Below are 56,277 nucleotides of genomic sequence, written 5' to 3'. Positions count from 1 at the left end.
GACTCCAGCACCTCGTCTCGCGGTGCTTGAGCTCCGCTGATTCGATGGTTGGCTCGAATGAGGACGCGCTGACGGTCCGAAGCGGTGGACGAGGCCGGCCCCTGGCTGCCATGTCCGGCGTCCGGGCCCGTGTGCTGGAGCTGTGCAGATTTGATCTGGCTGGAACAGCCACTCCGAGGTGTCGGGCGGGGGCGAAGATCCGCCAGATCGCAGTCTCGGACGCGACCTGCGGCAAACTCTGCAGATAGCTGAAAGGAACACATGAGGACCTCGCGGAAGTCTACGTCTGCAGGGCGGGGCAGTTGCTCCGGGTGGCTTGTGCTGGCCTCCTGCCTCGTCGCATTCGTTCTATGGGTCTTGCTCACTGCGTGGTGGGGCAATCGTGACGCCTCGGCGAGCCTCGGCTACCTGGCTGCCCCGTTGCTGCTCGGCGGAGGCGCCATTGTCGGGTGGCTATGCGCACTCCGCAGCCAGGAGGTCTTCGCCGTCGTAGCGGCGGCGGGAGCTGTCTTGCTGGCAGTGGCCGCAGTTCCGTTCTACAGCAACGCGGAAGCAACGGCAGGCGTGCAGTTGGTGGCGCTGAGCGGTCTGCTGGCTACGGGGACTGTTGCTTCATCACGGGCTACGGCTGCAGGCAGTGGAAGAGCGATGTTCGCGGGGGCGATCGGCGTGGTGGGTGTTGTACTCGCCGCCCGAGCTCAGGCTGCCACGCTTCTGGTCGTCCCGGTCGTGATCCTGATCGTTTTCGCACTGCGCAGCGGAGGGTTTTCGTCGCGCCGCAGAGTTCTTGGTGTCGGCATGGGCAGCGTCGGCGCGGCGATTCTGGCCGTCGCTTCGCTTGCAATCCTGCCGACGTGGCCGCAATGGCTGAGCCGCCCCAGGAGCCTCAGCGGAGCGCGGCACCGCCTCTGGGGCGACGCCCTCACCCTGTGGCGCGAGCACCCGGTCATCGGCGGAGGTCCTGGATCCTTCCTCGAGCACTCGGAGACCGCGCGCTCCGCTCCGCACCTCTATGCCGCCCACTCCTCGGTCCTCCAGGTCGCCGCTGAGCTCGGCGGCGTCGGGGTGGTCCTGTTCCTCGCGGTGCTGGTCGCGGGGGCCTTCGTCGCCAGTCAGGGCGACCGCGCTCGCGGGTTGATCGGGGTGGCTGCCTGGTGCGCGCTGGCGGTGCACTCGATGATCGACCACCTGTACGAGTTCCCGATCGTCTGCCTGTTGGCGGGGCTGGTGATCGGTTGGGCGGGCTCCCGCGAGGTACCCGGGGCCGCCGCCGCGTCGCCACCTCCACGGCCAGGTACAGAGAGCTCTTCACGCGACCTCGCGTGACCGCGCATGAACCCTCGTGGCGGCCGCAGGAGACGCCGCGTCGCGCGGGTTCACACGGGCACACGATCCTTCGCCCCGACGGCAGGCAGCCCGTAGCTTCCCCACCATGTCCGTTGCCACCACCACTCTGCCCGAGCTCGAGCGCACCGCCCCGGTGCGGCATCGCCCTGCGCTCAGCTACGAGCTGTTCCCCGCCCGGTCCGACGTCTCCTTCGAGCGGTTGCGAGAGACCATCACGCAGCTCGAGGCGACCGCCCCCGACTACGTCTCGGTCACCAGCCGCACCGGTCACGGCAACCTGGGCCGCGTCCTCGAGCTCACCGAGCACGTGCTCGCCGAGACCAGCCTGCGCCCGCTGGTGCACCTCACCTCGATCGGGTCCACCCGCGCCCAGCTGACCACGATCATCCACGCCCTGCTGGACCGCGGCGTGCGCGGTCTCCTCGCCCTGCGCGGTGATCAGCCCGATGGGCACCGCCTCGAGGACGACGAGATCCCTTTCGCCCGTCCGCTGATCGAGCTGATCCGTGACATCGAGCGTGAGCGCACGGCGGGGCTCGCCGGCGGGCGGGTCAGCGTCGGCGTGGCCGCCTATCCCCACCGGCATCCCGAATCTCCCACCATCAGCCATGACACCGAGGTCCTGGTCGCCAAGGAGCGGGCCGGTGCGGATTTCGCCATCACCCAGGTGTTCTTCGATCCTGACGTCTACACCAGATGTCTCGATCGTTCCCACGCCGCGGGGGTCCGCCTGCCGCTCGTGCCGGGACTGGTGCCCGCCACGAATCCGAGGCGCCTGCAGCGCCTGGCCGCGATGAGCGGTGTCGAGCCGCCGCGGGAGCTGCTCCACCAGCTGGAGCTCGCCGCCGAGGAGACCGAGCGCCGCCGGATCGGCATCCGGTTCACGGTCGATCTCGCCCGGCGTGTGCTCGACGCGGGCGCCCCCGGGCTGCACCTGTTCACCTTCAACCAGCACGCCGAGGCCCTCGACGTGCTCGACCATCTCGACCTGGACCGCTGGTCCACCACCTCGCAAGGAGACGCCCGATGACCCTCGAATCCACTCCGCTCCCCGCCGCCACCCCCGTCGGCTACCCCCGCATCGGGCCCGACCGCGAGCTGAAGAAGGCCGAGGAGGCCTACTGGGCCGGCCGCATCGACCACGCCGAGTTCGCCCGCCGCACCCGCGCGCTGCGCCGCGCCACGCGTACTCGCCTCACCACCCTGGGCCTGGATGCCGCGGCCGCCGCCCCGGAGTCCTTCTCCCTCTACGACCAGGTGCTGGACGCCGCGCTCGCGGCCGGCATCGTCCCCGATCGCTTCGCCTCCGTGGTGACGGCAGACGGCACCGTCGACGACGACGGCCTGTTCGCCCTCGCGCGCGGCACCGCCGAGCAGCCGCCGCTGGAGATGACCAAGTGGTTCGACACCAACTACCACTACCTGGTCCCCGAGATCGGGCCTGACACCGACGTCCGCCTCGCCTCGACCCGCGTGGTCGATCTGTTCACCGAGTCCCTCGAGGACGGCGCCGGCACCCGTCCCGTCCTCGTCGGCCCCCTCACCCTGCTGCTGCTGGCCAAGGCGCAGGACGGCGCCCCCGAGGGCTTCGACCCGCTGGAGCGTCTCGACGAGGTGGTGGCCGTGTACGCGCAGCTCCTGACGCGGCTCGCCGCTGCCGGTGCGCCCTGGGTGCAGCTCGACGAGCCCGCGCTCGCCGCCGATCAGCGCGTCGACGCGACCGAGCTCGCCGAGCTCCTGCAGCGCTCGATCAGCCGCCTCGCCGCGCGCTCGGACCGACCGCAGCTGCTGGTCACCACACCGTACGGCGGCATCGGCGACCTGCTGCCGACGCTGCTGGCCACCGGCGCGGAGGCCGTGCACGTGGACCTCACCCGCGGCGAGCTGCCCACCACGGCGCAGCTGGCCGGCGTGGACACCGTGCAGCTGGTCGCCGGGCTCGTCGAGGGCCGCTCCGTGTGGCGCACCGAGCTGCCGACGGCCGCCGCGCGCCTGGCCGAGCTCCGCGCCCGGGTCACCGCGGCCGGGGGAGATGCCGCGGCGGTCGTCGCCTCCACCTCCGTCTCCCTCCAGCACGTCCCCCACACCCTCGAGCTCGAGACCTCGCTGCCTGCCGAGCTCACCGCCACCCTCGCCTTCGCGGACGAGAAGATCACCGAGCTGGTCACCCTCGCCGGCGGTCAGGTCGAGGCGGGCACCGTCGACGGCCCCCGCTCCGTGCCCCGCGCCTTCGAGGGCGTCCGCGTGGACGCCGTGCGCGAGCGCGCCGCCGCGGTGACCCCCGCCGACACCGAGCGTGCTGAGCACGCGGTGCGGGCCGAGGCGCAGCGCCGGGCGCTGGGCCTGCCAGACCTGCCCACCACCACCATCGGCTCGTTCCCACAGGTCGCTGAGGTGCGCGCGGCCCGCGCCGCCCACCGTCGCGGCACGCTCGACGCGGCCGGGTACGAGCAGGCGATGAAGGACGAGATCGCCCGCGTGATCACACTGCAGGAAGAGCTCGGACTGGACGTCCTGGTCCACGGCGAGCCCGAGCGCAACGACATGGTCCAGTACTTCGCCGAGCACCTCGAGGGCTTCGCGACCACCGAGCACGGCTGGGTGCAGTCCTACGGCTCCCGCTGCACCCGCCCCTCGATCCTGTTCGGCGACGTGCACCGCCGGGCGCCGATCACCGTGGACTGGTCGACCTACGCCCAGTCGCTGAGCCCGCATCCCGTCAAGGGCATGCTCACCGGGCCGGTCACCATCCTCGCCTGGTCCTTCGTGCGTGACGACCAGCCGCTCGGGGACACCGCCGCCCAGGTGGGACTCGCGCTGCGCGATGAGGTCACCGACCTCGAGGCCGCCGGGATCCGCATCGTGCAGGTCGACGAGCCGGCCCTGCGCGAGCTGCTGCCCCTGCGCGATGCCGAGCATGCGGATTACCTGGACTGGTCGGTGCGCTCCTTCCGCCTCGCCACCTCCGGAGCGGCCGCGGCCACGCAGATCCACACCCACCTCTGCTACAGCGAGTTCACCGTGGTCCTCGGCGCGATCGACGCCCTGGACGCGGACGTCACCTCGATCGAGTCCGCCCGCTCCCGCGGCGAGATCCTCGAGGCCGTGGAGCCGGGAGCCTTCCTCCGCGGCATCGGCCCCGGCGTGTGGGACATCCATTCCCCGCGCGTGCCCGGCCCGGCGGAGATCGCCGAGCAGCTGCGCCGCGCCCGCGCCGTGGTCGACCCCGGCCGGCTGTGGGTGAACCCCGACTGCGGCCTGAAGACCCGCGGCTACGCCGAGACCGAGGCCAGCCTGCGCCACCTGGTCCAGGCTGCCCGCGAGGTGCGTGCGGAGGCAGAGGTGCGCGCCGGGGTGTGAGCGCGCCGTCGGCGGGGCAGGGCGCTGTGCCACCCTGGCTCCATGACCCTCCCCGCCGACAGCCACGTGCACAGCGAGTTCTCCTGGGACACCGGCGGCCCGGACAGCCCCGCCCGCGGGACCATGGAGGCCACCTGCGCCCGCGCCGTGCGCATCGGGCTGCCGGCGCTGTTCTTCACCGAGCACCTCGATCTCGAGACCGCCTGGTTCACCGACCCCGAGGACTTCGGCGACCACGAGCGGCACCTGGTGGCGGCGGACGGGATCGTCTCCGTGCCCCGCTTCGACGCCGACGGCTACTTCGAGGCCATCGAGCGCTGCCGGGCCGCGTTCCCGTTCCTGCGGATCGGCACCGGGCTCGAGGTGGGCCAGCCCCACCTCCGCCTCGAGGCCGCCGCGAACGAGCTGGACCTGACCCGATTCGACCGCATCCTCGGCTCCCTGCACACCCTCGAGTTCGAAGGCCGACGGGTCGAGCCCAGTACCCTGTACCGCCGGCTCCCCGCAGAGGAGGTGGTGCGACGCTATCTCGCCGAGATCCCTGACCTGGTGGCCGGTGACGAGCCCTTCGAGATCGTCACCCACCTGGACTACGCCCTGCGCTGCTGGCCCGAGGAGGAGGAGGGGCCGTTCGACCCGCGCAGCCTCGAGCAGGAGCTGCGCGGTGCGATGGCCGTGATCGCCCACAGCGGCCGCGCGCTCGAGATGAACACCCGGCGGCTCTGGCCCTGGATGCCGCAGTGGTGGGCCGAGGAGGGCGGGCGCACGATCAGCCTGGGCAGCGATGCCCACACCCCCGCGGCACTCGCCCACGGCTTCCCCGAGGCGGTCGCGATGGTCGAGGCGTTCGGCTTCCGCGCCGGCCGCGACCCGCGCGAGCTCTGGCGGCGCTGAGCGGGCACTGAGCGGGCACTGACCAGGGAGCGCTCCGCCACTCGCCGGCCCGAGCCGCGCCGGGCCCGGGACGTGCCCGCGGACCCCTCCGCCCCGTATCCTCGTCGGGGCGGCTCCCATCCGGGACCCGTCATCCCGGAACGGCACGATGCCCACCCCCGCATCGGGCGCCGACAGCGGGAGCACGGTGCTCCGGTCAGGAGCACGGACGAGGAGGTCTGATGCGCGCACTGCGCAAGGTCGCGCCCGGAGCCGGGCTGGAATGGACGGACGTCGAGGAGCCCGGCTGCGGGCCCTGGGATGTGAAGGTGCGGGTGCTGCGTGCCGGGATCTGCGGCACCGATCTGCACATCCTGGACTGGGACGCCTCCGCCGAGGCCATGTGCGACACCGTGCCCTTCACTCCGGGCCACGAGTTCTACGGCGAGGTGGTCGAGGTCGGTGAGGAGGTCACCGATGTGCGCGTCGGCGACCGCATCTCCGGCGAGGGCCACGTGGTGTGCGGGGTGTGCCGCAACTGCCGCGCCGGCCGCCGCCAGATGTGCATCCGCACCCGCTCCCTCGGCGTGCAGCGCGACGGCGCCTTCGCCGAGTACGTGACGCTCCCGCACCAGAACGTGTGGGTGCACGAGCATGACGGGGGCGAGGAGCTGATCAGCCCCGAGCTCGGTGCCGTCTTCGACCCGCTCGGCAACGCCGTGCACACCGCCCTGAAGTTCCCGGTGGTGGGGGAGGACGTGCTGATCGCCGGCGCCGGCCCGATCGGACAGATGGCCGCCGCCGTCGCCCGCCACGCCGGGGCCCGCTACATCACCATCACCGACATCTCCCCGCAGCGCCTGGCCATGGCCGAGGACTGCGGCGCCGACGTGGTGCTCGACGTCGCCGATTCCCGCGTGCGCGACGCCCAGCGCCGCCTGGGGATGCGGGAGGGCTTCGACGTGGGACTGGAGATCTCCGGACAGGCGCGAGCGCTGCAGGAGATGATCGAGAACATGAACCACGGCGGTCGGATCGCGCTGCTGGGCCTGCCCTCGACGCAGTTCGAGATCGACTGGACCATGGTCGTCACGCGGATGATCACCCTGCAGGGCATCTACGGTCGGGAGATGTTCGAGACCTGGAACGCGATGTCCGCGATGCTCAGCACCTCCGAGACGCTCCGCGCCGCCATCACCCGCACCATCACCGACGTGCTGCCCGCGAGCCAGTGGGAGCGCGGCTTCGAGATCGCCAAGGCCGGCACCGCCGGCAAGGTCGTGCTGGACTGGAGCACACTGGACGGCTGACCCCTCGCCCGCCGCATGCTGTCTCGTCACCCCCGCCGCCCCCTGGAAGGATCTTCCCATGTACACCGCCCTCAAGGACCAGCTGACCGCCGAGCTCGCCGAGATCGAGCAGGCCGGGACCTTCAAGCACGAGCGCGTCATCTCCACCGCCCAGGGCAACCGGATCACCGCCGGTCCCGTCGGTCGGGACGGCGCGGAGGTGCTGAACTTCTGCGCCAACAACTACCTCGGCCTCGCGGACGATCCCCGCCTGCTCGAGGCCGCGAAGAAAGCACTGGACGAGCGCGGCTTCGGCATGGCCTCGGTGCGGTTCATCTGCGGCACCCAGGATCTCCACCTGCAGCTCGAACGCGCCGTCTCCGACTTCCTCGGCACCGAGGACACGATCCTGTTCTCCTCCTGCTTCGATGCCAACGGCGCCGTGTTCGAGCCGCTGTTCGGGAAGGAGGACGCGATCATCTCCGACGCCCTGAACCACGCCTCCCTGATCGACGGCATCCGCCTGTCCAAGGCCGCCCGCTTCCGCTACCGCAACGCGGACCTCGAGGACCTGCGCACCCAGCTCGAGGCGGTCGCGGCGCTGCGCGACGGGAAGGGCGCCCGCCGCACCGTCATCGTCACCGACGGCGTCTTCTCGATGGACGGCTACCTCGCCCCGCTGCCGGGCATCTGCGACCTGGCCGAGGAGTTCGGTGCGCTGGTGATGGTCGACGACTCCCACGCCACGGGCTTCATGGGCGCCAGCGGCGCCGGCACCCCCGAGCACTTCGGGGTCTCGGACCGGATCGACATCTTCACCGGCACCTTCGGCAAGGCGCTCGGCGGTGCCAGCGGCGGCTACGTCTCCGGCCGCGCAGACATCGTGGCGATGCTGCGCCAGAAGGGCCGCCCCTACCTCTTCTCGAACTCGCTGGCCCCGTCGATCGTGGCCGCCACCCTCACCGCGCTCGAGCTGGTCGAGGGCAGCGGTGAGCTGCGCGAGACCCTGTTCCGCAACGCCGAGCTGTTCCGTCGGCGGATGAGCGAGGAGGGCTTCGAGCTGCTGCCCGGCGAGCACGCGATCGTGCCGGTGATGTTCGGGGACGCGGCGCTCGCGGCCAGGATCGCCGACGCGATGCTCGACAGCGGCGTGTACGTCACCGCCTTCTCCTACCCGGTGGTCCCGCAGGGCAAGGCCCGGATCCGGGTGCAGCTCTCCGCCGCGCACACCGAGGCGGACGTCGAGACCGCGGTCCAGGCCTTCATCGCCTCTCGCGCCGCGGTCACCGGCTGACCTCCCGCGCCGCCGACGGCCGCTCACTCGCCCAGCCGCATCCATGGGCGCTGAGCCAGCATGGAGGGCCGTATATGCGGACGTGTGCTGGCTCAGCGCCGGTGGATGGCACGCCCCGGAGCTTGGGGGCGTCAGCCCAGCCGCATCCACGCATCGGTGCGCACCCGCAGGCCCAGGCTGAGCGCCCGCAGCACCATGAACAGGAAGTTGCAGGCCAGCCACAGCATCGCCAGGCCCAGGGGCCCGGCCGGTGACCACCACGCCACGGCGATGGCGCCGGGCATGATCGCCACGGCGATCAGGGCGCCGACCTTCGCGAGGTAGGGGGCATCGCCCGCGCCCATCAGCACGCCGTCCAGCACGAACACGTATCCGGCCACGGGTTGGGCGAGCACCAGCACCCACAGGGCGGCGCGCAGGTTCTCCTGCACCGCGACGTCGGGCGTGAACCAGCCGGGGACCACGTAGCTGGCCGCCAGCAGCAGCACCGATACCGCCGCGCCGCCGCCCACGCCCCAGCTCATCAGCCGCCGGGTCACCGCATGCACGGTGGCCGGGTCCGAGGCGCCCAGGTAGCGGCCGGTCAGGGCCTGGCCCGCGATCGCCAGGGAATCCAGCGCGAGGGAGAGCGCCGTGAACACCGTGGTGGCGAGCTGATGGGCGGCGAGCTGCACCTCGCCCAGGCGGGTGGCGACCACGGTCGCGGCGATCACGACCACGCGCAGCCCGAGCGTGCGCACGAACATCGGCACCGCATCCCGGCCCACGGCCACCAGGTTCCCCAGGTGCGGGGTCAGCGGGATGTCCTCCTGGCGGGCGCGGTGGACGATCACCCCCAGCAGCACGGCCACCATGCCCCACTGGCATACGACGGTGCCGAGCGCGGAACCGGCGATCCCCAGGTCCAGGCCGAAGATGAGCACCGCGTTCAGCGGGATGTTCACCAGCGCCCCGCCCACGGCCACCACCAGCGGCAGCTTCGCGTCCTGCAGGCCGCGCACCAGCCCGGTCGCGGCCTGGACGGCCAGCATCGCCGGCAGTCCGAACGCGCTGAGGCGCAGATAGATCAGCGCCTCCGCGAGGACGTCCGGGGAGGGACCGAAGGCGGCCAGCAGCGGCTGACCGGCCAGCACCAGCAGCACGGTCGACAGCGTCCCGACGACCAGCGCGAGCCAGCAGGCGTCGATCCCGCGCGAGATCGCCTCCCGGGTGCGGCCGGCACCGAAGGAGCGGGCCACCGCCGCCGTCGTGGAGTAGGCCAGGAAGATCGCCAGGCCCACGATCGTGGTCAGCACCGTCGAGGCCAGGCCCAGCCCGGCCAATGAGGTGGTCGAGACCCGGGCGATGAAGGCCGAGTCCGTGAGCAGGAACAGCGGCTCGGCCACCAGCGCACCGAGGCTGGGGATCGCCAGGTGCAGGATGTCGCGGTCGACGGTCTTCCGGGCGCGCTCCTGACGGGGGGACTCATCGGGGGAGGGGGAGGCGGACACCCCCCTATTGTGCGGCCCGGTCACCGACGATCGTCGGATCCGAGTTCGCAGACAGTCGTGAGAGAGTTCCCGCGGAGGACTCGGCGCCCGCCCTCGGGCCGCGGCGGCGGGCCGCATCGCCCGATCACGCGCCGCCCGCGTCGCGCACGACCCCTGAGGAGCAGGATGAATCGCCTGTCCACGCTGAGCCTGAACAACAGGTCGTTCATCGCGCTGGTGTGCATCGCCGTGTCGATCATCGGCGTGTTCGTGATGTCCACGATGCGCCAGGAGCTCATCCCCTCGGTCTCGCTGCCGCAGATCCAGGTGATGACCACCGCTCCCGGTTCCTCCTCCGAACAGGTGAAGGACCGCCTCACGGCACCGATCGAGCAGTCCCTCAGCGGGCTGGAGAACGTCGAGGGGACCTCGTCGACCTCGCAGGCGGGCCTGTCGATGGTCACCGTCGAGCTCACCTACGGCACCGACATCGCCCGCTCCGCCAACCAGGTCGACGCCGCCCTGACCCGCATCGAGGGACAGCTGCCGGAGTCCGCGGATCCGCAGGTCATCTCCGGCGGCACCAGCGACCTGCCGGCCGTGGTGCTGTCCGTCTCCTCGGACCTGGACCCTTCCGACCTCGCGTCCCGGCTCGAGTCCTCGGTCACCCCGGAGCTCGAACGCGTCACCGGGGTCTCCTCGGTCGCGGTGATCGGCGCCCCCGAGGAGATCGTGCGGATCACCCCGGACCAGGACGCCCTGGCCGAGCACGGCCTCACCGAGGACGACATCACCACCGCACTGGAGGCCAGCGGCCTCTCGCTGCCCGGCGGCTCCGTGGTGGACGGCGAGCGCACCCTGGACGTGGTGCTCGGCCAGAGCCTGGACACCGTCGAGAGCCTCGAGCAGATCGTGCTGATCCCGGACGGGAGCGGGCAGCAGGCGCAGCAGCCTGCCGAGCCGGTCACCCTCGCCGAGGTCGCGACGGTCGAGCGCACCACCGAGGAGCCCACCTCGATCTCCCGCACCAACGGCCGGGAGTCGCTGGTGCTGATGGTCACCGCGACGGTCGACGGCAACGTCGTGGATGTCTCCGAGGGCGTCGAGGCGGTCCTGGCCGACACGCTCCCGGGCGTCGGCGGCGACGCGAAGGCCGATGTCGTCTTCGACCAGGCCCCCTTCATCCAGGAGTCCATCATCGCGCTCGCCGAGGAGGGCCTGCTGGGGCTGCTCTTCGCCGTCGGCGTGATCCTGCTGTTCCTGCGCCGGGTGCGGCCGACGGTGGTCACCGCGATCTCGATCCCCACCTCGCTGCTGATCGCCTTCATCGGCATGTACGTCACCGGGTACACGCTGAACATGCTGACCCTGGCGGCGCTGACCATCTCCATCGGCCGCGTGGTCGACGACTCGATCGTGGTCATCGAGAACATCACCCGCCACCTCGCCTACGGCAAGACCAAACGCCGGGCGATCCTCGACGCAGTGGGGGAGGTCGCCGGTGCCATCACCGCCTCGACCCTGGCCACCGTGGTGGTGTTCCTGCCGATCGCCGTGGTCGCGGGGATGGCCGGGGAGCTGTTCCGGCCCTTCGCCCTCACCGTCGGCATCGCGATGCTGTCCTCGCTGCTGGTGGCGCTGACCATCGTGCCGGTGCTGGCGTACTGGTTCTTGAAGCTGCCCACGGGCCAGGACGACGTCGACCCCGATGACGTCGCCCAGGTCACCGCGATCCGTGAGCAGGCGGAAGCGAAGGAGGAGCGTAGCTGGCTGCACCGGATCTACGCGCCGGCGCTCCATCTGGTGGTGGACACCCTGCCGCGGCGCCTGGTCACGCTCGCCGTGGCCGTCGGGGTCCTGGTGGGCACCGTGTTCCTGATCCCGCTGCTGAACATCAGCTTCCTCGGCGATACCGGGCAGAACATCGCCTCCCTCACCCAGACCCTCCCGGCCGGCACCAGCCTCGAGCAGTCCTCGGACAAGGCCACCGACAGCGAGGAGGCGCTGCTGGAGATCGACGGCGTCCAGACCGTGCAGACCACCATCGGCGGCGGCCAGTTCGGCTTCGGCGGCGGCAGCTCGAACGAGGTCAGCTTCTCGATCACCACCGCCCCCGATGCCGACCAGGAAGCCCTGCTGGACGAGATGGTCCAGGCCCTCGAGGCTCTGCCGGAGTCCGGCACCGTCGAGGCCGCGGACGTCGCCTCGCCCACGGGCTCCAGCTCCGTGGACATCCTCCTCACCGGCCCCACCGCCGCGGACCGGCAGGCCGCGAACGACGCGCTCCTCGCCGAGCTCGACCCGCTGCCCGACGGCGTGGCCGAGGTCAGCAGCGATCTGCAGGCCGATCAGCCCACCGCAGTGGTCACCGTGGACCGGATGGCCGCCGCGCAGCGCGGACTCACCGAGGAGGCCGTGATCGGCATGGTCGCCCAGCAGATGTATCCCGGCGCGATCGGGACCATCACCCTGGACGACAAGGAGCTGGACATCTTCGTCGCCGGGGGCGAGAGCGTCGACACCTTCACCCAGCTGCAGGACCTGACGCTGAGGGGGACGATCCCGCTGCAGGATGTCGCGTCCGTCGAGGAGGAGCTCTCACGCCCCTCGATCTCCACCCAGGACTCCCTGGAGACGGTCACCATCTCCCTCACCCCGGCAGGGGAGGACGTCGGGGTGGCGACCGATGCCGCGAACGATGCGATCGAGAGCGCCGAGCTGCCCGAGGGCGTCGAGGCGAGCCTCGGCGGGACCGCCGCGGACATCGACGAGACCTTCGGCCAGCTGGGCATCGCCATGCTCGCCGCGATCCTGCTGGTGTACGTGCTGCTGGTGTGGATCTTCAAGTCGCTGATCCAGCCGCTGATCCTGCTGGTCTCGATCCCCTTCGCCGCCACCGGTGCGCTGGGGCTGCTGGTGGTCACGGGCGTCCCGCTGGGGCTGCCCTCGATGATCGGCCTGCTGATGCTGGTGGGCATCGTGGTCACCAACGCGATCGTGCTGATCGACCTGGTCAACCAGTACCGACGCCGCGGGATGACGCTCGAGGAGGCGCTGCACCTGGGCGCGGCCAAGCGACTGCGCCCGATCCTGATGACCGCCGCCGCGACCATCTTCGCGCTGGTCCCGATGGCGCTGGGCCTCACCGGCAACGGCGGCTTCATCGCCCAGCCGCTGGCCGTGGTGGTCATCGGCGGTCTGATCTCCTCGACCCTGCTGACCCTGGTGATCGTGCCGGTGCTCTACCGGATCGCCGAGGGTCCGGGGGAGCGGAAGCGGGTGCAGGAGGAGGCGCGGCTCGCACAGCTGCGGGAGACCCGCGGACGGCGCGCGGCCGGCGCCGCAGACGGGGGCGACATCTCCTCCGGCGCCGCGGTCACCGCCGTGCACGCCGATCAGGAGCGAGGATCGCGCCGGTCCCTCCGGGAGCGGGGCGGCGTCGTCGGCATCGTGAAACGGCGCCTGCGCCGGGACTGACCCGGAGGCCCGGCCGCTCGGCAGGGTCCCCGCATGCTGGTCGGCCCCACCGGCAGAGCATGGCCCGACCCAGCGGCGTGCTCTCAGCCGCCCTCGGCCGCGGAGCCGCAGAGCCGTGCGATGTTCTCCCGGTAGACCGAGGGTGCGTGGCGCCGCAGGGCGGTCTCCCGGCTGGTCGGGAGGCGCTCGACGATCTCCGACCAGCGGTCCACGAGCTTGGTGAGGGCCTCGACGATCTCCTCGACATCGTCGGGTTCCACCAGGCGGACGGTGCGATACCGTTCGAGCGCCTCGCGGGTCCCCTCGGTGTCCCCGATGACCACCGGACGCAGTGCGAGGATCCCGTCGATCGCGGAGACGGGGAACGGTCCGTCCAGGCGGGTGGGCAGCACGACGACGTCGGCCTGGGCCAGGAACGCCTCGGCGCTGCAGCCGGGCCGTTCGATCTCGATCGTCAGGTCCTCGAGGTCTGTGAGTTCCTGGAGCCGCTCCTCGAACCAGGCGTCCTCGGGAGCGACGGTCACGAACAGGGTGACCGACGTGCTCCGTCCCAGCTCGTGCAGCCGAGCCGCGGCCTCGAGGACGAGATCCGGGCCGTTCGCCGGTGTCAGCGCACCGAGGAACAGGATCCTCAGAGGTCCCTCGAGAGGTTCCCGAGGCGGGAAGGGCCTCGTCGGGGACCCGATGGCGTCGAGGACGATCTCGGTGCGCGTGTCCAGGGAGGGGAGGATCTGCTGGAGCGTCTTCGCGGTGGAGGGGCTGTCGATGAGCACGCGGTGCGCGGCCAGGAGGGGGAGGAGCCGCAGTCGGCCGACCGGCTGCTCACCTCGGCCTGCGCGGCGGAGATGGACGAGTGTGCGGTGGCGCCGGAGCCGGGCGAGGATCATCCAGAGCGGGAGGTCGTCCGCGGAGGCGTACACCGTCTGGGGATCTACGCGCGCAAGCGCCCGCCAGGTGCTGAGCAGCGCCGCGGGGATGGCGCGCAGGTGGACGGACCGGCCGGGGGAGTCGGCGCGATGCCTGCGCAGCACCAGTGTCGGGACGATCAGCACCTCGGCGCCGGCACGGTGCAGCGGGGTGACGAGAGGGCCGTCCCTCGCCACGGCGACCACGACGCGGTACCGCGCACGACGCAATCCGGTGACGGTCTCGAGGAGGCGCCGTCCCGGCAGGCCGAGCTCGGCATCCGAGTGGGCGACCATCACGGTGCGAACGGGCGTGCTCATCCGACCCGAATCTCCGTCCTGCCGGGTAGGCGAGCTCCCGCGCACAGTGGTCCAAAATGTCCGTATTGTCCTAATGTAGTCGCGGGGGTGGCTCGGGGTCCATAGCGGCGACATGGGAACCTGCCCGACCCCCGTCGCCTACGATGCGCTCCATGGCCACAGACCGACCCCGCGAGCACGCCCCCAGGGCGTCGGGGCGCCGCTGGACGGTGCGGATCCGGGTGCTGACCACGATGCTGGCCTTCATGACCGTGGGCCTGGCCCTGACCGGCGTGCTCACCTACGCGGCCCAGTTCCGGGCTCTCGATCAGCGGATCGACGCGGAGCTGTGGCAGGAGTTCGATGAGCTGAAGCTGCTCGCCGTGGACACCGCGGCCGACGGCACCCCGGTGCACACGACCGTGGACAGCGTGCTGGTGCACGCCACCGACTCCGCGGCCCCGTCGGACTACGAGTCCGTCATCACACTCCTCGACGGTACGCCGAAGTACCAGCCGCATCAGCAGGCATTCGGTCTGCTGCCGCGACCCTCGGCGGACGACACCGCGGCGGAGGCCGCCCGGATCGATGCCGAGACCGACAGGGTTCTGCGGGAGCTGCTCGCGGCGCATCAGCCGGGCCTTGCGAGGATCGTCTCGATGGAGGCGCAGGGCAGGGACCTGCGCGTGCTGATCGCGTCGGTGACGGTGGAGGGCGATCCGTCGGAAGGCATCTTCGTGGTCGCGAGCGACATCGGCGCCCAGCACCGCGGCCTGTGGCAGAGTGTGCTGACCTTCTCCGTGCTCTCGGTGATCACGCTGCTGCTCGCCGGCTGGGTGGGGTACGTCGTCACCGGGCGCCTGCTGCGGCCGCTGGAGGACCTCCGCGCGGCCACCGGGCAGATCACCGTGGACGACCTCGAATACCGGGTGCCGGTGCCCGAGGAGCGGGACGACATCAGCGCCCTCGCCCAGAACTTCAACCGCATGCTGGGCCGCATCCAGGCGGGCTTCGCCGAGCAGCGCCGCTTCATGAGCGACGTGGGCCACGAGCTGCGCACCCCGCTGACGATCGTGCGCGGCACCCTGGAGACCACCGACATCGAGGACGTCTCGGACGTGCGGGAGTCCCGGGAGATCGCGCTCGAGGAGCTCGAGCGGATGGGTCGCGTCGTCGATGACCTCTCCGAGCTGGCGGCCTCGGCGCGCCCCGACTACGTGCGCCCCAGACCCCTGGACCTGACCGCGTTCGCGCGCTCCGCCTTCGCCCGGATCGAGCACATCGCCGAACGGGAGTGGGTCCTGGAGCGCACGGTGGAGGCAGTGGCCGATGCCGACGAGCAGCGCCTGGTCCAAGCGGTCGTGCAGCTGGCCGCCAATGCCGTGCGCTACAGCGAGGAGGGCAGTCGGATCCGTTTCGCGGTGGACCGGGTGCCGGGCCCCGAAGGAGCCGAGATCCACGTGAGCGTGCAGGACGAGGGCATCGGCATCGGAGAGGAGGATCAGCGGCACATCTTCGAGCGCTTCACCCGGGTGGACGGCAGCCGGGGCTCGGGAACAGGGCTCGGGCTGCCGATCGTGCTGTCGATCGCCGAGGGCCACGGTGGCCGGATGCAGCTGCAGTCCGCACCCGGTCGCGGCTCGACCTTCAGGATCGTGTTCCCGCAGTTCACTGCCGCCCCAGCAGCCGATCGGGAGCATCCGACATCACCCGATGCCGCAGGTTCCGGCAGGACGCGTGATACTTGAACGCCGGGGTCGATCCCCGGTCGACGACGATGACCCCACTGCCTGCAGGAGGAACGACGGATGAGGATCCTCATCGCCGAGGACGAGGCGCGCATCGCCCGCTTCATGGAGCGCGGCCTGACGGCGAACGGCTTCGCCTCCACCGTGGTGGAGGACGGCATCTCCGCCCTCGACCTCGCCTCCAGCGGCGACTTCGACCTGCTCATCCTCGACGTGGGCCTGCCCCGCATGGACGGTTTCCAGGTGCTGAACGCGCTGCGCGGGATGGATGTGCAGATCCCGATCCTCATGGTCACCGCGCGCACCGGGGTCGACGACACCGTGCAGGGGCTCGAGGGCGGGGCGAACGATTACATCGCCAAGCCCTTCCGCTTCGAGGAACTGCTGGCCCGGGTGAAGCTGCGCGCCCGGGAGGCCGCCGCCGGGGCGGGCAGTGTGAGCGATGATGTCCTCGAGCTGGGCGATCTCTCCCTGGACCTGCGCACCCGCATCGCGTCCTGCGACGGCGACGAGAAGCCGCGTTCGGTGGAGCTGTCCTCCCGCGAGTTCACCATGGCCCGCGTGTTCCTGGAGAACCCGAACCAGGTGCTCACCCGTGACCTGCTGCTGTCCAAGGTATGGGGCTACGACTACGACGGCGCCTCGAACGTGGTCGACGTGTACGTGGGCTACCTGCGCAGCAAGCTCGGCGCCCCGCGGCTGGTGACCGTGCGCGGCGCCGGCTACAAGCTCGTCGATCCGGCGGCCTGAGCCGTGACGGCGCTGCACCTGCCGGGACATGAGAGTCCTCTCATGTCACGCTCACTCGCGTCTCATCGCCGTCCGGGAGGATGCTTGGCATGAAGACCTTGCGGACCTACGGGATCATCGTGGCCGTCGCGCTCGTCGCGATCGGTCTCGCGCTGCTGCCGTCGGCCGAGGAGACGCCCCCGGCCCGCCCCGGCATCACCGTCGGCGGGACCGCTCCCGCGGGCCCCGCCTCCCGCGATGCGGACGCCGCCTCGACCGATGCCCCGTCGGCCGACGGGGCGGCGGTGGCCCTGCCGACCGTCCCCGAGTCGTCGGCGGACGGCCCCGGCACCGACATCGGCGTCGGCACGATGGAGCCCGAGGCCTCCCCGAGCCCCGCCCCTGCCCCTGCGCCTGCCCCTGCTCCGCAGCGTCCCCGCTCGTCGAGCGCGCCCTCGGACAGCTCCTCCTCGGGAGGCGACCAGAGCGCGGGCCGGCGCCCGTCGGGGGTCTGCGAGTGGGACGACGGCGAGCTCCGGTGCGAGGACGACGACCACGACCACGATCACCATGACGACCACGACCACCATCACGATGATGAGGACGAGGACGAGGACGACTGAGTCTCAGGCGGGGATGCCGAGACGCGCGAAGGCGTTGCGGAAGATGGTCAGCCCCTCCAGCCCCGGCAGCTTCTGGACCCGCGTGTCGAGCTTGTCCAGCTCGGTGGCCCGGCCCGCGAAGAGATGGTTCATCACGTGGACGACCTCGGACTCGTCCATCATCCCGCTGCCCACGGGCTTCCAGACCCGGGACATGATCATCCGGACGATCTTCTGGGCGTTCTCGGAGGCCAGCAGCCGCTCCCGAGCCTGGGTGGTGTAGAAGGCGACGTGGCGGGTCTCCTGCTGGGCGATGCGCTTCAGCAGCGGGGACAGCGCCGGGTGGTCGGTCATCGCGGAGAGCTGACGGTAGGCGGCCACGGCGGAGAGCTCGTTGGCCGCACCCCACACCATGTGCACGGCCACGAAGTCGGTGCCCGCGAGGTTCGACAGCACCGACTGCTTGAGCGGTCCCAGCGCCCCCGTCCAGCCCAGCTTGACCCGCTTGGCCTTGATCTCGTCGTAGTCGACGATGATCCCGTGGCGCGCCAGCACCATCGACAGCGCCTCGCCGTGCCAGAACTCCTCCCGGTTCCACATCGTCATGAACCCGCCGGCGTCCTCCTCGCGATGCGAGGGCGTGACCAGCATGTCCCGCAGGAAGCACGAGGTGTGGAACTCGACGTCGCACATGTAGCGCAGCGAGCGCAGGGTCTGCGCGTCCAGGGGCCGGCTCCCGAAGGTGTCGAAATCGAGGTCCTCGTACTTCACGGGCACCGAGGTCTCGGCGAACTGATCGAGGTCGAAGGCCATGTCACACTCCGATCCGGGGCAGTGAGCTGAGATAGGGGTCCGGGAGGTCGGGGCCCGGCAGCAGCCGGGTGATCTCGTACCGGGCGCGATGCAGTGCGGCGCGCTCCGTGGCGGTGCGGCCGAGGACGGCCAGTGCGGAGGGCAGGTCGGGGTCGGGGAGACCGCCGCCCTCGAGCGGGGAGCCCAGGGACAGCAGCACTCGCGCGGTGAGGGCCTCGCGCGGCGAGCGGGTGAGACGACCGATCGCCTCGGCGGTGAAGAAGTCGACCGCCGCCTGATGGCGGTCCACGACCACCTCGGTGACCCGGTGCGCCTCGCCGGTGAGCCGCCGGGAGATCGCGGCCAGGCCCGCCTGCAGCGACGCCTCCTGCACCGCCATCCGCGCCATGTGCCCGGCCGCCACGGCCTCGCCCGCCAGGCCTGTCCACACCGCGGACAGCAGCGGCTGCACCCGGTCCAGGTGGCGACGGCGCAGCGTGTGCAGGGGACCCGGACGACGCCGGTGCCGAGGCCGCTCGGTGGGATGGTCCCCGGTGAGCAGGTCGCGCAGAGCGCGGGACTGCCAGAAGCGGTCCACCATCCAGGTGGCGAGGAAGGCGGTGATCCGGGCCTCGTTCCCGGTCGCGGTGGCGAGCATCGCCCGGGATTCCGCGAGCGCCGAGGACTCGAGCCGCTGGAGCACCTCCAGCGCGAGGCGCAGATCCTCGCCCAGCGGGCCCTCGGAGGCCAGCAGGGCGGCGTCGACCGGGAGGCGGGAGGTGCCGCGACGGATGTACGCGGCGACATCGACGTGCGTGCGCAGCACCGGGGTGATGCTCGCGTCGAAATGGACATGACCGGCATAGGGTCCGTCCACCGGGATCGCGGTGTGCGGATCCGGGGCGCTCAGCGCGGGCACGGTCGGTGCCGCGCCTCCGGCCAGGTCGACCGACAACTGCTACCTCTTCTCCTGGGACGGGGCCGGGGACGGCTGCTGGCATGCATATCCCGCTCGTGGGCCGGGATCATTGTACGGAGCGGATCTGCCTGTGGGCCGCGAGCGCGGCGCTTGGTAGGTTTCGACTGTGACGAGTACCGGTGCCGCCTCCCTCCCGGCCTCGGCCGGCGAGCCGGCCGGTACGGGCCTGCCGGACCCGGACCGGCTCCGGGCCGCGCTGCGACCCGCGGAGCTGCCCCTGCCCTCCCCGCGCGATACCCGGGAGGCCGCCGGCCGGGTCAACGATCTCCTCCACGCCGAGCGCTACCGGGAGGCGCGAGGTCTGGTGGAGCAGTTCCGTGAGGCCCCCGCCGCGCCCGAGGACCGGTTCGCCCTGCTGCGCGCCTCCCTGCACGGAGCGGCCCTGTCCGGAGCGGGCGAGCAGATCGCCCGCGATGCGGTGGACCTGGTCACCCTGCTGCGCCGCAGCGGGAATGCCGAGCAGGCGGCGGCCGTGGTGACCGTGCTGCTCGAGCGCGGGCCGTTCGCGCAGGCCGCCTCGACCCGGACCCGGGCCGCGATCGAGGAGATACCGACCGGTAGGGGGCGCCGCCGGGGGCATGCGCCGCAGGCCGCGCCCGAGATGCTGGTCGTGGTGCGCGCGCTGGAACGCTCCGCCGTCCCCGGACCGCGCGGCACGGCAGCGGATCCGCGGCGGGACGCGGCCCGGCTGCGGGCGGCGCTCGCGGCGTTCCCGGCCGTGCGGGAACAGCTGCTGGCCGATCCGGAGCAGGAGCTGCGGCTGCGCCTGGCCCAGGCGCTCGAGGGGGCCGGGGAGGATGCGGCGGCGACCACCGCGGCGCTGGATGTGCTCGACCTGATCGCGGAGCGCGCTGTCGCCCTCGACATCGATGTCGACGCCCGGGATCCCCGCACGGATCCCGAGCGCCTCGCCACCGCCGCGCACGCGGTGCTCGCGCGCACCCTCGGCGTCGAGCGGCCTCTGCAGGCGGTGCACCACGCCCTCGAGGCCCTCGACGCGATGCCCGGGATCGAGGACCCACCGCTGCGCATCGGGCTGATCACCGCCCTGCTGCAGGCGCTGATGGCCGCCGGGGCCACCCGCGAGGCGACCTTCACGGCCGGGCGGCTGGCCTCGTTGCAGCGCACCCTGCGCCGGGATGCGCTGCGCATCGCTCCGCTGCTCGCCGTGGCCGCGCAGCGCGTCCAGGCCGAACGGTACGACGCCGCCCGGTGGGCCCTCGAGCAGGCCCGCACCCTCGCCCGGGAGACCCGAGATCGTCACGCGCTGCTGGAGGTCGCACGGCTCGCCGCGAGCATCCACGAGCGGTCGGGCGAACCTGCCGCCTCGTTGCGCGAGCTGCGGAGGATGGCCCACCAGGCCCGCTGGCTCGCCGACGACCTCGCGACCCCCACCTCCGCCCAGGGTGAGCTGATCCGCACCGAGCTGCAGGCCAACGCGCTGGTGATGCGGCGGGCCCTGGATCTCGGCCGCACCGGCGCGGTGGAGGAGGCGACGTCCGCCATCGAGCGGCGCACCCGTCCCGGCGGCGGCCGACCGGTGCTGCCCGCGGAGCTGCTGTGGGACCACCGGGTCGATGCGAGGGTGGGGCGATTCCTCGCCGCCGGGGATGCCCTCTCCCGAGGCGAGGAGGGAGCCGAGGAGGAGACCTGCCAGCGCCGCCTCCGCGAGGCCCAGGACGCCATCGACGCGCGACCGGCGGGCCATGAGGACCGGGCCCGCTACTGGAGCGCCTACCTCGAGGACCGCCATGCCCACCTGCTCGCCGAGCGCGGACGGACCGAGCCGGCGCTCGAGCCGGCCCGTCGTGCTCGCGAGGCCTGGAGCCGGCTCGGCAGCGAGGAGGACGTCGCGCGACTGGACGCGCTGCTCCGAGCGCTGACGGGGGAGGGGGCCGGCGCGGGGTGAGGTCCCTGCGCTGACCGGTCGACGTGCGGCGCTGCTGTCGCTGACCGGCGCCGGCGCCGCTCAGCTGCCGTCGGCCGTGAGCATCGTGGTGCGCAGCACGTCGATCACGGCCTGCGGGTTCGTCGAGGGGTTCACGAAGGCGAGACGCAGGGCGATCTCCCCGTCGACGGCGGTGGGCACGCACAGGACCGTCCCCTCCCTCGCCAGCCGTTGCGACCAGCGGCGATAGGCGGCCGGTGACCATCCGGGCCGACGGAACAGCACCACCGACAGCTCGGGCTCGACCAGCAGCTGCAGGTGCTCGGTCCCCGCGACCGCCCGGGCGACGGTCCGCGCGGTGTCCAGGCACGCCTCGACCGCGGCGGTGTAGGCGGCGGTGCCGTGCGTGGCCAGCGAATACCACAGCGGCAGTCCGCGGGCGCGGCGGGAGAGGTGCGCGGCGAGATCGGCGGGATTGGACTCCCCGCGATCGATCGAGTCGAGATAGGCGGCGTGCTGGGAGTGCGCGGCCGCAGCCGGACGCGGGTCCCGGTACAGCAGGGCGCAGCAGTCGTACGGCGCGAACAGCCACTTGTGCGGGTCCACCACGAAGGAGTCCGCCAGCTCGATGCCGGTGAAGCGCTCCCGGGCGCTGGGGGCGACCAGGGCCGCGCCGCCGTAGGCGCCGTCCACGTGGACCCAGGCGCCGTGGCGATGGGCGACCTCGACCACCGAGGCGAGGTCGTCGACGATGCCCGCGTTGGTGGTGCCGGCGGAGGCCACCACCGCGCAGATCCGCGGGTCGGACGTGAGCGCCCGCTCCAGCGCCTCGCCGGTGAGGTGGCCGCGGTCGTCCACCGGCACGCTGACCAGATCCATGTCGAGCAGCCGGGCCGCCGAGGAGATCGAGGAGTGCGCGGTGGAGGCGCAGGCCAGCGCCCAGCCGCCCGCGGGGCGACGTCCCCGCACCCGCAGGGCGTGGTCCCGCGCGGCGGCCAGCGCCGAGAGGTTCCCATGGGTGCCGCCGGCGACGAACACCCCGGCGGACTCCTCCGGCCAGCCCAGCAGGTCCGACAACCAGCGCAGCACCTGGTTCTCCGCGAAGATCGCCCCGGCGCCGAACTCCCAGACCCCGCCGAACACGTTCGCGGCGGAGACCACCGTGTCGAAGGCGACGGCGGCCCGGGTGGGGGCGGCCGGGATGTAGGCGAGGTTCATCGGGTCCTCGACGGACCGGGTCGCCGGCAGCAGCACCTCGTCGAAGAGCGCCAGCGCACGGGCGGCGCCGATGCCGTCCTCGGTGATGGTCGCACCGACGTCGGCCTGCAGGTCCGAGGCGCTGCGGAAGGTGGTCTTGGGATCGGTGGCGACCGTGGTGTGGGAGGCCGCCCAGTGCAGCGCGATGCTCACCGCCTCCCGCTCGTCGCCCCAGATCGGCGACGGCTCACGATGGCTCTGCAGGGCGTCGGAGGCATCGGAGAAGGCGCTGCGCTCGGCGGACGCCGACGACCCCGCGGAGTCGTCCGCGTCGGTGGCGAGAGGGGCAGGGGACGGCGCGGGCTTCTGCATCACGTCGAGCATGGTGTCATGCGCCCGTCCGGCGGGGGAGCGGAACCCGGCCGCCCCCTGACAGGCCGCCGCCCCTGCCGTACCGTGGTGACAGCGGCCGGGAGGGAGCCTGGAGGATGGCCACCGACATCGAGGGTCATATCCACGGCCCTGACGAGACGATCGCCGTGCGCGACAACCCGCGCGCCGAGCGCTTCGAGGCGGTGCGCGGCGGGGAGATCGTCGGCATCGTGATCTACACGCGCACCCCTCGGCGGCTCGAGCTGATCCACACCGTCACCGACCCCGCGCACCGCGGCGAGGGCGTGGCCTCCGTGCTGGTGCGCACCGTCCTCGCCGAGGCCCGTGCGGCGGAGCTGTCGGTGGTGGTGATCTGCCCCTTCGTCGAGAGCTGGCTCCAGCGCCATCCGGAACAGTCCCGCAGCGTCGTCGTCGACGAGTGAGGACAGGCGGGGTAGCGTCGACCCATGGACGCTCTCGACATCCTCCGTGACCTCACCTCCCACCCCCGCGCCGCCGCCGAGGCCCTGCGTGGCCAGCTGAACCCGGTGAGTCTCAACGCCCGCCCGGGCGGGCATGACAACTCCGTGGCCTGGCTGCTCTGGCACACCGGTCGCGAGATCGATGTGCAGCTGGCCGACCTCACCGGGGACGAGCAGCTGTGGACGGCGCGTGGCTTCGACGCCCGCTTCGCGCTCGGCGAGGTGGGGGACTCCGTGGGCTACGGCCACTCCTCGGCCGAGGCGCGCCGCATCCTGATCGAGGACGGCGAGGGCCTGTTGGAGTACGTCGCCGCCGCGCTCGCCGCCCTCGAGCAGCATCTCGAGATGATCACCGCCGCGGACCTCGAGGACGTGATCGATGCGCAGTGGGATCCGCCGGTCACCCGCGGTGCGCGCCTGGTGAGCATCGTCGACGACGCCGTCCAGCACATCGCCCAGGCCGCCTACGTGCTCGGGATGCCGCTGCGCGACTGAGCGGTGCCGCGCGACTGAGCGCCGCACCCCGCGGCTCAGACCAGCTCGCGCTCGATCCGCTGCAGATACGCCCTGCCGACGGACGTGAGCGCGAAGTCCTGCCGCTTCGCACCGGTGCGCGCCACGTCCACCTTCTCGAGGTGGAGCACCCCGGAATCGGCGAGCCGCCGCAGGGTGCGGTAGAGGCCGCGGTCGGTGAGCGTCCACCCGGTCGCCTCCGCGAACCTCGGCGCGATCCCGGCGGCGGGGACCGGACCGTGCTCCCGCACGATCCGCAGCAGCGCGAGCGTGGTGGCGGACTTCTTGTAGACCTCGACCCAGGAGCGCGCCAGCTCCTCCACCCACTCGGCGTCCTCCGCGGCGGGAGAATCCGGCGCGGTCACGGGCGCGGGCCCTCGAAGCCGCGTTCGCCCAGGGCCGCGATGCCGTGGGCGATCAGGCCGAGCCCCCAGAAGCCGGCCATGCCGAGGGTGGCGCCGAACCAGCCCGCATCCAGGGCGAGATGGCCGTCGCCCTGGATCGCCGGCGATCCCGACGCGATCAGGATGTAGGCGTGCAGCAGGTACCCGGTGTTGACCATCGCATAGGTCAGCGCGTGGGCCACCAGGCGCCCGTAGCGGACCCGGCCCAGCGACCGGCCGTAGACGAGCAGGTAGACCGCGTATCCGATCGCGATCGCGACCAGGGGGAGCGTGGTCAGCACCGTGATGCGGTTGCCGGCGAGCACGATCAGCAGATGCACCGCCGCGGTGGCCGCGAGCAGGCAGAGCGCGTAGGGGAGCAGGGTGGCGTGCGCGCGCACGGTCCGGGACGCGGCGCCGGTCGGTGGCGAGGCGGGGGTGGTGGTCATGGCGACCCTCCTGCAGGACGGTGGTAGTGAACCGAAGGTGTAGTGCCTACTGGGACTGTACCTGAGGTGCACTGCCTTGTGTCAAGAGGTCGCGGAGCCCGGGCGTCAGCGATGGCAGGAGGCAGAGGCCGGCCCTGTCGCACCGTGTCCACGACCGGTCCTCCCCAGCGGCCTCCCGGCACTGCTGCATGAGCCTCGTCCCCCGCGACGCCCGGCGGGTACCCCTCCTGCAGCAGACTTCCTACACTGGCCCGGTGACATCCACCGAAGCCTTCGAAGCCGGGCCCGATCGCGGCCTCGAGCGCACCCCGCCGCAGGACCTCCCCGCCGAGCGCGGCGTGCTGGGCGGCATGATGCTGTCCAAGGACGCGATCGCCGACGTCGTCGAGACCGTCCGCGGCAACGACTTCTACCGCCCCGCGCACGAGATGGTCTTCGAGGCGATCATCGACCTGTACGGCCGCGGCGAACCGGCGGACCTGGTCACCGTCTCCGACGAGCTCTCCAAGCGCGGCGAGCTGGCGCGGGTGGGCGGCGGCGCCTATCTCGCCGACCTCATCGACATGGTCCCCACCGCCGCGAACGCCGGCTTCTACGCCGAGATCGTCGTCGAGCGGGCCACCCTGCGCCGCCTGGTCGAGGCCGGCACCCGCATCGTCCAGCTCGGCTACGCCTCCGACGGCGGCGAGGTGGAGGAGGCCATCAACGAGGCCCAGGCGCAGGTGTACGCGGTCACCGAGCGCGGCCAGAGCGAGGACTTCCTGGCCCTCGGCGAGGTGATCGACGAGACCCTCAATACGATCGAGGCCACCCAGAACCGCGGCGGTCAGGTCACGGGGGTGCCCACCGGCTTCGCCGAGCTCGATGACCTCACCCAGGGCCTGCACGGCGGCCAGATGATCATCTTCGCGGGCCGCCCCGCGATGGGCAAGACCACGCTCGGCATGGACGTGCTGCGCTCCGCGTCGATCCACAACGGCAAGACCTCGGTGATCTTCTCGCTGGAGATGGACAAGACCGAGATCACGATGCGTCTGCTCTCGGCCGAGGCGCAGGTGCCGATGAACCGCATGCGCGACGGCTCCATGGACGACCGTGACTGGCAGGCGATGGCCCGCGCCATGAGCCGCATCGCCGACGCGCCGCTGTTCATGGACGACAGCGCGAACATGTCCCTGATGGAGATCCGGGCGAAGTGCCGCCGGCTCAAGCAGAAGCACGATCTCAGCCTCGTGGTGATCGACTACCTGCAGCTGATGAGCTCGGGCAAGAAGGTCGAGTCCCGTCAGCAGGAGGTCTCGGAGTTCTCCCGCGCCCTGAAGCTGCTGGCCAAGGAGATCGACTGCCCCGTCATCGCGATCTCGCAGCTGAACCGAGGCAGCGAGCAGCGCACCGACAAGACCCCGATGATGAGCGACCTGCGCGAATCCGGCTCGATCGAGCAGGACGCCGACGTCATCCTGCTGATCCACCGCGAGGACTACTACGAGAAGGAGTCCGCCCGCGCCGGCGAGGCGGATCTCATCGTGGCCAAGCACCGCAACGGCGCCACCAAGACGATCCCGGTCGCCTTCGAGGGCCATTACTCCCGGTTCAAGGACATGGCGGGCAGCGGGGGCTTCAGCAGCTGAGCGGAGGCCTTCCGCAGCTCGCTCCCGGTCGCGCCGGCCTCCGCCTCGAGGATCTGTGCAGGAGCACCCTGGGCGATGATCCGCCCGCCCTTGTCGCCGGCGCCCGGGCCCATGTCGAGCACGTGGTCGCTCTGGGCGATCACGCGCTGGTCGTGCTCGACCACGACCACGGTCTGCCCGGCGTCCACCAGTCGGTTCAGCTCGCCGACCAGCAGATCCACGTCCGCGGGGTGCAGACCCGAGGTGGGTTCGTCCAGCAGGTAGACGCTGTGCCCGCGCACGGTGCGCTGCAGCTCGGTGGCCAGCTTGATCCGCTGCGCCTCACCGCCGGAGAGCTCGGTGGCGGGCTGGCCGAGGGCGAGGTAGCCGAGCCCGATCGCGGCCAGTGCATCCAGTGCCCGGGAGATCCGCGGATCGTCCGCGAACACCTCGCGGGCACGTGCCACGGACAGCGACAGCACCTCGGCGATGCTCAGCCCCTGCCAGGTCACCTCGAGGGTCTCGGGGCTGTAGCGGGTGCCGTGGCAGCGTGGGCAGGTCGCGTACGAACCGGGCAGGAACACCAGCTCCACCTCGATGTGTCCGGTCCCGCTGCATTCGGGGCAGCGCCCCTCGGCGACGTTGTAGGAGAAGCGGCCCACGCCCCAGCAGCGCGCCCGCGCCTCGGAGGTATCGGCGAACAGGCGCCGCACCCGGTCGAACAGGCCCGTGTAGGTGGCCAGGCAGGAGCGCGGGGTGCGGCCGATCGGCGTCTGGGTGATGTGCACGAGCCGATCGATGCCCTCGCTGCCCCGCACCTCCCCGTGCCGCACCCGGTCGGCGGCGAGGTCGCTGCCGGGGCCGATCTCGGAGGCGGTGCTCTCGCCCGCATCGGCCGTCGGGTCGGGCTCGTCGGCCACCGTGGTGCGCACGCGCTCGCCGAGCACGGTGCCGAGCGCATGGGTGACCAGGGTGCTCTTCCCGGCCCCGGAGACCCCGGTCACGGCGGTGAACGAGCGCAGCGGCAGCCGCAGGTCGACGCCCTGCAGGGTGCGGGTGGCCAGCGCGTCGATCTCGAGCCATCCGCGGGCATCCCGCACCTCGGACGGGGTCCGCAGGGTGAGCGCTCCGGGCTGCAGATAGCGGGCGGTCACCGAGTCCTTCGCCTCGCCGAGGCCGTCGACCACGCCCGAGTAGAGCACCTCGCCGCCGTCGGCCCCGGCGCCCGGGCCCACGTCCACGATCCAGTCGGCGTCGGCGACCAGGGTCATGTCGTGCTCGACCAGCAGCACCGAGTTCCCCTCGGAGAGGAAGGAGTCCAGCAGATGCTGGAGCACGCCCTTCTCGCTGGGATGCAGCCCGGCCGAGGGCTCGTCCAGCACGTAGGCCACCCCGAACAGCCCTGAGCGCAGCTGCGCGGCCAGCCGCAGCCGCTGCAGCTCGCCGGTGGAGAGGGTCCCCGCCGGACGGTCCAGGGCGAGATGCCCGAGGCCGAGACCCACGATGGTGCCCAGCACGGGCAGGACGGTGGGCAGCAGGATCCGCTCCGCCTCCTGTTCGGGGATGCCCTCCTCCGCGGGCAGCGCGCCGAGGCGGGAGGTCAGCGCGGTCAGCAGATCGTCCAGCGGCATCGCGGCCAGCTGCCAGATCGGGCGTCCGATGTAGGTCACGCGCAGGGCGTCCGGACCCAGTCGGTGGCCCTCGCACAGCGGGCAGGGCGTCACTGAGAAGTGGGTGAGGGCGCGCCGCCGGGAGGACTCCGCCTTCGAGGTCGCCACGGTGTCGCGCAGATACCGCTCGACGCTGCGCCACTGCCCCCGGTAGGTGCCGTGGGTCTGGCCCGGTTCGCGCACCGGATGGACGGTCACCACCGGCTGCTCCTCGGTGTGGAGGATCCACTGGCGGGTCTGCTCCGGCAGGTCGCGCCAGGGACGATGGACGTCGACGCCGAGGGTGTCGAGGATGTCGCGGAAGTTCTTGCCCAGCCACGCCCCGGGCCAGGCGGCGATCGCGCCCTCGCTGATCGGCAGCGAGGGATCCGGGACCATCGAGGACTCCGTCGGCTCACGCAGCACACCCGCCCCGTGACAGCGGGGACAGGCGCCGTCCGGGGTGTTCGGCGAGAAGAAATCAGAGGTCAGACGGCCGCCGTGGAGGGCAGAGCCCTTCTCGAGCACGTCGGAGGGATGGTCCCCGACCCGTGAGTACAGCAGACGGATCGCGTTGGAGAGGTTCGTGGTGGTGCCGACGGTGGAACGGGCACCGCCCGCAGAGGTGCGCTGCTCGAGCGCGACCGTGGGCGGCATCCCGGTCACCGCCTCGACCTGAGGGTCCACGGCGCTGCCGATCAGCCGCCGGGCGAACGGCGCGACCGACTCGAGATAGCGGCGCTGGGACTCACCGTGGATCGTGCCGAACGCGAGCGAGGACTTCCCGGAGCCGGAGACACCGGTGAAGGCGACCAGCCGACCGCGCGGAAGATCCACCTGCACCTCGCGCAGATTGTGCAGACGTGCCCCGCGCACGTGCACAAAGCCATCGTCGCCGCCGGTCAGGGAGAGGTCGGGGAGGTCCATCCGCCCAACGTAGCAAGCTCCATCCGCCCAACGCAGCAAGCGCCGACGGTGCCCCACCGCGGAGCGGGGGAGCGCGGGTTGGGGGAGAATGAGCCTATGACCTTCTTCCAGGAGCTCTGGTTTCAGATCGGGGCATCGCCCGCCGGCGCGCTGGGCGTGCTCATCGCGAGCATCATGCTGTACCTGGTGTTCACGCTGATCCTCCAGATCGCCGGGCCGCGGCTGAGCGCGAACCCGTCGATGCTGAGCTTCGCGGTGATGGCACTGCTGGGGTCCCTCATCGCCCGTGCCATCCTCGGCAACACCCCGACGCTGGTGGGCGGCCTGATCGCGGTCTCCACCCTGCTGGTGCTCGAGTACCTGCTGGGCAGCCTCCGGCCCGGTTTCGATCGCGTCTTCACCCGGCGCGGTCCCCGGCCCACGGTGGTCATGGTCCACGGCCACGTGCTGCGCTGGCAGCTGCGCCATCTGGGGCTGGGCGAGGCGCAGCTGCTCACGCTGCTGCGACGGGGCGGTGTGCGCCGCGTGATCGAGACCGACCTGGTGATCCTCGAGCCGCGCGGCGGCCTGACCATCGTGCATCGGGGCGAGACGATCGATGAGCGCCTGGTGCGCGGCGTGCGCGGCGCCGGGATCATTCCCCGCTCGCTGACGCACTGAGCCCCGGCCGCGGCCGCCGAGGCGATCCGACGCGGTCCGGCCCCGCACCGCGACGGGTGCGGGGCCGGAGGTCGGCAGGGGAGCGCGGGCTCAGGCGAGCGCGGCCGTGAGCGTGATGTCCACGCCGGCCAGCGCCTTCGAGACGGGGCAGCTGCTCTTGGCCTCCTCGGCCACGCGCTGGAAGTCGGCGTCCTCGATCCCGTCGATCTTCGCGGTGACGGTGAGCGCGATACCGGTGATCCCGCCCTCGGCGATGTTGAACGTGACCGCGGCGGAGGTGTCCACCGAGGTGGGCGGGGTGCCGTTCTCGGCGAGCATGTTCGAGAACTGCATCGAGTAGCAGGTGGCATGCGCGGCCCCCAGCAGCTCCTCGGGGGAGGTGGTGCCCTGGGCGGCCTCCTCCGAGCGGGCCTTCCAGCTCACGTCGAAGGTGCCGAGCTGCGAGGTCTCCAGGGTGGTGGTCCCTGAGCCGGAGAGCAGATCGCCCTTCCAGGCGGTGGATCCGGTGCTGACGACGGGACGGGGCATGGTGACTCCTTCGATCGGCGGTCGCCCCCGCGCTGCCGCGAAGGGCGCTTGCCCCCACCCTAGCCCCGGCGCGGGGATCGGGAGCGGGGTCCTTCGTCCCGCCCGGGGGAGACCCGCAGCCGTCCGGTGCCGTCCGGCTGCCGGCGGATCAGAGCAGACCGAGGCGTCGGACCGCGTCACGCTCCTCGACCAGCTCTGCCACCGAGGCATCGATCCGGCCCCGGGAGAAGTCGTCGATCTCCAGGTCGGGGACGATCTGCCAGCGCCCTCCGGAGGAGCGCACCGGGAACGAGGAGATCAGCCCCTCGGGCACCCCGTAGGAGCCGTCGGAGACGACTCCGGCGGAGGTCCAGGAGCTCTCGGGGGTGCCGTGCGTCCAGTCGTGGAGGTGGTCGATCGCGGCATTCGCCGCGGAGGCGGCCGAGGAGGACCCGCGGGCGTCGATGATCGCTGCCCCGCGCTCGGCCACGGTGGGGATGAAGCTGTCGGTGACCCAGGCCGGGTCATCCACCACCTCGAGGGCCGGTCGGCCGGCCACCGAGGCGTGGGAGATGTCCGGGTACTGGGTGGCGGAGTGGTTGCCCCAGATGGTCACGTTCTCGATGTCGGTGACCGCGGTGCCGGTCCGGGCGGCGAGCTGGCTGAGCGCCCGGTTGTGGTCCAGCCGGGTCATCGCGGTGAACCGGTCGTCCGGCACATCGGGGGCGTGCGCGGCGGCGATCAGGGCATTGGTGTTGGCCGGGTTGCCGACCACCAGGACTCTGACGTCCTCCGCGGCGCCCGCATTGATCGCTGCGCCCTGGGGGGCGAAGATGCCGCCGTTGGCCTCGAGCAGGTCGCTGCGCTCCATGCCCGGGCCGCGAGGGCGGGCGCCGACGAGCAGGGCGATGCTCGTGCCGTCGAAACCGGCGGTCGGGTCGTCGAAGACGTCGACGCCGGCGAGCAGCCCGAAGGCGCAGTCATCGAGCTCCATCGCGGTCCCCTCGGCGGCCTTCACCCCTGGAGGGATCTCCAGCAGCCGCAGCGAGACGGGGGTGTCCGGGCCCAGCAGCTGGCCGGAGGCGATGCGGAACAGCAGGGCATAGCCGATCTGCCCGGCGGCCCCGGTGACGGTCACGGTGACTGGCGTTGTCATATCGATCTCCTGGATCGTCGTCGATCGGGATGCCCCGCCAGACTACGCGAGCACCGAGGTCGTCGACGACGCCGTCACTGCGTCACTGCAGGGACTCGAACTTGCGGATCCAGGCCGAGCCGACGGGGTTGGCGTCGGCCACCATGATGCCGAAGCGGTCCCCCGCGATCTCGGCGACCTCGGTCAGCGCGACCCGGCGCTCGTGCTCGCGGGAGTGGTCCAGGCGCCGCACGCCGTTCTCGATGACCGCCTGGAACGAGTCGGTGCGGCCCAGGCAGGCCACCAAGGGCATGTCGAACCGCTCCGCGTAGCGGGTGGAGAGATCGCGGACCGCGAGGATGTCCTCGTCCGACAGGTTCTCCAGCGCGAAGGAGCCCACGTCCTGGCTGATGGCGTCGGCCTGCTCCTCGTCGGCCGTGATCAGGGTGGCCATGTCCGGGTAGGCCCGCACCAGGGCATCCTGCGCGGAGCGCTCCGCGGTGAGCACCGCCTCCTCGATCGCGGCGCGCAGAGTCGTGGCGTCGGTGAAGGGGCGGGCCTCCCAGGCCCGCTCGAGCGGCCAGGTGGCGCCGTTGAACAGCGACCCGAAGGTGGCCACGAAGGTCTCACGGTCCATCGCATCGACCTCGGCGATGCCGATCCGCTCGCCCGCGGCGGTGGTGGCGATGTGCGCCCCGCGCTGGCGACCGATGTGGAAGAACACCAGGTTCAGCACGATCGCGGTGATCGCGCCGACGGTCACCCCCGAGGAGACGAACACCTGCGCCCAGGCGGGGAACACCCCGGCGATGTCGGGCTTGAAGCTGACCAGCATCGCCAGGCCCAGCGAGGTGCCGACGATGACGGAGTTGCGGTTGTCGGTGAGGTCCACCTTGGACAGGGTCTGGATGCCCACCAGCGCCACCGAGGCGAACAGGGCCAGCGAGGCGCCGCCGAGCACGGGGGAGGGGATCGCGGCGACCACGGCCCCGGCCTTGGGCAGCACGCCGAGCACGATCATGAGCACGCCGGCTCCGGCGACCACCCAGCGCGACTTCACCCGGGTCAGGCGCACCAGGCCGATGTTCTGCGCGAAGCAGGTGTAGGGGAAGGAGTTCAGCACCCCGCCCAGCAGGGTCGACAGGCCGTCCGCACGGATCGCCTCGGAGATGTTCTTCGGACGGATCCGCTTGCCGACGATCTCCCCGGCGGCGAAGACGTCACCGGTGGTCTCCACCATCGTGATCAGCATGACGATGATCATCGAGACGATCGCGGTGAGCGAGAAGGTGGGCACGCCGAAGTAGAAGGGCGTGGTCACCCCGAAGGCGGAGGCCTCGGTGACGCCGCTGAAGGAGGTGTCCCCCAGCAGCACCGCGACGGCGGTGCCGATCACCAGCCCCAGCAGCACCGCGATGGTGCCCAGGAAGCCGCGGAAGAACCGTTGGACCAGCACGATGATCCCGAGCGTGCCCAGCGCGTAGAGGATGTCGCGGGTGGCGGGAGTGCCCTCGGCGTAGTTGGTGATGTCCCCCGCGGAGACGCCCAACAGGGTGATGCCCATGGTGGTCAGCACCGTGCCGATCACCACCGGCGGGAAGAATCGCAGGATCTTCGCGAAGTACGGGGCGGCCAGGAAGGTGAACAGGCCCGCCACGATGATCGAGCCGTAGATCATCGGCAGCCCCTCGGCGCCGCCCTCGCCGCCGGTCGCGGCCAGGCCGATGGCGATGATGGGGCTCACCGCGGTGGTGGTCACGCCCTGGATGATCGGCAGGCGCACGCCCACCTTCCAGAAGCCGACGGACTGGATCAGCGTGGCGATGCCGCAGGTGAACAGGTCGGCGTTGATCAGGTGGATCGTCTGCTCGGCCGTGAGGCCCAGCCCGGAGGCGATCAGCAGCGGCACGATCACCGCACCGGCGTAGAAGGCCAGCACGTGCTGGAGCGAGAGCACCGTGAGCCGACCCGCCGGCGGGACCTGGTCGACGGGATGGCGGCGCGGGGCGGTGGTGCCGGGCAGGGGCGCGGGGACTGCGGCGGTGGTCATGGGGGTCCTTGTGGATCCGTCGAGCACGGACCTCGACGTGGGGAGCGGGAGCGGGCCGGGGCGGGCCGCGCACCAGCGTAGGCCTCTGCCGGCCGCTGCCGCGGGCGCGGCCCCGGCAGGGGGACGTGAGATCCCCGTCATCCTGTGGCCGAGGCCGACGATGCGGGGTAGAAGAGTACGGTGACGACCCCTGCGCCCCGCCGACCTCGACCCCTCGGCATCCTGCTGACGGTGATCGCTGTCCTCGCCGTCGGCGTGAACCTGCGCCCGGGAGCGACCAGCGTCGGGCCGCTGATGACACAGATCGTCGATGCCTACGGGCGCGGAGCGTTCGCCTCCGGTCTGCTCACCGCCCTGCCGCCGCTGATCTTCGGTGCGTTCGGGCTGCTCGCCGTCCCGCTGTCGCGTCGGATGGGGCTGACCGGCACGATCATCGCCTCCTTCGTGGTGGCCGCGCTGGGCCTGCTGCTGCGGCCCGCGAGCGAGGCCTTCGCCCTGTTCGTGGCGCTGTCCGGGCTCGCACTGCTGGGCCCGGCGCTGGGCAACGTGCTGGTGCCGGCCTGGATCAAGCTGCACGGCGGGAACCGCACCGTCGGCCTGATGACGCTGTACAGCGCGACCCTCGCGATCGGCGGTTCGGCCGCCTCGGCGCTCGCGGTGCCGCTGGCCGGCGCCGCGGTCGACGGGTGGAAGGACTCCCTGCTGGTCTGGGGGATGGTGATCGCGGTGCCGGTGGTGGTCTGGGCGATGGTGCTCGCCCGCACCGGGCACGACTTCCCGCCTCCCCCGGCGCACGGCGAGATCGGCGGCTCGCTGCTGCGCTCGCCCACCGCGATCGCTCTGACGCTGATGTTCGCCCTGCAGTCGCTGAACGCCTACACCCAGTTCGGCATGCTCCCGCTGGTCCTCACCGATGCCGGGATCAGCCCCGCACGGGCCGGCGTGCTGGTCGCGGTGATCGCCGGTTGGGGCCTGGTGGGCGGGTTGGTGATGCCGACGGTGATCGCACGGGTCCCGGGCCTGCCCTGGATCGTGGGCGGTTTCGGCCTGCTCAACGCCGCCGGCTACCTCGGCCTGCTCCTGGTGCCGACGGTCAGCCCGATGCTGTGGGCGTGCGTGCTGGGCATCGGCGGTTTCGCCTTCCCCACCGCGATCGCACTGCTGCCCGCACGCACCCGCTCCCCGCTGGTCACCGCCCGGCTCTCGGGCATGGTCCAGCCGATCGGCTATCTGCTGGCCGCGCTCGGTCCGATCACCGCGGGCCTCCTGATGGATGCCACCGGATCCTCCGGCGTCGTGCTGTGGTTCCTGGCCGGGACCGGTCTGCTGCTGGCCGTCGCCGGCTTCCGGGTGGGGCTGCCGCGCCTGGTCGACCACGAGATCAGGTCCTGACCTCCCCGGGAGACGATGCCGGGGCGCGGTGGATTCCCTGCGAGGAACAGCCTGATCCGTGGGAGGATGCACCCATGAGCCTCGTCCGCACCCTGCGCATCCTGGCCTCGCAGCGGCCGTCCCTGCCTCCGCGTGCCCTCGCCGCCCCCGCGCGCGTCGAGCGGCGTCGGCACGGCGAGGTGCCGGTCACCTGGATCGATCCGCACCTCGCGAGCACCGCGACCATCGTCCATCTGCACGGCGGTTCCTATGTCGCAGGGGAGAGCGCGCAGACCTGGAACTTCCTCGAGGAGACCGCCCGCCGCACCGGTGCGGCCGGGGCGATGATCCACTACCGTCTCGCCCCGCGCCACAACTTCCCCGCCGCGATCGAGGACGTGCTGCACGCGCTCGATGCGCTCTCGGTGCAGGCCACGCTGCGGCCCGGATGCTGGGTGCTCTCCGGGGATGAGGCCGGCGCCGGGCTCGCGCTCGCCGTGGCGCAGGTCCTCGCCGCGTCCGAGGTGGGCTCCCCGGCCGCGCTGCTGCTCTCCTCGCCGTGGGTGGATCTCACGCGCGAGGAGTACGCCGACGATCTGCGGGCAACGGCCGCCCGGCTCTACGCCGGCGCCGTGCCGCGCACCGAACCGCGTCTCAGCCCGCTGCACGGCGAGCTCTCCGACCTGCCGCCGGTGCAGCTGGTGACCGGGTCGCAGTGCGTGCTGGTCGAGGACGGCCGCCGCCTGGACGCCGCCCTCACCGCGGCGGGTGCCCGGCACCGGCATCTCGAGATCGCCGGCGGCGGTGACCAGGTCGCGATCGCCGGCCCCGGTCCGCACTCCCAGCAGGCGCGCCGTTTCCTCATCGACGCCGCCCGCAGGGCCATGGGCATGGAAGAGACCGCGGGCGCCGCGCACTGACCGCGGCCGCGCCTGCGCAGGAGAGCGACCCGCTCATCGGCGCCCGCTCGGCACCGCCCGGTCACCGCAGCTCGGGCTCGGCCGCGTCCGCGCGCCCGGTGTCCGCGTCGAGCCGACGGCGGATCGTCGCCGCGGTCTCACGGTCCTGCCGGGTGGCCTTGTCGACCAGTGCGGCGGTGTCGTGCTCGGGCTCGTCCGGCTGCAGCACCGTCCACACCACGAAGCCGATGGTCAGCAGGAGGCAGATGCCGGACAGGATCAGCAGCACGGGCCAGGAGAAGGCGACCGGCTCCCAGAACGGGGCGCCCGCGGCGAACGGCGCGGCTCCTGCGACGATGCCCACTGCTGCCCCCTGAGATCGCGACGAGAACGCCCGGGATTTATGGCGGTGCTCCCCGGGGCGCACAGATCACCGTCAGCATAACGCCGCTGTGCACCCTGAGGTTATGCTGGAAATACTATGGCTGACGTTATTGTCGGGCGCTTCGCGCTCATCGATCTGATCGCGAAGGGCGGTTCCGGGTCCGTCTGGCGCGCCTGGGACTCCAAGTCCCAGCGGCTCTGCGCCGCCAAGGTCCTGCGTCAGCGCGACTCCGCGGATCTGATGCGCTTCGTCCGGGAGAAGGGCGTCAGCTTCGACCACCCGCACCTGCTCACCCCCTACGGCTGGGGTGCCGAGGACGAGCACGTGGTGATCGCGATGCCGCTGGCCTCCGGCGGCACGCTCGAGTCCGTGGTGAAGACGCGGGGCAAGCTCGCCGAGCCCGCCGTGGTGGTGATCCTCGATCAGCTGCTGGACGGTCTCTCCCATGTCCACGCGGAGGGCTGGATCCACCGTGACGTGAAGCCCGCGAACATCATGTTCGAGCCGCGCGGCACCGCCTTCCCGGTCTCCCGGCTGGCGGATTTCGGGATCGCGGTCCACGAGACCGACGTGCGCTTCACCCACGTGGGCATGGTCAACGGCACCCCCGGCTTCATGGCCCCGGAGCTGTTCTCGATGGCCGAGCCGGTGCCCTCCCACGACCTGTACGCGGCCGGGGTGGTGGCGATGGTCGCGCTCCACGGCCCGATCAAGCTGCACGACGGCTCCTTCCGGCCCGATGAGCTGAACCAGTACCTGAAGGGGGTCACCCCGAAGCTCTCGGCAGTGATCCGCCGCCTGGTGGCGCCGCAGCCCGAGGACCGCTACCAGGATGCCGACAGCGTGCGGCGCGACCTGCCGCGGGTGCCGCAGGGCTACCCGCTGACCCATGCCGACGGGGCCCCGCTGGATCTGCGGGACACCCTCGACCCGCTGCCGCCCGATGCTCCCGGGGCGGTCCGCCCGGAGCACCCGGTGCCCCCGGCGGCCGGCCCCTCGATGGAGGCGATCCGGTCCGGGCGGGTCCAGCAGGGCTTCAGCTCCGGCTCCCCGTCCCTCTCCCCGCAGACGGGACCGCAGTGGGTGCAGCAGCCCTCCCCGCAGGGCGCCCCCTCGCCGCAGAGCGTGCCGTTCAGCCCGCATCCGTACCCCGCGACGCAGTCCAGCACCGGCCCCACCGGGGGGAGCGGCACGAACCGGCGCAGCACGATGATCGCGGTGGCGCTGGGGACGGTCTCGGCGCTGGTGCTCGGGGCGATCGTGGCGATCGCGCTGCTGCTGGTCTTCGGCGAGCCGTCGGCCGCCGGTCCGTTCGACGGCGCGGCGGTGAGCAGCATCGACGCCTCCTGCGCCGCGGCCTCGGACGGCGCAGGGCTCGCCTCCTGCTGACCCTGGCTCAGCGGGCGCCGATCGTCGTGGTGTCCAGGGACTGCACCAGCCCGTCCCGGCGCGGATCCATCAGCAGCTCGATCCGCAGCGACGGGGCGCCCGGTCCGCGGCCGGGCACCGTCCAGCGGAGCTGGGCGCGGCTGAGCACCTGGGCCCCCTCGGCCCGCAGCTCCTCGAGCACCGGTGCGTCCAGCCCCGCCCTCGCCAGCGCCGCGGTGAGCCGGCGCCGCCGCTCCGCGCGCGGGACGTCGAGATCCATGGTGTCCGCGAACCAGGCATCAGCGAGGGGGTCGGGATCGGTATCCGCGCCGGCGACCCCGCGCAGCCAGGCCAGCGCCGCCTCGGCGGCCTCGACGGTGCGGGGCGCGGCCTGCAGCGGGCGCCGGGCGAACAGGGCGGGCAGCTCTCGCTGCAGCAGGCGCAGGGTCTGCATGGACAGCGGGGTGGCCGGGGCGTACTTCGAGTTCGCCAGCGCCACCACGCCCACGCCGGAATCGCGGTGCCACACCATGAAGGAGCCGTACCCGGGGTAGCCGCCGGAGTGGGAGATGACCTCGCCGAGATCAGGGAAGTGCTCCACGACCAGTCCGTAGCCGTAGCCGCGCACCCGGTCGAAGCCCGGGGAGGTGCGGGCGGGGTCCTCGGGGTCCGCGGGCAGGGAGCCCAGCGGATGGTGGCGGTGCAGCTGCTGCATCTCGCGGCGGGAGGCGGTCGCCAGCGGTCCGGTCTCCCGGGCGGCGGCGTCGGGGGCATCGGCCGCGGCGAGGAAGCGCACCCAGGCCGCGATGTCGTCGACGGTGGAGAACAGCCCGGCCATCGCGCCGTACACGCCGTGGCCGTCCAGCGGCACCGGCTCGAAGCGGGTGGCGTCGGTGCGGTCGGCGAGGCGGTGGCCGGTCGCGAGCTGCGCGGCGTCGATCTCCTGGCCGGACCAGCCGCTGGCCGTCATCCCCAGCGGGGTGAGGAAGCGCCGCCGGATCTCGCTCGCATAGTCGCCGCCGGTGATCTCGTCGATCACGCGTCCCAGCAGCGCGTAGCCGGTGTTGGAGTACTCGAAGCCGGTGCCGACGCGGTGGACATGTCCCAGGCCCCCGCGCAGCGTCGCGGTGAACTCCTCGCGGGTCATCGCCTGCTGACGGTCGCCCCAGGGGTTGTCGGTCACCAGGCCGCCGCTCATGGTCAGCAGCTGGCGCAGGGTGGGCTCGTGCTCGTCGGCGGCGAGGTCGAAGGCTCCGGCGGCCTCGGGGACGTGGGCGGAGACCGGGTCGTCCAGGCGCAGGCGGCCCTCGTCCCGCAGCGCGAGGATCGTCGCGGCGGTGAACGACTTGGTCATCGAGGCGATGCGGGAGACGGTCGCGCGGTCCATCGGTGCGGTGCTCGCGGCGGGCAGGCCGCCGGTCAGCTCGCGGTGACCGGCGGCGCCATGGGCCAGCACCGCCTGCTGGTGGTCGTGGCCGCCGATGATCGCCCAGGTCACACCCGAAGTCCTGTGCTCGGCGACGGCGGTGTCGAACAGTGCGGAGACGGCGTCGAGCACGGACGAGGGCAGGGTGGGGGAGAGCAGGCTGGTCTCAGGCATGACTGTCACTGTAGAGCCTGCGGCGACCTCAGGCGGGCCCGGTGAAGAAGCGGTGGATCACCGCGGCGACCTCCTCGCCGACCACCTCGGCGAGCCGTGCCGGGTCGGCGCGGGCGGGGTCGAAGGCGGCGGGCGCCGCGGCGGTCGGGGCGGCCGTGCCCTCGGCGCCGTCGGCGGGCTCCGGCCCCGGCGCCCGTGCCCCGGGCCCCGCGGGCGCGACCAGGTCCTCGAGGGTGAGACCGCGCAGGGTCAGCAGCAGCAGCGGCGCCTCGTCCACGGCCTCGACCAGCACGTACAGCAGTGCGGAGACGTGCCGGCAGGGGCCGGGCCAGTCCAGGCAGGAGCAGTCATGGAACAGCTCGGTGGCGTCCCGCGGCAGCAGGGACACCATCGAGGCGGCCAGCTCCGCCTCGATCTGCTGCGGATACTCGCCGGCGGCCAGGCGTGCCGGCAGCTCCGGATGCGCGCGGGCCACCTGGAGGAACACCCGCCGGTCGTCCGGGCGGAAGGCCGGCAGCTCGAGCCGGGCCTGGTACAGCTCGCCGTCGGCGTCCCGCACGTCGCCGCGCGCGACCCCGGCGTCGACGTCCAGCCACTGCACCCGACCGGCGCGGGCGTCGGCCTTCCCGCGCCCCGTCCGGGCCGGGCCCAGCAGATGCTCCGCGCCCTCGCGCAGCGCGACCGCATGCCAGCTCGTCCCCACTGCTCCGCGGCGGGAGCGCAGTGCGATGCTCATGGTCCGTCCTCCTCGTCGAGGGAGAGCAGGTCGAAGAGCCGGTCATCGTCGAGGGAGGCCATCCAGTCCTCGCCGGGTCCCACCGTCAGCTCCGCCAGCGCCTGCTTGTCCTCGAGCACGGTGTCGATCTTCTCCTCGACGGTGCCGGCACTGACCAGCTTGTTCACCATCACGTCGCGGCGCTGACCGATGCGGAACGCCCGGTCGGTGGCCTGGTTCTCCACCGCCGGATTCCACCAGCGGTCCAGGTGGACCACGTGGTTCGCGGCGGTGAGGGTGAGCCCGGTGCCGCCGGCGCGCAGGCTCAGCAGCATCAGGCCGGGACGGTCGCGGTGCTGCTGGAACTCGGAGACCATCTGGTCGCGATCGTGCTTGGAGACGCCGCCATGCAGAAAGGGCACGTCGATCCCGAACTCGGCGAACCTCTCCTGCCAGTAGGGGACCAGCAGGTGCCCGAAGGCGGTGAACTGCGTGAACAGCAGCGCCTTCTGGCCCTCCTCGAAGGCGGTCTGCAGCAGGTCGTCGACCAGCTCGAGCTTGCCCGAACGGTGCTCGCCGTCCCGCACCAGCGGCGAGCCGTCACCGAGGTAGTGGGCGGGATGGTTGCACACCTGCTTCAGCCGGGTGATGGCGGAGACCACCAGGGTGCGGCGCTGGTTCTCCTCGGCGCCGTCGATCGCCACCATCAGCTCGTTCACGATCGCCTCGTACAGCCCCGCCTGCTCGGCGGTCAGGTTCACCACCCGGCTGAGCTCGATCTTCTCCGGCAGGTCGGCGATGATCGAGCGGTCCGTCTTCAGCCGCCGCTGGATGAACGGGCCGGTGACGAGCTTGAGGCGGCTGAGAGCGGCGCCGTCGCCCTCCTCCTCGATGGGGGTCGCCACCCGTTCCTGGAAGCTCTTCGCGCTGCCCAGCAGCCCGGGATTGACCACTTCCATCAGGGAGTGGAGGTCCGCGAGCCGGTTCTCCACGGGGGTGCCGGTCAGGGCCAGCCGGCGAGCGGCCTGCAGCGTGCGCGCGGCGCGGGTGACCTGGGTGGCGGGGGTCTTCACATGCTGGGCCTCATCGAACACCAGCCGGTGCCAGGGGACCGCCGAGAGCAGGGCCAGATCGCGGGCCAGCAGTGAATAGGTGGTGATCACCAGGTCCTTCTCCGCGGCGCCGGTGACGAAGGAGGCGTCCCGGCGCCGGTCGCCGCCGTGGTGGACGTGCACGTCCAGGTGGGGGGCGAAGGTCGCGGCCTCGCGCTGCCAGGCCCCGACGACGGACATCGGGCACACCAGCAGGGTGGGGCCGACGGAGCCGGTCGGCGGCTCCCCCTCCTCCCCGCCGACGGTGCCCTCGCGCTCCCGGCACAGCAGGGCGAGCACCTGCATCGTCTTGCCCAGCCCCATGTCATCGGCGAGGATCCCGCCCAGGCGCTGCCGGTCCAGCGCCCACAGCCAGTTCAGGCCGTCGACCTGGTAGGGCCGCAGCGTGGCCCGCAGGCTGCGCGGCGGCGGGTGCGGGAACGGGCCCGATGCGCCGGGCATCAGCCGGGCCAGGCCGGTCTCGCCGCCGGCGAGCAGGGCCGTGACCCCGAAGTCGACGTCCGCCGCCTCGGGGGACAGGATCAGCGAGAACATCTCCATCCAGGGCGCCCGGCCCGCGATCTCGGCCGGCACCGGCGCGGGGTCCGGCGGACCCGCCGCGGCGGGGGGCGCTCCCGATGCGGGGCGCGCCTCGAGCAGGCGGCCGGGCGTCGCCGGCCCGGGCGCCGAGCTGCCCGTTCGCCGCTGCTCCTTCCTCTCTCCGCGCGTCCGCGAGCCGAAGGCGTCCAGGAACTTCTCCGCGGCGCGCAGCGTGCTGGAATCCAGCCGCACCCACTGCCCCCGCAGCCGCACCAGCTCCGACTGCGCCTCGCGGATCTCCTCCATCTCCTCCTCGGTGAGCTCGGTGTCGCCCACGGCGACCCGCCACCGGAAGGAGACCATCGCCCCGAGCCCCACTCCGGAGCCCTTGCGCTCGCCGGGCTCCTCCTCGACCTCCTGCGGGCGGACGGAGGTCTTCTGCCGGGTCCAGTCACGGGGCAGCAGCACGGTCAGCCCGGCCTCCTCGAGGGCGGGGGTGTCATGGGACAGGAAGGCGGAGGCCTCGGCGGTGGTCAGCAGCCAGTCCACCCCCGTCTCGTCCACGGCCGCGCCGCGCACCGTCGGCGCGAGCCGCATCACCGCGGCGGAGGCCTCGGCGGCCCCGGCGGTGGTGAGGTCGCCGACGGCCCGCAGGTCCGCCACGGGATGCACGGTCCCGTCGACCTCCCGGAGGCAGGTCTGCAGGGGCCAGGCGGTCCCGACCGGCGGCTGGAACAGCCGCACCACCACCTCGCTGTCCCGCGAGCCGAGCGTCACCCCGGGCCGGCCGGAGTCCACGTAGGCGTCGAAGGCGGCGGTGAGGCGGCGCTGGGCGGGGAGGTCCGCGCGCAGCTCGCCCTCGTCGGCCAGGGCCCACAGCACGCCGTGGCGGTCCTCCGACGGTGCCTCGGCACGGCGCAGGTGCGCGGCGAACGCGGCGCGGGCGTGCCCGTCCACCAGGGCGTGCAGCATCGGTGGGGCGTCCTGCTCGGGCGCGCGCCACTGCATCAGCGGCCGCCCGAACCGTTCCCCCGCCCGGGCCCGCAGATGGCGCTGCTCGACCAGCGACCGTGCGCGCAGGTCCAGCACGATCGCCGCCACCAGGTCCGGCATGGCGATCAGCTCGTCCGCCAGCCGGGCCGCAGCGCCGTCGCCGACCAGCATGGCCAGCTGCTCCTCCAGCTCCTCGCCGAAGCGCTCCTCGAGCAGGCCGGTCGCCGCTCCGACGAGCCCGGTCAGCGCGGTGCCGGACAGCGGCAGGGCGGGCACCCGGCGATCGCCGTCGCGCCCGGGGACCCGCACCCGGTGCCGCAGCTGGTCCGGAGCCTCGGCGAGGGTCTCGGCGATCGGTGCGGGGGCATCGCGCCGCAGGGACGCGAGGTCCTCGAGCGCACGCGAGCGCCGGGGCCCGGTCTGCTCGCGCACCCACAGGGCAGGGCCGAGATCCTCGTCGACGACGAGGTGGAGGCGGCGGACGGGCATGGGCTCAGACTAGGCGTCGCGCCCGACACCCGTCGGCCCCGGTGCCCGGCGGTGGACGCAGGGCCGGCTCCCGCGGGCTCACAGGCCGTCGATGATCAGGGCCGTCGCGTCGAGCCAGGCCTCCTTGGTCCGCGGGGAGACCCGATCCCAGTCCAGGTGGGAGCCGTCGACGAACTGCCGCTCGTAGGGCACCTCGGTGACCGCGCGGGTGTGCGCACCGAAATGCGCCCGCAGCCGGTCGCGCAGCGTCGCATCGAGCTTCCGCCTGGAGGAGTGGGACAGGATCGTCACCGCGTTGTCGACCTGCTCGGCCAGCCCCGTCGCCCGCAGCTCGTCGATCATCCAGGCCGCGGCGTTGAAGGTGTCCTCGCGCACGGTGGAGACGATGATCAGCTGGTCCGCGCTCCTGACGGCCGCCAGCCAGTTCGAGGCGCGCACGTTGTTGCCGGTGTCGATGACCTTGATCCGGTAGAAGCGCGAGAGGGCATCGTTGAGCTCGCCGAAGGCGGCGGCGTCGATCGAGGCGGCCGAGCCGGGATCCTCGTCGGAGGCGAGGATGTCGAAGCGCATCCCGCCCTGCGGGCGCACGTACGGATCGAGGTCCGCATTGCTGGCCTCGGGGGAGCGCAGCTGGTCGATGTCGTGCAGCAGGTCCACCGCGGTGCGGTGGTGGTCGGTGGGGATGCCGCGCCAGCCGAGCGTCCCCCGGGTCTCGTTGTTGTCCCAGGCCAGCACGTTGCCGCCGCGGGTGACGCCGAGGGTCGCCGCGATCATCAGGGAGGCGGTGGTCTTGTGGGCCCCGCCCTTGAGGTTGACCACCGCGATGTTGCGGGGGCCGTCCAGCGGCCGACGGATCCGCTCCAGGCGCTCCGTCTCGCGCCGCTCGCGCTTGTTCGGCCGCGGCGAGATCGCTCCCCGGGTGAGCCGGGTGATGACCCCGGGGACGCCGCGGGTGGCCTTGACCCGCGCTCGCTTCGCGGTCGAGGTCTGCAGGTCCTGGAGGGTGGGACGCGTGCTGTCCGTCGCCGGGGCCGTGCGCGCGGGCAGCGGTCGCTTCGTCCCGGCAGGCTGGACGGGAGCGAACGATGACGGGGACTCCGACGGGGCGGGGGGCGCTGATCCGGCGGAGGCGGCGGACGGCGCCGAGGACGCGGGCAGTGCCGACGGTGCTGAGGCGGCCGAGGGCGTGGAGGTGGCGGAGGGCGCGGAGGGCGCGGAGGTGGCGGACGGGGCCGACGCCGCCGACGCCGCCGACGCCGCCGACGCCGCCGACGGGGCGGACGCCGCCGTCGCGGGTGAGGCGGCGGAGGGCCCCGACCCGGCGGAGTGCGACCCGGACGCCGGGCTCCCGGCCGACGCGGGCCGGGCCGAGGGCGGCATCGCGGCAGCGCGACGCCGCCTCCCGCCGTGCGAGCGCACGGTGGGCAGCTCCCCGGTGGTGGGGGAGCCGATCGCGGCGTGCTCCCCGGTGCTGGGCGAACCGATCGCGGCGTGCTCGCCGGTCCGCGGGCCGGTCCGCGGGCGCAGCGGCGCCTGAGCGATCCCGCGGAGCTCGGCGATGTCGTCGGTGGGCGGGGCGATCAGCGGGTCGTCGATCCCGGGGCCGTGGACCGGGCGCTCGTCCGCCTCCCGGCCGGTGATCCGTCCCGAGGGCTCGACCCGCAGGTGGTGTCGCACATCCGGCTCGACGATGACCACGTCGAGATCCTCGTCGGCGGACTTGGCCGCGGCGATGAAGGCCTGCTTCACACGGTCCCGGATCTCCGGCAGGTCCGCACCGGAGACCTCGACGGTCTCCTCGGCGAGATGCACGGTGGCAGTCGTGTCGGAGGTGATCCGCGCCTGCGCGATCATCTGGGTTCCTTCCGCGTCCTGAGCGTCGCCGCGCCCGGAGGGGGCGGGCGGCATGGTCCGGGACCACTCTACGGGCGCAGCGGCTCCGTCTCCCGCCGCGGAATGCCTACAGTGGCGGCGTGCACACCACACTTCTCACCGACCCGGCGATCCAGGGCGCGAACGAGGACGCCGCGGGAGTGCTCGGGCCCGTCGCCGTCGTGCTCGACGGCGCAGGAGTGCCCTCCCGCTTCCGGGCCGGGTGCCGTCACCGCGTCGCGTGGTTCTCCCACACCCTCGCCGCGCGACTGCTGGACCGCGCCCAGGACCCGTCCGTCCCGCTCCGGCAGGCGCTGGCCGAGGCGATCACGGATGTGCGCTCGCTCCACGAGGGGGAGTGCGATCTCGACCTCGGCGGACCGTCCGCGACGGTGGTCGCGGTGCGATGGGGCGGCGAGCACCTCGAGCACCTGGTGCTGTGCGACTCCTCGCTGCTGCTGGAGAGGGCCGACGGGACGACGACGCGACTGACCGATCCGAGGATCGAGGACGTGATGCGAGAGGAGACCGGGGCGGAGGCGATCGAGGCCCGCCGCAATGCGGCCGGCGGATTCTGGGTGGCACGGCACGAGCCCGAATCGGCCGGGCAGGCACTGGTCGGCAGCACTGCGCTCTCGGATCTGCGGGCGGTCCACCTGGTCTCCGACGGCATCACCCGCGCGGTCGACCTGCTGGGACTGCACGACGACTCCTCGCTCGCCCGCTCCCTGCGCGGGGACCCGAGCGCCCTGCTGCGAGGACTGCGCCGGGCCGAGGCGCACCTCCCTGCCGGGCAGCGGCCCCGCAAGCTCCATGACGATGCGACAGTGCTCACACTTCGGCCGGAGGCGTCCTGAGGAGGTCGTCGGGATCGCCGGGAGACACGGAGGCCTCAACGGCGATACAATCGGACATCTCGGTCATAAAATTCCGGCGGAAGGTCCGCCTCGCCTCGAGGTTTGGTGTGCGCATGACGAAGCCTTGGGGTGACCGACGCTCAATTCCACTCGTCCAAAATATGCCTGCTACCTGCGGAAATGGGATGCCCCGCGCGTTTACATCACTCCCCGCAAGGCCTAGACTCACTGGTGCGAGGGGAGCATCGACGGGTGTGACCTCGGAGTCGATCGGGGGACGACCCTCCGGATCCCCTGGTAGTGTTCCGAGAGTCGGAAGACGTTGAAAACTTTATAGATGTGCCGTTCCTCAAGACCCCCCTCCTGGGGAGCGGCCAGACGGGCACCATGCCAGGTTCCCCCACCTTCGGCAGCCCGTCCCGCCTGTTCGCCCGCACCCACCCCTGACGGACGACAGGCATGACGAGCGGTCCGTGAGCCCCCGACACTGTCGGTTGAGTGCTCCGGGCCGCTCGTCGCTTCTTCTCCCGCTCGTTCCTCGCAGTGCGTCGATCAGCTGTACCTTCTGGCTGATCTTCTGCCGCTCGTTCCTCGCAGTGCGTCGATCAGCCGAGGATCGCGACGTCGCTGCCGGGGTCCAGGCGGTAGCCGGCCCCGCGCACCGTCGAGATCAGGCGGCGGTAGCGGCCCAGCTTCGTGCGGACCCGGCGCACATGCACATCGACCGTGCGCTCGCCGGTGTCCTCGGGCGCCTCGGCCCAGACCGTCTCCATGAGCTCGGTGCGCGAGACGGTCCGACGCGCATGGCCGGCCAGCTGCGAGAGCAGCTCGAACTCCTTGAAGGTGAAGTCCACGTCCTTCCCGTCGATCCGCACCCGCCGACCGAACAGGTCGATGACCAGGCTGTCCTCCGGGGCGGCAGACGGGCTGGAGGGGCTGACGGCGGTGGCCTGCAGTGCACGACGCCGAGCGGCCTCCGCATCCCGGCGAGCGGGCGAGTTGGGGGAGACCACGCCGGTGCGGCGAGAACGCGGCGGGGTCACGGCGGCGACATCCTGGCCGCGGGGCGGCAGGGTGCGGGAGGCGGCACGGCCGGCGGTGGCGAAGGAGTTCGGGCTGTTCACCGCGACGGCGGTGCGGCCGTCGCGAGCGCCGACCAGGCGCTGAGCACCGGTGCGCAGCTCATCGGCGATCAGGGCGGTCTCGACGTCGCCGGTGCCGGCGGGAAGCGTGACCGTCACGGTGATGGTCACGGCATCGGTCGCGGGGCGCGGACGCGGCGCCGCGCCCCCTGCCCGGTACAGCGGGCGCGCGGCGGGACGACGATCGGTGTGGGTGGGGCGGTCCAGGGTGATGGTCATGATGCGAGTTCTCCGAGGTGCGGCGCGGTGAGCGCGGCGGCTGGTGGACCCGGGATCCCTGGGATCGACGCCCGCAGGCGGATCATTCAGGGGTGTGCTCCCGGAAGCACCTGGAGCCCGCGCCTTCCGGCCGGCTCCTGTCAGCCGACCTCGGAGGAGTCGTGAGCGCTCAGAGGCTCGGCTGACGATGCATCATCGGCATCATCATCATGGACATCATCGAGCGCATCGCGGAGCGGACCACCCGGCGGGTGGTCTCGCGGAATGCGGCGTTCGAGGTCATGGCACGAGGATGCCCCGTCCCCTCCCGGAGAGCAAGACCCTGTTCACATGGCGGGACGGAGACGGGGCACGAGGCGGCCTCGAGGTCAGTGCGAGTGGCCGGCGGCCGTCTCCTCGTGCGAGTGCATGTAGCCGCCCTCTCCGTCCTCATCGGCATGGAAGTGCGGGGCCATCGGGCCCGGATCCTGCGGGATGTGCCCACCCGCGGTGAACGCGCTGTGCATCTGCCGCACCCATCCCGCGAGCGCCTGGACCGTCTCCGGCTGCTTCCGCGACACCCCGATCACCGCGCGACCCTCACGGGCGTCGGAGGCGTCGGCCAGCATCTGTGCGACATCCACGTCGACGTACGGCGCGAGATCGACCTTGTTGATCACCAGCAGGTCCGCCCGGCCGATCCCCGGACCGCCCTTGCGCGCCACGTCCCCGCCGCCGGCGACGTCGAGCACGAACAGCTGGGCGTCGACCAGGGAGGGGGAGAAGGTCGCGGTGAGGTTGTCGCCCCCGGATTCGACCAGCACGATGTCCAGCGGGTCGAAGTCGCGCTCGAGATCCTCGACCGCCAGCAGGTTCATGGTGACGTCGTCGCGGATGGCGGTGTGCGGGCAGGCCCCGGTCTCCACCGCGCGGATCCGCTCGCCCGGCAGCACGCCCTCGGCGCGCAGGAACTGCGCGTCCTCGTCGGTGTAGATGTCGTTGGTGATCACGCCGATCCGGAACTCCTCGGCGAGGGCCCGGCACAGGTTCGCGATGGTCGAGCTCTTGCCGGTGCCGACGGGGCCGGCGACGCCCAGGCGCAGGGCCCGGTGGGGGGTGGTGGTCTCAGTGTTCATGGTTCCTCCGATGGGTGGTGGTGGGTGGTGGGACGGCGGTCACCGGGGCACGGCGGACCAGCCGCGCGGAGCAGCGGCCGACCACGGCGGGCCGAGCAGGTCCATGCCGAGGTCGAGGCGGTGGCGCAGAGCCGGGGCGTCAGCGGCGAGCGCCGAGATCTGCACGGTGCACGGATCCTGCCGCATCACCGCGCTCCCGGTGTCGGGGGTGGCGGCGGCCGGCCCGGGTGCCCCCTCGGGATCGACGACGACCACATTGCCCACGGCGCGATGGCCGCCGAGCACGCTGGGGGAGCGCGATCCGGCGGCGTCGGGGCCCAGGTCGATCTGCTGGCTCACCGTGGGCGCACCGTCGCGGCGCACGCTCAGGCGGGCGGACAGCGAGCCCGGCTCCTCGCGGTGGCGGCCCAGCACGAGCTCCTCGCGGAACAGCAGCCGGGCGCCGGCGGCCAGCTCGGCCTCGATGACGTGCTCGTGACGGCAGCCGCGGGCGGCGATCACGGGCTCGGGGATCCAGAGGCAGGTCGCGCCGTCGTCGATGCGCAGCCGCGTCACCCAGCGGGAGAGCTCGCCGTGGGGACCGGGCAGCAGCAGGGTCGCGCCGACGTCCCGCAGCACCAGCGTGGAGCCGGCGCCCACGTGGATATCCAGCAGATAGGTGTCGCCGCCGACGGGCCCGGCCGCGCTCGCCGACATCCGGATCCTGGCCGCGTCCCCGCCGCGCACGAAGGGCTCCTCGCCGCTGGCGATCGTGGGACGCGGCGACAGCGGGGTGTCGGCCCGCAGGCGGGAGATCGCCGTGCGTCCGGCACGCAGCTCGGTGGCGATCACCGCATGGCACAGGAAGGAGCCGCGACGGGTGCGTCGGCGCCCGCGGCCCGTCTCGACCTGTGCGAAGGCGGGCAGCGGGGCGGCGAGCTCAGGAGGCGAAGAGGCGCTGGTCATGATGTGAATGCAGCTCCGCGGCGATGTCGGTGAGCGGGGCGGCGTGGGAGGGCAGTTCGCGGGGGTCGGAGGCGGCGTGCGCGGCGGCTCGCTCCGCCAGCCGGTCCAGGTCGGGGGCGAGCTCGGCGAGACAGCGGTGGGTGGCGAACGGGTCGATGCTCATCAGCTTGACGGCGGCCACCGCCGGGGTCGCGGCGGAGTCGTAGAGCACCACCCCGGCCGCGTCCCGGGCGTCGAGCCCGAGCGCGGCGGCGACCACCCCGTAGGCGATCGGCTGCTGCAGCACGGGTCCGGCGGCAGCGAGCACTGCGGCCTGCTCCGGGACGATCGAGCGCATGGCCCGCAGCAGCATGCGGCCCAGGTCCTGCCCGATCTTCCGCAGAGCGGGGGAGGGGGTGCGCGCGATCAGCTCCCGATCGAGCTCTGTGAGCTGTGCGCGCAGCCCGGTGAGGTCCCCGGCCCCGAGCGCGAGGCGGGTCCGGTGCTGCGCGGCCGCGGCGAAGGAGGCGCTGACCAGCCCGGTGGTGTGGATCCGGCCGCGCAGATGGTCAGCGATGTCGGCGGCGTCGCGCACCCAGCCGCGGGCGATCGCCTGCTCGAGACCGGCCGAGTGCGCATAGCCGCCGGCGGGCAGGCGCCCGTCGCCGAGCAGCAACAGCGCCGCGGTGCGCGAGGCGGCAGCGCTGGTGGTGGAGGTTCCCGGCATCGTCAGAACAGGAAGTACCGCTGCGCCATCGGGACGAACTGGGCCGGTTCGTGCTCGATCAGCTCGCCGTCGATCCGCACCGCGTAGGTGTCGGGATCCACGTCGATCCGCGGTCGGGCCGTGTTCAGCGGCAGGTCGTCCTTGGTGACCTTCCGGGTGGAGGTGATCGGGACGATCTCGTGCTCGACCCCCATCCGCTCGACCACGCCGCTGTCCATCGCCAGCTCCGAGACGAAGGCCAGGCTGCTGGCCCCGGCGGCCTTCGTGAAGTGGCTGAACCCCGGGCGACCGAACACGGGCTGCGGGGTGGGGATCGAGGCGTTGGGGTCGCCGATCGCGGCGACTGCGGCCATCCCGCCCTTGAACACGGCCGAGGGCCGCACCCCGAACAGGGCCGGCTGCCACATGACGAAGTCGGCGAGCTTGCCCACCTCGATCGAGCCCACGTGCTGATCGATGCCGTGCGCGACCGCCGGCGCGATCGTGTACTTCGCGACGTAGCGGCGGGCGCGGTGGTTGTCGGCCGTGGTGTCGCCCTCGAGCGGGCCGCGCACGCGCTTCATCTGGTGCGCGGTCTGCCAGGTGCGCATGATCGTCTCGCCGATGCGACCCATCGCCAGGGAGTCGGAGCTCATGATCGACAGCGCGCCCATGTCCTGCAGGACGTCCTCCGCGGCGATCGTCCCGGCCCGCACCCGGGACTGCGCGAAGGCGAGGTCGTTGGGGATCTGCGGGTTCAGGTGATGGGCGACCATCACCATGTCCAGGTGCTCGTCCACCGTGTTGACCGTGTAGGGGCGGGTGGGATTGGTGGAGGCGGGCAGCACGTTCAGCTCGCTCGCGACCTTGATGATGTCCGGTGCGTGGCCGCCGCCGGCGCCCTCGGTGTGGAAGGCGTGGAAGGTGCGACCGCTCACCGCCGCCAGCATGTCCTCGACGAAGCCGGCCTCGTTGAGGGTGTCGGAATGGATCGCGACCTGCACGCCGGTGGCGTCGGCGATCTGCAGCGTCTTGTCGATGACGGCCGGGGTCGCGCCCCAGTCCTCGTGGATCTTGAAGCCGCCCATCCCCGCACGCACCTGCTCGAGCAGTGCCTCGTCGTTCATGGCGTTGCCGCGGCCCAGGAACATGAAGTTCACCGGCCACGGGTCCAGGCCCTGGAACATCTTCTGCAGCCACCAGGCGCCCGGGGTCGCCAGCGCCGCCTTGGAGCCCTCCGCCGGTCCGGTGCCGCCGCCGATCACGGTGGTGACCCCCGCGTTCAGGCCCACCTTCAGCTGGTCCGGGGTGACGAAGTGGACGTGGGTGTCGACCGCGCCGGCGGTCATGATCATGCCGTTGCCGGCCATCACCTCGGTGGAGGGGCCGATCACGAGCGATTCGGTGACCCCGTCCATGACGTCGGGGTTTCCGGCCTTGCCGATCCCGCAGAAGCGGCCGTCGCGGATGCCGACGTCGGCCTTGACGATGCCCCAGTGATCCAGGATCACCACACCCGTGACGACCAGGTCGGGGGTGCCCTCGGCGCGGGTGCGGGCGGACTGCAGCATCGACTCGCGGATCGACTTGCCACCGCCGAACACCGCCTCGTCCCCGCCGACGTAGTGGTCCTGCTCGACCTGGATCACCAGGTCCGTGTCCGCCAGGCGGATCCGGTCCCCGACGGTGGGGCCGTAGCTGGCCACGTACTCGGAACGGCTGACCTCAGTCATCGAGCGGACCTCCGCATTCCCCGCGGAAGCCCAGCGCGATGCGTCGGCCGCGGAAGTCGATCAGTTGGATATCCTCCTCGGCCCCGGGCTCGAAGCGCACGGAGCCACCGGAGACGATGTTCAGACGCTTGCCGCGAGCTGCCGCGCGGTCGAAGTCCAGCGCCGGATTGGTCTCCGCGAAGTGGAAGTGGGAGCCGACCTGGATGGGTCGGTCGGCGGTGTTGACCACCCGCAGCGTGATCGGCTCGCTGCCGGCGTTCAGCAGCACCGGCCCATCGGCGAGCAGGATCTCCCCGGGGATGACAGGGGCGCGCTGGTCCACCGCGCCGTCGGTGGCGCGCCGCGGTGCCTGGCGGCTGCCGGAGCCGGAACGGCGCGGCTCGCTGGGAGCGCCCACGCCGGAGCTGCGCACCACCTCGTCGCGGTCGTACTCGCGGCCGGGGTGGTCCGACGGGTGGGACGGCGGCTCGGGGGAGCCGTCCGGACCGAGCGCCGGGTTGTCGAAGGGGTTCTCCTCCATCGCCGGCGCGGCGGCCGGATCCTGCGGAGGCTTCTCGTTGCTCATCGCGCGCCCTTCACTGCACCGGGTGGGTGACGGTGACCAGCTTGGTCCCATCGGGGAAGGTCGCCTCGACCTGCACCTGGGCGAGCATCTCGGGCACGCCCTCCATCACGTCGTCACGGCCCAGCACATAGCGCCCGCCCTCCATGAGATCGGCGACGGACTGGCCGTCCCGCGCGCCCTCGAGGAGGTACGAGGTGATCAGGGCGGTCGCCTCCGGGAGGTTGAGCGTGAGTCCGCGCTCCTTGCGCTCCAGGGCGAGCTTCCCGGCCAGATGGACCATGAGCCGTTCCTGCTCGTGGACACTCAGGAACATCGCACACTCCTCGACGGACGGGGGCAGAGCCCTTATCTTGACCCCTCGCCAGGGTGGGGTCAATCGACGGACCTCGTCGGCTCAGTCGACGACGCCGAAGAGGCGGTCCCCCGCGTCCCCGAGGCCGGGCACGATGTAGCCCCGCTCATCGAGCTTCTCGTCGATCGCCGCGGTGACGACGGTGAGGTCGATCGCCGGATCGAGGGCCGCCTCCAGGTTCCGCAGGCCCTCCGGGGCGCACAGCAGCGTCACGCAGGTGATGTCGCGGGCGCCGCGCTCGTGCAGGTACTGGCAGGATGCGATGAGGGTGTTCCCGCTGGCCAGCATCGGGTCCAGCACGAAGCACTGACGGCCGGAGAGATCGTCCGGCAGACGGTTCGCATAGGTGGTGACCTCGAGGGTCTCGTCGTTGCGCACCATGCCCAGGAAGCCCACCTCGGCGGTGGGCAGCAGGCGGGTGAGGCCGTCGAGCATGCCGAGGCCGGCGCGCAGGATCGGCACCACCATCGGCTTGGGGTTGGTCAGGCGGGTGCCGGTCATCGTGGTCACCGGGGTCTCGATCTCCGCCGGGGCCACGGCGACGTTGCGGGTCGCCTCGTAGGCCAGCAGGGTCACCAGCTCATCGGCGAGCTGGCGGAACACCGAGGAGTGGGTGGCGCGATTGCGCAGCACCGACAGCTTGTGGGCGACGAGGGGGTGGTCGATCTCGAGTACGCGCATGGGGCTGAATCTACCGGACAATGACCCCATGACCGATGACGAACTGATGGGTCTGGCGATCGAGGAGGCCCGCGCCGCCGCCGACCGCGAGCCGGCCGACGTCCCGATCGGCGCGGTCGTGGTGGGCCCCGACGGCGAGGTCCTCGCCACCGCCGGGAACCGCCGCGAGGCCGACGAGGACCCCACCGCGCATGCCGAGATCCTCGCGCTGCGCCGCGCGGCCGCGGCCACCGGTCGCTGGAACCTCACCGGCTGCACGCTCGTGGTCACCCTCGAGCCGTGCACCATGTGCGCCGGCGCGATCGTGCTGGCCCGCATCCGGCGCCTCGTCGTGGGCGCCATGGACCCCAAGGCCGGGGCCGCCGGATCGCTCTATGACCTGGTGCGCGAACCGCGGCTGAACCACCGCGCGGAGCTCACCACCGGGGTGCGGGGCCAGGAGTGCGGCGAGCTGCTGCGGGAGTTCTTCCGATCGCGGCGGAAACGGGTCGCCGATCCCCGAGGTTGACCAGGGTGCGGAAACTGGTCGACCAGGTGCCTGTCCAGCTGGTCGGATCCGCTGTACTGTGGTGACATGAGCGCGAAGACGGTCCCGGAAAGCAGGCCGGAGCACCCTGAGCGGGTGGTGAAGGTCCAGGAGGCGAAGACACGCCTCTCTTCGCTGTTGCGCGAGGTGGAGACGGGGAGCGAGATCGTCATCTCCCGGGGGAGCACCGCGGTCGCCCGGCTCGTGCCCGTCGACGCACCGCCCCAGGGGGACCGCCGGCGCCCGATGGGGTTCCTGCGGTTCCAGGTCCCCGACACCTTCTTCGAGGAGCTCCCCGAGGAGGAGCTGCGGGCCTGGGAGGGCGACGCGTGACCGAGCTGCTCGTGGACACCCATGTGCTGCTCTGGGCGTTGGCGGAACCGGGGAAGCTCACTCCCGCCGCCGAAGACGCGCTCGCCGATCCGGACACCATCGTCTGGGTCTCCGCAGCATCGGCCTGGGAGATCGCCACCAAGGTCCGCATCGGCAAGCTGCCGGGAGCAGAGTCCCTCATCCTCGACTACGCACAGCATCTCGAGAGGTGGTGCGCGACGCCGCTTCCCATCGACTCCGCCGATTCGATCCTCGCCGGTTCGCTCGTGTGGGATCACCGGGATCCCTTCGACAGGATGATCGTCGCGCAGGCGATCCGTCGGGGCCTTCCCCTGGTGAGCGCGGACGAGGCCTTCGACAGCCTGGCGGGTGCCGATCGTCTCTGGTGACCGCGGACCCGTCTGTCTCATTCTGTCCGGGCAGTGAGATGAGGGCCGGAGGAGCCCCGTGACCTCCTACAGTGAGCGGGTCCGAGTCCGCTCCGCCACGTCCCGCACCGTCTGCCGCCGACGGGGCCGAGGGAGAATCCCATGCATGCCGCCGACCAGGCGACCGTCGTCGCCGAGGACGTCTCGAAGGTCTTCTTCTCCGGTGGGGATCCCGTCTGGGCCCTGGAGAACTTCTCCCTGACCCTCGAGCCGGGCTCCTTCACGTGCATCGTCGGCCCCTCCGGCTGTGGCAAGTCGACCTTCCTGCGGATCCTCGGCGGCCTCGAGGAGCGGACCGTCGGCGCGGTCACCATGACCGGGGCCGAGCACGCCGTGCCCGCGGCCTTCGTGTTCCAGGAGCACGGGGTGTTCCCGTGGATGACGGTGCTGGACAACGTCGCCTTCGGGCTGCGCATGACCGGTGTCTCCCGGCGCGGGCGCGAGGCCACCGCCCGGGACTGGCTCGCCCGGGTGCGGCTGACCGACTTCGCCGAGTCCTACCCCCACCAGCTCTCCGGCGGCATGCGCCAGCGCGTCGCGATCGCCCGCGCCTTCGCCACCGGGTCCCCGGTGCTGCTGATGGACGAGCCGCTGGGCGCCCTGGATGCCCAGACCCGCATGCTCATGCAGGAGGAGCTCATCGACCTGTGGGAGCAGGAGCGCAAGACGGTCCTCATGGTCACGCACGACATCGACGAGTCGATCATCCTCAGCGACCGCGTGATCGTGATGTCGGGCCGCCCCGGCACCGTGCGCGCGGACATCTCGATCCCCTTCGAGCGCCCCCGTTCCTTCGACATCGAACGCAGCCCCGAGTTCGGCGAGCTGCGCTCCCGCATCTGGAACCTGCTGCGCGATGACGTGCGCACCGCCGAGGAGACCGCATGAGCACCATCGAGAACCGCGAAACCGAGCAGAGCCCCGCGGGTCAGGGCGTCGCGGACGAGCGCGCCGAGCGCACCCTCGTGGCGGCCCGGGCCCACCGCTCCCGGGAGAGCCGACTGCGCACCCGCGACCTGGTGCTCTCCATCGCCGCCCCGATCGTGCTGGTGCTGCTGTGGGAGGTGTGTGCGCGACTGCTGATCATCGACCCGCGCTTCTTCCCGCCGCCCACCACGATCCTCATGGCCCTGGGGGAGATGGCGCTGGACGGCGAGCTGTGGCAGCACACCGGCCCCACCCTGCTGCGACTGCTCGTCGGCGGCGGTCTCGGCGCGCTCTCCGGCATCGTGGTGGGCCTGCTGATGGGCTCCTCGCGTGCCCTGAACGCCGCCTTCGGGCCGCTGTTCAGCGCGCTGTACCCGCTTCCCAAGATCGCGATCTTCCCGATCCTGCTGATGATCTTCGGACCCACCGAGCTGCCGAAGATCATCGCCGTGTTCATCACGACCTTCTTCGTCATGCAGATCGCGACCGTCTCCGGGGTCTGGGCGATCGACCGCCAGCTGCTCGAGGCGGGCACGGCGTACGGCGCCACCGGCTTCGCCCGCTTCCGCTTCGTGGTCCTGCCCGGGGCGATGCCCTTCGTGTTCTCCGGTCTGAAGACCGCCACCGGCACCGCCGTCGTGGTGGTCACCGCGGTGGAGTTCACCGGCGCCTCCACCACCGGTCTCGGCTACCTGATCTGGAACTCCTGGCAGCTGTTCATCCCCGAGAAGCTCTACGTGGGCCTGCTGGTCATCGGCATCATCGGTGCCGCCCTGACCACGCTGCTCAGCCGCAGCGAGAAGCTGCTGCTGCCCTGGCGCCGCAGCGCCTGATCCTCCCGTCCCTCACCCCTCTCGCCCCACTCACCCCAAGGAATCCCTGATGCGACGTCGCGCCCTGCTCTCCCTCGCCTCCGCCGCCGCCCTCGGCGGCACCCTCGCCGCCTGCGGTCCGGCCGTGACCGGCACGGAGTCCGGTGAGGGCTCCGGGGCCGAGTCCGGCACAGTTCGTGTCGGCCACGTGCCGTCCTCCCTGTTCGCCCCGCTCTACGTCGCCGACGCGATGGGGTACTTCGCAGAGGCCGGCATCACCGTCGAGCTGACCCCGCTGAAGTCCGGCCAGGACGGCATCCCGATGCTCGCCAACGACCAGCTCGACGTGATGATCGCGGGCTTCAGCGCCGGCATGTTCAACGCCCTGGACCAGGGACTGGCCTTCAAGATCGTCGGCTCGATGGGGATCTCCCCGGGCGACCCGGAGAACTCGCCCACTGCGCTCGAGGTCAGTCAGGAGCTCATCGACGACGGCTCGGTCACCACGGTCGCCGATCTCGCGGGCCGCAAGATCGGCGTGGCCGGCGGCCCCGGCGCGACCGGCGGCTACCTGCTGGCCGCCATGCTCGAGGAGGGCGGGCTGACCCTGAACGACGTCGAGGTCTCCAACCTCTCCACCCCCGACCA

The 56,277-nt window shown here is 72.2% G+C and carries 49 protein-coding genes (1 of these 49 only partly in view); 25 read left to right on the top strand and 24 right to left on the bottom strand.

Going from position 1 to position 56,277, the window contains the following annotated elements:
* Positions 1–648: 648 nt before the first annotated feature.
* From CFK38_RS17025 to CFK38_RS01235, 6 genes are all read left to right on the top strand, one after another.
* Positions 649–1,326 carry an O-antigen ligase family protein gene (locus tag CFK38_RS17025; protein ID WP_157773303.1) on the top strand — a complete coding sequence of 226 codons (678 nt, stop codon included), beginning with the start codon at positions 649–651 and terminating at the stop codon, positions 1,324–1,326.
* Between the two features lie 106 nt (positions 1,327–1,432).
* Positions 1,433–2,377, top strand: coding sequence for a methylenetetrahydrofolate reductase (locus tag CFK38_RS01255; RefSeq protein WP_096801440.1), 945 nt, complete (start codon positions 1,433–1,435; stop codon positions 2,375–2,377).
* Complete coding sequence (gene metE, locus CFK38_RS01250; protein WP_096801439.1) at positions 2,374–4,707, top strand: 5-methyltetrahydropteroyltriglutamate--homocysteine S-methyltransferase; 2,334 nt, start codon at positions 2,374–2,376, stop codon at positions 4,705–4,707. The genes CFK38_RS01255 and metE overlap by 4 nt, the downstream gene beginning before the upstream one ends.
* A gap of 42 nt (positions 4,708–4,749) precedes the next feature.
* Positions 4,750–5,601 (top strand): PHP domain-containing protein, encoded by an 852-nt coding sequence (locus CFK38_RS01245; RefSeq protein ID WP_096801438.1) that lies wholly within the window; start codon positions 4,750–4,752, stop codon positions 5,599–5,601.
* 221 nt (positions 5,602–5,822) lie between these two features.
* Positions 5,823–6,890, top strand: coding sequence for an L-threonine 3-dehydrogenase (gene tdh, locus CFK38_RS01240; RefSeq protein WP_096801437.1), 1,068 nt, complete (start codon positions 5,823–5,825; stop codon positions 6,888–6,890).
* A gap of 58 nt (positions 6,891–6,948) precedes the next feature.
* Positions 6,949–8,163 carry a glycine C-acetyltransferase gene (locus CFK38_RS01235; RefSeq protein WP_096801436.1) on the top strand — a complete coding sequence of 405 codons (1,215 nt, stop codon included), beginning with the start codon at positions 6,949–6,951 and terminating at the stop codon, positions 8,161–8,163.
* 131 nt (positions 8,164–8,294) lie between these two features.
* Here CFK38_RS01235 and CFK38_RS01230 read toward each other — a convergent pair whose 3' ends face one another.
* Entirely contained in the window at positions 8,295–9,653 is a 1,359-nt protein-coding gene (locus CFK38_RS01230) for an MATE family efflux transporter (protein WP_245851176.1), read from the bottom strand.
* 165 nt (positions 9,654–9,818) lie between these two features.
* Between CFK38_RS01230 and CFK38_RS01225 the strand changes: the two genes are divergently transcribed.
* Positions 9,819–13,109, top strand: a complete 3,291-nt coding sequence (locus CFK38_RS01225) for an efflux RND transporter permease subunit (RefSeq protein WP_096801434.1) — start codon at positions 9,819–9,821, stop codon at positions 13,107–13,109.
* Between the two features lie 83 nt (positions 13,110–13,192).
* Here the strand turns inward: CFK38_RS01225 and CFK38_RS01220 are convergent, their stop codons facing one another.
* Positions 13,193–14,335 (bottom strand): glycosyltransferase family 4 protein, encoded by a 1,143-nt coding sequence (locus tag CFK38_RS01220; RefSeq protein WP_157773302.1) that lies wholly within the window; start codon positions 14,333–14,335, stop codon positions 13,193–13,195.
* A gap of 152 nt (positions 14,336–14,487) precedes the next feature.
* Between CFK38_RS01220 and CFK38_RS17705 the strand changes: the two genes are divergently transcribed.
* The 3 genes from CFK38_RS17705 to CFK38_RS01205 all read left to right on the top strand — a co-directional run bounded on the left by CFK38_RS17705 (position 14,488) and on the right by CFK38_RS01205 (position 17,414).
* On the top strand, positions 14,488–16,062 hold the full coding sequence (locus CFK38_RS17705; RefSeq protein WP_157773301.1) for a sensor histidine kinase: 1,575 nt from the start codon (positions 14,488–14,490) through the stop codon (positions 16,060–16,062).
* Positions 16,063–16,122: 60 nt separating this feature from the next.
* The gene (locus CFK38_RS01210) at positions 16,123–16,812 is read left to right on the top strand and encodes a response regulator transcription factor (protein ID WP_096801432.1); all 690 of its coding nucleotides are present in this window, start codon (positions 16,123–16,125) and stop codon (positions 16,810–16,812) included.
* 89 nt (positions 16,813–16,901) lie between these two features.
* Positions 16,902–17,414: a hypothetical protein gene (locus CFK38_RS01205; RefSeq protein WP_096801431.1), complete on the top strand. Its 513-nt coding sequence runs from the start codon at positions 16,902–16,904 to the stop codon at positions 17,412–17,414.
* Positions 17,415–17,417: 3 nt separating this feature from the next.
* Here CFK38_RS01205 and CFK38_RS01200 read toward each other — a convergent pair whose 3' ends face one another.
* Together CFK38_RS01200 and CFK38_RS01195 are read right to left on the bottom strand one after the other, a co-directional pair.
* Positions 17,418–18,206, bottom strand: a complete 789-nt coding sequence (locus CFK38_RS01200; RefSeq protein WP_096801430.1) for a ferritin-like domain-containing protein — start codon at positions 18,204–18,206, stop codon at positions 17,418–17,420.
* Between the two features lies 1 nt (position 18,207).
* Positions 18,208–19,140 carry a hypothetical protein gene (locus tag CFK38_RS01195; RefSeq protein ID WP_245851175.1) on the bottom strand — a complete coding sequence of 311 codons (933 nt, stop codon included), beginning with the start codon at positions 19,138–19,140 and terminating at the stop codon, positions 18,208–18,210.
* 130 nt (positions 19,141–19,270) lie between these two features.
* Here CFK38_RS01195 and CFK38_RS01190 point away from each other — a divergent pair, with 130 nt between their 5' ends.
* Positions 19,271–21,073, top strand: a complete 1,803-nt coding sequence (locus CFK38_RS01190) for a hypothetical protein (protein WP_096801429.1) — start codon at positions 19,271–19,273, stop codon at positions 21,071–21,073.
* A 60-nt stretch (positions 21,074–21,133) separates the two neighbouring features.
* Here the strand turns inward: CFK38_RS01190 and CFK38_RS01185 are convergent, their stop codons facing one another.
* Positions 21,134–22,621, bottom strand: coding sequence for a pyridoxal phosphate-dependent decarboxylase family protein (locus CFK38_RS01185; protein WP_157773534.1), 1,488 nt, complete (start codon positions 22,619–22,621; stop codon positions 21,134–21,136).
* Positions 22,622–22,737: 116 nt separating this feature from the next.
* Between CFK38_RS01185 and CFK38_RS01180 the strand changes: the two genes are divergently transcribed.
* Together CFK38_RS01180 and CFK38_RS01175 are read left to right on the top strand one after the other, a co-directional pair.
* Positions 22,738–23,064 (top strand): GNAT family N-acetyltransferase, encoded by a 327-nt coding sequence (locus CFK38_RS01180; RefSeq protein WP_096801428.1) that lies wholly within the window; start codon positions 22,738–22,740, stop codon positions 23,062–23,064.
* Between the two features lie 24 nt (positions 23,065–23,088).
* Positions 23,089–23,598 (top strand): mycothiol transferase, encoded by a 510-nt coding sequence (locus tag CFK38_RS01175; RefSeq protein WP_096801427.1) that lies wholly within the window; start codon positions 23,089–23,091, stop codon positions 23,596–23,598.
* A 35-nt stretch (positions 23,599–23,633) separates the two neighbouring features.
* Here CFK38_RS01175 and CFK38_RS01170 read toward each other — a convergent pair whose 3' ends face one another.
* A complete protein-coding gene (locus CFK38_RS01170; RefSeq protein ID WP_096801426.1) occupies positions 23,634–23,981 on the bottom strand; it encodes a helix-turn-helix transcriptional regulator in 348 nt (115 codons plus the stop codon).
* Entirely contained in the window at positions 23,978–24,448 is a 471-nt protein-coding gene (locus tag CFK38_RS01165) for a 2TM domain-containing protein (RefSeq protein WP_096801425.1), read from the bottom strand. Before CFK38_RS01165 ends, CFK38_RS01170 begins: the two co-directional genes overlap by 4 nt.
* Before the next feature lie 254 nt (positions 24,449–24,702).
* On the opposite strand from CFK38_RS01165, the gene dnaB reads away from it, so the two are divergent.
* Positions 24,703–26,079, top strand: a complete 1,377-nt coding sequence (gene dnaB, locus CFK38_RS01160; protein WP_157773300.1) for a replicative DNA helicase — start codon at positions 24,703–24,705, stop codon at positions 26,077–26,079.
* Here dnaB and CFK38_RS01155 read toward each other — a convergent pair.
* A complete protein-coding gene (locus tag CFK38_RS01155) occupies positions 26,031–28,634 on the bottom strand; it encodes an excinuclease ABC subunit UvrA (RefSeq protein WP_096801423.1) in 2,604 nt (867 codons plus the stop codon). The genes dnaB and CFK38_RS01155 overlap by 49 nt on opposite strands.
* Before the next feature lie 96 nt (positions 28,635–28,730).
* On the opposite strand from CFK38_RS01155, the gene CFK38_RS01150 reads away from it, so the two are divergent.
* Positions 28,731–29,294 (top strand): DUF421 domain-containing protein, encoded by a 564-nt coding sequence (locus tag CFK38_RS01150; RefSeq protein WP_096801422.1) that lies wholly within the window; start codon positions 28,731–28,733, stop codon positions 29,292–29,294.
* 90 nt (positions 29,295–29,384) lie between these two features.
* Here the strand turns inward: CFK38_RS01150 and CFK38_RS01145 are convergent, their stop codons facing one another.
* From CFK38_RS01145 to CFK38_RS01135, 3 genes are all read right to left on the bottom strand, one after another.
* Positions 29,385–29,822 carry an OsmC family peroxiredoxin gene (locus tag CFK38_RS01145; protein WP_096801421.1) on the bottom strand — a complete coding sequence of 146 codons (438 nt, stop codon included), beginning with the start codon at positions 29,820–29,822 and terminating at the stop codon, positions 29,385–29,387.
* A gap of 148 nt (positions 29,823–29,970) precedes the next feature.
* Complete coding sequence (locus tag CFK38_RS01140; protein ID WP_096801420.1) at positions 29,971–30,957, bottom strand: malate dehydrogenase; 987 nt, start codon at positions 30,955–30,957, stop codon at positions 29,971–29,973.
* 82 nt (positions 30,958–31,039) lie between these two features.
* The gene (locus CFK38_RS01135) at positions 31,040–32,986 is read right to left on the bottom strand and encodes a solute carrier family 23 protein (RefSeq protein WP_096801419.1); all 1,947 of its coding nucleotides are present in this window, start codon (positions 32,984–32,986) and stop codon (positions 31,040–31,042) included.
* 180 nt (positions 32,987–33,166) lie between these two features.
* On the opposite strand from CFK38_RS01135, the gene CFK38_RS01130 reads away from it, so the two are divergent.
* A complete protein-coding gene (locus CFK38_RS01130; RefSeq protein ID WP_096801418.1) occupies positions 33,167–34,378 on the top strand; it encodes an MFS transporter in 1,212 nt (403 codons plus the stop codon).
* 74 nt (positions 34,379–34,452) lie between these two features.
* Positions 34,453–35,277 carry an alpha/beta hydrolase gene (locus CFK38_RS01125; RefSeq protein ID WP_096801417.1) on the top strand — a complete coding sequence of 275 codons (825 nt, stop codon included), beginning with the start codon at positions 34,453–34,455 and terminating at the stop codon, positions 35,275–35,277.
* 61 nt (positions 35,278–35,338) lie between these two features.
* Here CFK38_RS01125 and CFK38_RS01120 read toward each other — a convergent pair whose 3' ends face one another.
* On the bottom strand, positions 35,339–35,620 hold the full coding sequence (locus tag CFK38_RS01120; protein ID WP_096801416.1) for a hypothetical protein: 282 nt from the start codon (positions 35,618–35,620) through the stop codon (positions 35,339–35,341).
* 117 nt (positions 35,621–35,737) lie between these two features.
* Between CFK38_RS01120 and CFK38_RS01115 the strand changes: the two genes are divergently transcribed.
* Complete coding sequence (locus tag CFK38_RS01115) at positions 35,738–37,030, top strand: serine/threonine protein kinase (RefSeq protein ID WP_096801415.1); 1,293 nt, start codon at positions 35,738–35,740, stop codon at positions 37,028–37,030.
* Positions 37,031–37,037: 7 nt separating this feature from the next.
* Here the strand turns inward: CFK38_RS01115 and CFK38_RS01110 are convergent, their stop codons facing one another.
* The 4 genes from CFK38_RS01110 to CFK38_RS01095 form a co-directional block, all read right to left on the bottom strand.
* The gene (locus CFK38_RS01110; RefSeq protein WP_096801414.1) at positions 37,038–38,609 is read right to left on the bottom strand and encodes a serine hydrolase domain-containing protein; all 1,572 of its coding nucleotides are present in this window, start codon (positions 38,607–38,609) and stop codon (positions 37,038–37,040) included.
* Between the two features lie 28 nt (positions 38,610–38,637).
* Positions 38,638–39,345 carry an SWIM zinc finger family protein gene (locus CFK38_RS01105; RefSeq protein WP_096801413.1) on the bottom strand — a complete coding sequence of 236 codons (708 nt, stop codon included), beginning with the start codon at positions 39,343–39,345 and terminating at the stop codon, positions 38,638–38,640.
* The gene (locus CFK38_RS01100) at positions 39,342–42,437 is read right to left on the bottom strand and encodes a DEAD/DEAH box helicase (RefSeq protein ID WP_096801412.1); all 3,096 of its coding nucleotides are present in this window, start codon (positions 42,435–42,437) and stop codon (positions 39,342–39,344) included. Before CFK38_RS01100 ends, CFK38_RS01105 begins: the two co-directional genes overlap by 4 nt.
* 78 nt (positions 42,438–42,515) lie before the next feature.
* Positions 42,516–44,291, bottom strand: a complete 1,776-nt coding sequence (locus CFK38_RS01095) for a MinD/ParA family ATP-binding protein (RefSeq protein WP_096801411.1) — start codon at positions 44,289–44,291, stop codon at positions 42,516–42,518.
* A 119-nt stretch (positions 44,292–44,410) separates the two neighbouring features.
* On the opposite strand from CFK38_RS01095, the gene CFK38_RS01090 reads away from it, so the two are divergent.
* On the top strand, positions 44,411–45,166 hold the full coding sequence (locus CFK38_RS01090) for a protein phosphatase 2C domain-containing protein (protein WP_096801410.1): 756 nt from the start codon (positions 44,411–44,413) through the stop codon (positions 45,164–45,166).
* 605 nt (positions 45,167–45,771) lie between these two features.
* Here the strand turns inward: CFK38_RS01090 and CFK38_RS01085 are convergent.
* The 8 genes from CFK38_RS01085 to upp form a co-directional block, all read right to left on the bottom strand.
* Entirely contained in the window at positions 45,772–46,527 is a 756-nt protein-coding gene (locus CFK38_RS01085; RefSeq protein WP_096801409.1) for a winged helix-turn-helix domain-containing protein, read from the bottom strand.
* A 368-nt stretch (positions 46,528–46,895) separates the two neighbouring features.
* Positions 46,896–47,642 carry an urease accessory protein UreG gene (gene ureG / locus CFK38_RS01080; protein ID WP_096801408.1) on the bottom strand — a complete coding sequence of 249 codons (747 nt, stop codon included), beginning with the start codon at positions 47,640–47,642 and terminating at the stop codon, positions 46,896–46,898.
* Positions 47,643–47,681: 39 nt separating this feature from the next.
* On the bottom strand, positions 47,682–48,587 hold the full coding sequence (locus tag CFK38_RS01075) for an urease accessory protein UreD (RefSeq protein ID WP_096801407.1): 906 nt from the start codon (positions 48,585–48,587) through the stop codon (positions 47,682–47,684).
* On the bottom strand, positions 48,562–49,293 hold the full coding sequence (locus CFK38_RS01070; protein ID WP_096801406.1) for an urease accessory protein UreF: 732 nt from the start codon (positions 49,291–49,293) through the stop codon (positions 48,562–48,564). The genes CFK38_RS01075 and CFK38_RS01070 overlap by 26 nt, the downstream gene beginning before the upstream one ends.
* 2 nt (positions 49,294–49,295) lie before the next feature.
* Positions 49,296–51,005, bottom strand: coding sequence for an urease subunit alpha (locus tag CFK38_RS01065; protein ID WP_096801405.1), 1,710 nt, complete (start codon positions 51,003–51,005; stop codon positions 49,296–49,298).
* Entirely contained in the window at positions 50,998–51,570 is a 573-nt protein-coding gene (locus CFK38_RS17925; protein ID WP_245851174.1) for an urease subunit beta, read from the bottom strand. Before CFK38_RS17925 ends, CFK38_RS01065 begins: the two co-directional genes overlap by 8 nt.
* A gap of 10 nt (positions 51,571–51,580) precedes the next feature.
* Positions 51,581–51,883, bottom strand: coding sequence for an urease subunit gamma (locus tag CFK38_RS01055; protein WP_096801404.1), 303 nt, complete (start codon positions 51,881–51,883; stop codon positions 51,581–51,583).
* An 81-nt stretch (positions 51,884–51,964) separates the two neighbouring features.
* Entirely contained in the window at positions 51,965–52,603 is a 639-nt protein-coding gene (gene upp / locus CFK38_RS01050) for a uracil phosphoribosyltransferase (RefSeq protein ID WP_096801403.1), read from the bottom strand.
* Positions 52,604–52,631: 28 nt separating this feature from the next.
* Here upp and tadA point away from each other — a divergent pair, with 28 nt between their 5' ends.
* The 6 genes from tadA to CFK38_RS01020 all read left to right on the top strand — a co-directional run.
* Positions 52,632–53,111, top strand: a complete 480-nt coding sequence (gene tadA / locus CFK38_RS01045) for a tRNA adenosine(34) deaminase TadA (RefSeq protein WP_157773299.1) — start codon at positions 52,632–52,634, stop codon at positions 53,109–53,111.
* Positions 53,112–53,177: 66 nt separating this feature from the next.
* On the top strand, positions 53,178–53,462 hold the full coding sequence (locus tag CFK38_RS01040; RefSeq protein ID WP_096801401.1) for a type II toxin-antitoxin system Phd/YefM family antitoxin: 285 nt from the start codon (positions 53,178–53,180) through the stop codon (positions 53,460–53,462).
* Positions 53,459–53,851 carry a type II toxin-antitoxin system VapC family toxin gene (locus CFK38_RS01035; protein WP_096801400.1) on the top strand — a complete coding sequence of 131 codons (393 nt, stop codon included), beginning with the start codon at positions 53,459–53,461 and terminating at the stop codon, positions 53,849–53,851. Before CFK38_RS01040 ends, CFK38_RS01035 begins: the two co-directional genes overlap by 4 nt.
* A 141-nt stretch (positions 53,852–53,992) precedes the next feature.
* A complete protein-coding gene (locus tag CFK38_RS01030) occupies positions 53,993–54,778 on the top strand; it encodes an ABC transporter ATP-binding protein (protein WP_096801399.1) in 786 nt (261 codons plus the stop codon).
* Entirely contained in the window at positions 54,775–55,650 is an 876-nt protein-coding gene (locus CFK38_RS01025; RefSeq protein ID WP_096801398.1) for an ABC transporter permease, read from the top strand. Before CFK38_RS01030 ends, CFK38_RS01025 begins: the two co-directional genes overlap by 4 nt.
* 49 nt (positions 55,651–55,699) lie before the next feature.
* Positions 55,700–56,277, top strand: the 5' portion of a protein-coding gene (locus CFK38_RS01020) for an ABC transporter substrate-binding protein (protein ID WP_096801397.1). It continues 448 nt past the right edge of the window; the window shows 578 of its 1,026 coding nt (coding positions 1–578); it begins with the start codon at positions 55,700–55,702; its stop codon lies off the right edge, out of view.

Origin of the sequence: Brachybacterium vulturis, assembly GCF_002407185.1 — a bacterium.
GTDB lineage: Bacteria > Actinomycetota > Actinomycetes > Actinomycetales > Dermabacteraceae > Brachybacterium > Brachybacterium vulturis.
This window is presented reverse-complemented; position numbering and strand designations above follow the sequence as displayed.

Excerpts from the sequence above, each read along its gene's own strand:
- upp (WP_096801403.1), bottom strand. The coding sequence starts at position 52,603 with ATGCGCGTACTCGAGATCGACCACCCCCTCGTCGCCCACAAGCTGTCG.
- CFK38_RS01095 (WP_096801411.1), bottom strand. The coding sequence starts at position 44,291 with ATGATCGCGCAGGCGCGGATCACCTCCGACACGACTGCCACCGTGCAT.
- CFK38_RS17705 (WP_157773301.1), top strand. The coding sequence starts at position 14,488 with ATGGCCACAGACCGACCCCGCGAGCACGCCCCCAGGGCGTCGGGGCGC.
- CFK38_RS01125 (WP_096801417.1), top strand. The coding sequence starts at position 34,453 with ATGAGCCTCGTCCGCACCCTGCGCATCCTGGCCTCGCAGCGGCCGTCC.
- CFK38_RS01115 (WP_096801415.1), top strand. The coding sequence starts at position 35,738 with ATGGCTGACGTTATTGTCGGGCGCTTCGCGCTCATCGATCTGATCGCG.
- CFK38_RS01030 (WP_096801399.1), top strand. The coding sequence starts at position 53,993 with ATGCATGCCGCCGACCAGGCGACCGTCGTCGCCGAGGACGTCTCGAAG.
- CFK38_RS01235 (WP_096801436.1), top strand. The coding sequence starts at position 6,949 with ATGTACACCGCCCTCAAGGACCAGCTGACCGCCGAGCTCGCCGAGATC.
- CFK38_RS01155 (WP_096801423.1), bottom strand. The coding sequence starts at position 28,634 with ATGGACCTCCCCGACCTCTCCCTGACCGGCGGCGACGATGGCTTTGTG.
- CFK38_RS01245 (WP_096801438.1), top strand. The coding sequence starts at position 4,750 with ATGACCCTCCCCGCCGACAGCCACGTGCACAGCGAGTTCTCCTGGGAC.
- CFK38_RS01075 (WP_096801407.1), bottom strand. The coding sequence starts at position 48,587 with ATGACCAGCGCCTCTTCGCCTCCTGAGCTCGCCGCCCCGCTGCCCGCC.
- tdh (WP_096801437.1), top strand. The coding sequence starts at position 5,823 with ATGCGCGCACTGCGCAAGGTCGCGCCCGGAGCCGGGCTGGAATGGACG.
- CFK38_RS01220 (WP_157773302.1), bottom strand. The coding sequence starts at position 14,335 with ATGAGCACGCCCGTTCGCACCGTGATGGTCGCCCACTCGGATGCCGAG.
- ureG (WP_096801408.1), bottom strand. The coding sequence starts at position 47,642 with ATGAACACTGAGACCACCACCCCCCACCGGGCCCTGCGCCTGGGCGTC.
- tadA (WP_157773299.1), top strand. The coding sequence starts at position 52,632 with ATGACCGATGACGAACTGATGGGTCTGGCGATCGAGGAGGCCCGCGCC.
- CFK38_RS01040 (WP_096801401.1), top strand. The coding sequence starts at position 53,178 with ATGAGCGCGAAGACGGTCCCGGAAAGCAGGCCGGAGCACCCTGAGCGG.
- CFK38_RS01200 (WP_096801430.1), bottom strand. The coding sequence starts at position 18,206 with ATGGCCTTCGACCTCGATCAGTTCGCCGAGACCTCGGTGCCCGTGAAG.
- CFK38_RS01205 (WP_096801431.1), top strand. The coding sequence starts at position 16,902 with ATGAAGACCTTGCGGACCTACGGGATCATCGTGGCCGTCGCGCTCGTC.
- CFK38_RS01180 (WP_096801428.1), top strand. The coding sequence starts at position 22,738 with ATGGCCACCGACATCGAGGGTCATATCCACGGCCCTGACGAGACGATC.
- CFK38_RS01070 (WP_096801406.1), bottom strand. The coding sequence starts at position 49,293 with ATGCCGGGAACCTCCACCACCAGCGCTGCCGCCTCGCGCACCGCGGCG.
- CFK38_RS01065 (WP_096801405.1), bottom strand. The coding sequence starts at position 51,005 with ATGACTGAGGTCAGCCGTTCCGAGTACGTGGCCAGCTACGGCCCCACC.
- CFK38_RS01165 (WP_096801425.1), bottom strand. The coding sequence starts at position 24,448 with ATGACCACCACCCCCGCCTCGCCACCGACCGGCGCCGCGTCCCGGACC.
- CFK38_RS01150 (WP_096801422.1), top strand. The coding sequence starts at position 28,731 with ATGACCTTCTTCCAGGAGCTCTGGTTTCAGATCGGGGCATCGCCCGCC.
- CFK38_RS01175 (WP_096801427.1), top strand. The coding sequence starts at position 23,089 with ATGGACGCTCTCGACATCCTCCGTGACCTCACCTCCCACCCCCGCGCC.
- CFK38_RS01145 (WP_096801421.1), bottom strand. The coding sequence starts at position 29,822 with ATGCCCCGTCCCGTCGTCAGCACCGGATCCACCGCCTGGAAGGGCGAT.
- CFK38_RS01110 (WP_096801414.1), bottom strand. The coding sequence starts at position 38,609 with ATGCCTGAGACCAGCCTGCTCTCCCCCACCCTGCCCTCGTCCGTGCTC.
- CFK38_RS01225 (WP_096801434.1), top strand. The coding sequence starts at position 9,819 with ATGAATCGCCTGTCCACGCTGAGCCTGAACAACAGGTCGTTCATCGCG.
- CFK38_RS01210 (WP_096801432.1), top strand. The coding sequence starts at position 16,123 with ATGAGGATCCTCATCGCCGAGGACGAGGCGCGCATCGCCCGCTTCATG.
- CFK38_RS01135 (WP_096801419.1), bottom strand. The coding sequence starts at position 32,986 with ATGACCACCGCCGCAGTCCCCGCGCCCCTGCCCGGCACCACCGCCCCG.
- metE (WP_096801439.1), top strand. The coding sequence starts at position 2,374 with ATGACCCTCGAATCCACTCCGCTCCCCGCCGCCACCCCCGTCGGCTAC.
- CFK38_RS01025 (WP_096801398.1), top strand. The coding sequence starts at position 54,775 with ATGAGCACCATCGAGAACCGCGAAACCGAGCAGAGCCCCGCGGGTCAG.
- CFK38_RS01105 (WP_096801413.1), bottom strand. The coding sequence starts at position 39,345 with ATGAGCATCGCACTGCGCTCCCGCCGCGGAGCAGTGGGGACGAGCTGG.
- CFK38_RS01255 (WP_096801440.1), top strand. The coding sequence starts at position 1,433 with ATGTCCGTTGCCACCACCACTCTGCCCGAGCTCGAGCGCACCGCCCCG.
- CFK38_RS01100 (WP_096801412.1), bottom strand. The coding sequence starts at position 42,437 with ATGCCCGTCCGCCGCCTCCACCTCGTCGTCGACGAGGATCTCGGCCCT.
- CFK38_RS01085 (WP_096801409.1), bottom strand. The coding sequence starts at position 46,527 with ATGACCATCACCCTGGACCGCCCCACCCACACCGATCGTCGTCCCGCC.
- CFK38_RS17925 (WP_245851174.1), bottom strand. The coding sequence starts at position 51,570 with ATGAGCAACGAGAAGCCTCCGCAGGATCCGGCCGCCGCGCCGGCGATG.
- CFK38_RS01055 (WP_096801404.1), bottom strand. The coding sequence starts at position 51,883 with ATGTTCCTGAGTGTCCACGAGCAGGAACGGCTCATGGTCCATCTGGCC.
- CFK38_RS01185 (WP_157773534.1), bottom strand. The coding sequence starts at position 22,621 with ATGCAGAAGCCCGCGCCGTCCCCTGCCCCTCTCGCCACCGACGCGGAC.
- CFK38_RS01140 (WP_096801420.1), bottom strand. The coding sequence starts at position 30,957 with ATGACAACGCCAGTCACCGTGACCGTCACCGGGGCCGCCGGGCAGATC.
- CFK38_RS17025 (WP_157773303.1), top strand. The coding sequence starts at position 649 with ATGTTCGCGGGGGCGATCGGCGTGGTGGGTGTTGTACTCGCCGCCCGA.